This window comes from Streptomyces sp. NPDC002911 (assembly GCF_053591835.1).
The window spans coordinates 114,401-170,026 of sequence record NZ_JBSFUO010000008.1; the positions used below are offsets into that span (position 1 = coordinate 114,401).

The following is a 55,626-nucleotide window of genomic DNA, read 5'->3' on the forward strand; positions in this document are numbered from 1 at the left end:
ATCACGGTTCCTCCGGAGTCACGATGCCGAGGGCGGCTGGGGCGGCGGCAGCGGGAGCCGCGCGGCCACCCGGAAGCCTCCGTCGGGCAGGGTGCCGGTGTCGAGTGTGCCGCCGGTCAACCGTACGCGTTCCCGCATGCCGACCAGCCCGTGTCCCGTCCCCGACACCTCCAGCGGCGAACCCGGCTTCTGCGCAATGTCGTTGACGATCAGCACCGTCAGATGGCCGTCGCGCGCCGTGACCGACACCCGGGTCCGCGCCCCCGGCGCGTGCCGCACCACATTGGCGAGCGCCTCCTGCACGATGCGGTACGCCGACAGATCCACCGCCTGCGGTACGCCGCCCCGCTCCACCGCCTCCCGCACGTCCGTCGCCAGCGACAGCTCGGCCGGGAGCCCCGCCCGCACCGTCGCCTCCACCAGCTGCTGCAACCGGTCGAGCCCCGGCTGCGGGGCCAGTTCGCCCCGGCTGCCGTCACTGCGCAGCACCGACAGCAGCCGTCGCATCTCGGCCAGCGACTCCCGGGCGCCGGCCGCGATCGATGCGAACTCCGCCTGCGCCTCCTCGGAGAGCCCGCTGACCCGGTACGGAGCCGAGTCGGCCTGCACGGTGATCACCGACATGTGGTGTGCGACCACGTCGTGGAGCTCGCGGGCGATCCGGGTGCGCTCCTCCAGCACCGTCCGCTGTGCCCGCTCGGCCTCGCTGATGGTCCATTGTTCGACGAGCCGGCGCTGGGCCTCGCTCCGTTCCCGTACCGAAGTCCCGATCACCAGCACCACAGCGCCGAGAATGAACAGCAGGAGCGCGCCGCCGTCGCTGCGCACGGGCGCGATGAGGTGCAGCAGCAGTCCGGCCGCGCCTGTCGCCAGCCACACACCGATCACGGTGTGCCTGCTCTCGCGCAGTCCCAGGGCCAGCAGCACGAAGAGGTAGCCGACGATGACCGGCGGGGTCCACGGCCAGATGTCGCCCTGCTGCTCGGGCCGCGCCAACAGCACCAGGGCGCCCACGATGTCGGCGGCGAAGACGATCCACCAGGCCTGCAGCGGCCGGTGCGCCAGCATCAGCAGGGGCACGGCCTGTCCGACGGCCAGCGCCCCGGCGATCCCGCCGCGTACCCCGTAGTCGTCGGTCAGCACCTGGATCGTGACGGGGACGAAGACGGCGGCGAGGGCGAGCACCACCGCGTGCGGCAGCAGTCGCAGCCAGCGTCTCGGGGACTCGGCGAACAGCGGGGTCGGCGGGTGGGACGCGTGGGACAGCCCGTGGGCGAGCTCGCGCAGATTGCGGCGGGCGGCGATCAGCAGACCGTCTGCGGGCGGGGGCCCGGCGGGAGAGGAAGGCATGATCGGGTCAGAGTAGGTGCGCGGTGCGCCGGGCGGCGTCATACCGGGGGTGGACTGCGGGCCCTCGGCCCCGTACCGGGGTAGGGGGCCCGCCCCCTTACCGCTCGGCACACCGACGCTTCACAGCTCGGCGAGGAGCTCAGCCTTCTTCGCGCTGTACTCCGCGTCCGTCACGAGACCCGCCTGGTGCAGCTCCCCGAGGTGCATGATCCGCTCGGCGATGTCCGCCGGGTCGCGCCGCGCGCCACCCACCGGGACCGGAGCGGTCGCGACCGGCACCGACTGGGTCCGGCGGACGGACTCCAGGACCGCCGCGGCGAAGGGCAGCGACTCGTGCACCGGCCCGTAGCCCAGGCCGAACACGACAGCGGCGGGATCCTGGTCCGGCTGGACACGCGCTACGGACGCCTGTCCCGCGCCGGGCACCGGGCCGCACGCCTCGGAATCCGCCGCCGCGCCGCGCGGTACCAGTCGGAGATACCCCTCTACGGCCTCGGGCGAACGCCACTCGATCCCGCCCAGCTCCGCCACGGGGAACGTCTGATCGCCCGCCTTCCACTTGGCACTCGACGCGCCCGTCCAGAACCATCGGAAGGAGACCAGGGACCCGTCGAAACCGGCCCGGCCGTCGTACGCCTTGAAGTGCATCGGCGCCTCGGGGGCCGTCACCAGGAAGCGTTCGGCGGGCAGGGACGCCTCGGGTCCGAGCAGGGCGCGCAGCTCATCGGCGTAGTACTCGGCGAGCGTCTCGCGTTCGGCGGGCAGCACCAGTCGGTAGGGGTCGATGCCCTCCTTGAGCTGCCCGGCCGCAGCCTCCAGCAGTGGATCGGCACCGGGTCTCGGCACCGCGTGCAGGACCACCGTGCCCCGCTTGCCCGGGGTGAGCGTCACCGAAGACAACGCCGCGTACGGAATGCGGCGTTCACGCAGGCTCTGGAAGAGCCTCGGCGTGCGGATTCCCCGTTCGAAGCGGACGAGCACGGAGTCGGCGTCGAACTCCCAGGTGGCCTGAATTCCGGCCAGCACATCACCCATGTGCCTCATCGTAGGTGGCACAGGCCCGCACGTCCCCCTTCGGTACAGGCGAAATCGGGCAGGCCGTTCGCCGTTCTCTACGCGCGTCAGACGTCTTTCTACGCGCGTCAGACCTCTGACTTGCCGGAGATCTGCCGGTGGCACGTGCCGCCGGTGCTCGCGCAACTGACCGAGTCATAGGCACCCACACCGATCGCGGCGAAGTTGCTGAGGCTCTCCGTGCCCGGCTCGAAATAGCCGCTGTGTCCGATCGCGCCGTCAGCCGACACGATCCGCGCGCCGAAGGCCGGGTCGACCGGATCGGCACCGTGTCCGAGCCCGCCGACCTCCATGTTCGGCACATCCTCGATCCAGTCGTCGCCGTCCCGCATCGCCCACACCCTGGCCCCGGTGTGCAGAGCGGCGGCGCTGTCCACCCGCATCCCGGGACTGCCCGCGACTGCGATGTCGGACACCCTGGACGGCAGCTCGTGCGCGGCCATGCCGCACAGCACCGAGCCGTAGCTGTGGCAGAACAGCGAGACGTCCGACGTGCCGGGCAGGGCCCCGACGAGGGCGTTCAGTCGCACCGCCCCCTCTGCCGCGAGTCCGCCCAACGCGGCGTCCATGCCGATTCCTGCGGGCGCCGTGTAGTCCGCCCACGCGATGACCGCCGTACGGGAACCGGGGCGCGCCGAGCGCTCGGCGCCGTACAGCGACTGCGCCATGCCGACGGGCGCCGCGTTCTTCTTGATGCCGCTGCGCTCCAGCGTCAGAAGATTCGTGTCGACCCCGGGCACGACGACCGAGACCCGCTCGGCCCGTTCCAGGTCCCCGAAGACCTCGGCCGCCCGGCCGCGGCCCGACGGGTCGAAGGTGAGGATCTGCCGGTCGCCGGCGAGCAGGGAGCGGAAGCGTTCGAGCCGGAGTACGGCCTGATGGCGCCCGTCCCGGGAGAGCCGCACGTCCCGGGTCCGCTGTTCCTCGGCGGATTCCGACTGCACCAGGGCGTGCCGGTTGGCCCGGTACCGCAAGGTGACCGGAACGCCGTTCAAATTCCCCACCACCAGCGGGTACTTGTCGGCCAGGGCTACCTGCTGGCCCGCCGTGAGCGTCGCGAAGAAGTGCGCCAGCCGGTTCGCCGGGGCGCTCACGTCCGGGAGGGCGTGACCGGCTATCCGGTCCTTCGCCCAGGAAGCGAGGGCGGTCTCGCGCGGCGCGGCGGAGTGCTGATGACGTACGGCGGTCCATCCGGTGGTCGCCAGCATCACGAACACGACCGCGATGGCGAGCAGCGCGCGCCATGCGGTGAGAGTGGGGGAGGAGTCGAAGGAAGTCACTGCGCCCCACCCTAGGAGACGCGCGTGTGACGTCGTTGCGGGGGTGATGCGGATCACTCGACCGCGGGGAATTGACCGTCCGTCTCTTACGCTCCGTGTGCGCCGGGCCCACGCTCCGGCGCGCCGGAAGGGCGTCGACTGTTCGAAACGGCCGGCGAGTCCGGGGCGCTGTGAGTTCGGCCATGCCGGAGCGGTGAGGGGTGCAGCACACGTGTGCGGTTCGCGTAAGGACGTACCTACGAGGCGCGCCAGCTCTCGGACAGTGCAGGTCCGAGCTGGTCCAGGTGGATTTCGGCCAGCTCCCGGAGCGCATCCACTCCCGCGTCCTTCCGCCGGCCCCACAGCTGTCCGGTCAGCCGCATCACCCCGGAGAAGGCGGCGACGGCGACCCGGGGGCGGGGATCCGCCTCCAGGTCGAGCCCCTCACGCTCCGCGATCAGCAGGGCGGTCTGCTGCTCCAGGCCGATATGGCGCCGCATGTGGGCGGCGTGCAGTGCGGGGGTCGATTCGATCACCCGGTAGGCGCGTACTTGGAGTTCGGCCGTGATGTCGTCCGTCTCCGTCGCGGCGGGGGTGTTCCAGACGTTCAGGGCGGCCCGGCGCAACGCCTCGAACGGGGCCTCTGCGGCGGGACGTCGACGCAGCTCCGCGAGGAAGCGTGCGTCAACCGCCTCCTGGACGGCGAAGACGACGGCCTCCTTGCTCGCGAAGTAGCGGAAGAAGGTGCGCTGGGAGACCTCGACGACGTCGACGATCTCGTCGACGGTGGTCCGGTCGTACCCCTGCGTGGTGAAGAGCCGGAGGGCGGCGTGCAGCAGGGCCTCGCGGGTGCGCCGTTTCTTGCGTTCGCGCAATCCGGCCGGAGCGCTCGGCAGGTGAGCCCCGGATGTCTGCCTGCGTGCCACGTACCGGACCTCTTTCCCGTGCTTTTGCCTGCTCAGCCTACCTGTGGGCTACGCGACAGCTACTGTCTTGCTTATTGCTTTGTCAACTGTCAGTAGCTGACATAACGTCCTTCGCATGACTAGTCAGCCCACTGTCGAGAAGGCGCCGCAGGAGCCTGAAGACATCCTTGCCCCCGCACCGGCGAAAGGACTGCGCGGCCACCCATGGCTGACGCTCTTCGCCGTCGCCATCGGCGTGATGATGGTGGCGCTCGACGGCACGATCGTCGCGATCGCCAACCCCGCCATCCAGCAGGACCTCGGCGCCTCGCTCGCCGACGTCCAGTGGATCACCAACGGCTACATGCTCGCCCTCGCGGTTTCCCTGATCACCGCCGGCAAGCTCGGTGACCGCTTCGGCCACCGCCAGACCTTCCTGATCGGCATCGCGGGATTCGCCGCCGCGTCGGCCGCCATCGGCCTCTCCGACAGCGCGACGCTGGTGATCGTCTTCCGGGTGCTGCAGGGACTCTTCGGCGCGCTGCTGATGCCGGCGGCGCTCGGCCTGCTGCGCGCCACCTTCCCCGCCGAGAAGCTGAACATGGCGATCGGTATCTGGGGCATGGTGATCGGCGCCTCGACCGCGGGCGGCCCCATCCTCGGCGGCGTGCTCGTGGAGCACGTCAGCTGGCAGTCCGTCTTCTTCATCAACGTGCCCGTCGGTGTGATCGCGTTGCTCTTCGGCTTCGTGATCCTCAGGGACCACCGGGCCCCGAACGCGCCCAAGTCCTTCGACATCGGCGGCATCGTCCTGCTGTCGCAGGCGATGTTCTGCCTCATCTGGTCCCTGATCAAGGGCTCCGAGTGGGGCTGGGGCGACTGGAGGACGCTCGGCTTCCTCGGCGCCGCCCTCGTCCTGTTCTTCGTGTTCGCACTCTCCCAGAAGAACGTCCGTGAGCCGCTGATCCCGCTGGCCATGTTCCGCTCCGTGCCGCTGTCGGCCGGTGTGGTCCTGATGGTGCTGATGGCGTTCGCCTTCATGGGCGGCCTGTTCTTCGTCACCTTCTACCTGCAGAACGTCCATGGCATGAGCCCGGTCGACAGCGGTCTGCACCTGCTGCCCCTGACCGGAATGATGATCGTGGGCTCACCGCTCGCCGGCGCCGCGATCACCCGGTTCGGCCCGCGCGTACCGCTGGTCGGCGGCATGGTGTCCGTCGCGGTCGCCATGTTCGGCATGTCGCAGCTGACCATCGGCACCGGCACGCCGACCATGTCGCTCTGGTTCGCGCTGCTCGGTTTCGGTCTCGCACCGGTCATGGTCGGCGCCACCGAGGTCATCGTGGGCAACGCCCCGATGGAGCTCTCCGGTGTCGCGGGCGGGCTCCAGCAGGCCGCCATGCAGGTCGGCGGCAGCCTCGGTACGGCCGTCCTGGGCGCCGTCATGGCCGCCCGGGTCGACGCGAAGCTCGTCGACAACTGGAAGGCCGCAGAGCTTCCGCCGGTCGACCCGGCGCAGCTGGACCAGGCTTCCGCGGCCATCAAGGTCGGTATGCCGCCGGTGGCCCCCGGGACCCCGCCGGAGATGGTGGCGAAGATCACGGGCGTCGCCCATGACACGTTCGTGTCGGGCATGAGCGCGGCCTTCATGGTCGCCGGGATCGTCGCGGTGGTGGCCGCCCTGGTCGCCACGTTCACCAAGCGCGGCGCGAACGCCGAGGCGGGGATGGGCGCGGGCCACATCTGATCGCTGCCCGACACCTGATCCGCCCCGGGCGCCCCGGAGGCGCAGGCGTCAACACAGCGCACCGACAGCCCCGCCGGACGGTTCCGGCGGGGCTGTCGCCTATCAGGGTGATCCGCCGCCCGGCCCCTTCCCGGCCCGTACTTCCCCAGGTCAGAGTGCGGACATGGCGAGCCACCCGGCTCACTCGACCACGGGGGTTGATCCACCATGCGCACCATGCGTACGACCGTCCTTGCCGCCACCCTGGCGGCCACCGCACTCGTCCTGGCCACCGCCCTGTCCTCGGGCGCCGCACCGGCGGCCCACCACGGGCCCACCGGGCAGGAGCGCACCCGCAGTGCTCCGCACGCCGCACCGGCCGGGCTCGCTCCGTGCGGAGCGGGACAGCTGTGCCTCTGGGCGAAGCCCGATTTCACGGGGGGCGCGCAGGTCCACGAGCTGTCCACCGTCGACATCGAGAGCTGCGTCCCGCTGCCGGCCGGCGGGGCGGCCCAGGCACTCGTGAACCGCACCGGGCGGCCCGTCACCACCTACCAGTCGGCCGAGTGCGCCGAGACCGGCGAATTCGAGACGTACCCGGGCGGCGGCACCTGGGTCCCCCGGTCTCCGTACACGGTGAGGGCCTTCAAGATCTGGGAGAGCTGAACCGGCCGGCGCACGCCGAAGGGCGGCGGAGCCGTGAAGCTCCGCCGCCCTTCTTCCGGACCCGCGTGTTCCCTACGCGTGGTCCTTACGCGTCACCGCCGGCCGGGCCGGGGCCGGCAGCGGCCACGTCCAGCAGCTCGTAGCGGTCGAGCGCCGTCTTCAGCGCCGAACGGTCGATCTTGCCCTCCTTCGCCAGCTCGGTCAGCACTGCCAGCACGATCGACTGAGCGTCGATGTGGAAGAAGCGGCGCGCCGCACCACGGGTGTCGGCGAAGCCGAACCCGTCCGCACCCAGCGACTGGTACGCGCCGGGCACCCAGCGCGCGATCTGGTCGGGCACGGAACGCATCCAGTCCGAGACCGCCACGAACGGACCCTCGGAGCCGGAGAGCTTCTGCGTCACGTAGGGGACGCGCTGCTCCTCCTCCGGGTGGAGCAGGTTGTGGCGCTCCACCTCCACGGCCTCGCGGCGCAGTTCGTTCCAGGAGGTCGCCGACCAGACGTCCGCCTTCACGTTCCACTCGTCGGCGAGGATGCGCTGGGCCTCGACCGCCCACGGGACGGCCACACCGGACGCCATGATCTGGGCAGGGATCTGGCCCTTCTCGCCGGCGCGGTAGCGGTGCACGCCCTTGAGGATGCCCTCGACATCCACATCGGCGGGCTCGGCCGGGTGCTGGATCGGCTCGTTGTAGACGGTGAGGTAGTAGAAGACGTCCTCGTTCTCGTCAGGGGTCCCGCCGTACATCCGGCGCAGACCGTCCTTGACGATGTGCGCGATCTCGTACCCGAAGGCCGGGTCGTAGGAGACGCAGGCCGGGTTCGTCGACGCGAGCAGCTGCGAGTGGCCGTCCGCGTGCTGGAGACCCTCACCGGTCAGTGTCGTACGCCCGGCGGTCGCGCCCAGCACGAAACCGCGCGAGAGCTGGTCGGCCATCTGCCAGAACTGGTCTCCGGTGCGCTGGAAGCCGAACATCGAGTAGAAGACGTACACCGGGATCAGCGGTTCGCCGTGTGTGGCGTACGCCGAACCGGCGGCGATCAGCGAAGCCGTGCAGCCCGCCTCGGAGATGCCGTCGTGCAGCATCTGGCCCGTCGGCGACTCCTTGTACGCAAGGAGGAGCTCGCGGTCCACCGACTCGTACTGCTGGCCGAGCGGGTTGTAGATCTTCGCACTCGGGAAGAACGCGTCCATGCCGAAGGTGCGGTATTCATCGGGCGCGATCAGCACGAAACGCTTGCCGATCTCCTTGTCCCGCATGAGGTCCTTCAGGACACGGACGAACGCCATGGTCGTGGCGATCGACTGCTGACCCGAACCCTTCTTCGCGGTCGCGTACGCCTTGTCGTCCGGCAGGGGCAGTGGCTTCGCCCGCACGACGCGGGTCGGGACGTAGCCGCCCAGACCCTGGCGGCGGTCGTGCATGTACTGGATCTCTTCCGAGTCGCGGCCCGGGTGGTAGTACGGCGGGTTGCCGTCCTCCAGCTGCTTGTCCGCGATCGGGATGTGCAGCCGGTCACGGAAACGCTTCAGGTCGTCGGCCGTGAGCTTCTTCATCTGGTGGGTCGCGTTGCGGCCCTCGAAGTTCGGTCCGAGCGTCCATCCCTTGACCGTCTGCGCCAGGATCACGGTCGGCTGGCCCTTGTGGGCCTTGGCCGCCGCGTACGCCGCGTAGACCTTCCGATGGTCGTGACCGCCGCGGCCCAGGTGCAGGATCTGTTCGTCGGACATGTCCTTGACCATGTCGCGCAGGCGCGGGTCGTCGCCGAAGAAGTGATCACGGATGTACGCCCCGGTCTCGGTGGCGTACGTCTGGAACTGGCCGTCCGGCGTGGTGTTCAGTTTGTTGACCAGGATGCCGGTGCGGTCCTGCGCGAGCAGCGGGTCCCAGGTGCGGTCCCAGACCAGCTTGATGACGTTCCAGCCGGCTCCGCGGAACTGTGACTCCAGCTCCTGGATGATCTTGCCGTTGCCGCGCACCGGGCCGTCCAGGCGCTGCAGGTTGCAGTTGACCACGAACGTGAGGTTGTCCAGCCCCTCGCGGGCGGCGATGGAGAGCTGGCCGAGGGACTCCGGCTCGTCCATCTCGCCGTCGCCCAGATAGGCCCAGACGTGCGACTTGGAGGTGTCGGCGATGCCGCGCGCCTCCATGTAGCGGTTCATCCGCGCCTGGTAGATCGCGCCGAGCGGACCGAGGCCCATCGAGACGGTGGGGAACTCCCAGAAGTCCGGCATCGACCGCGGGTGCGGGTAGCTGGACAGCGCGTGCCCGGCCTTCGACTTCTCCTGGCGGAACCCGTCGAGCTGGGCCTCGCTCAGCCGGTCGAGCAGGAAGGCGCGGGCGTAGATCCCCGGGGACGCGTGCCCTTGGAAGAAGATCTGGTCGCCGCCCAGACCGTCGTCCTTGCCACGGAAGAAGTGGTTGAAGCCCACGTCGTACAACGAGGCGGAGGAAGCGAAGGTGGCGATGTGGCCGCCGACACCGATCCCGGGGCGCTGGGCGCGGGAGACCATCACCGCGGCGTTCCACCGGGTCGCGTTGAGGACCTTGCGCTCGATCTCCTCGTCGCCGGGGAAGAACGGCTCGTCCTTCGTGGCGATCGTGTTGATGTAGTCGGTACTGCGCATCTCGGGCACGGCCACGCGCTTCTCGCGCGCACGCTCGATGAGCCGGAGCATCAGATAGCGGGCCCGCTCACGGCCGCGCTCGTCGACGGCGGCGTCGAGGGAGTCGAGCCATTCCTGGGTCTCTTCAGGATCGAAGTCCGGGACCTGGCTCGGAAGGCCGCCAATGATGATCGGGTTGCGATCGGATCCGGAAGCCACGCTGTTCCTTCGCTGTTCGGTGGTGCTCTTCAGGGCATGGTCGCGGGGAACGTACCCCCGGGGTGGCTGACGTACGCCGCCTCCATCGTGTACCGCGAGGTCCTGAACGTCATCTCTACTGTGGGGTAACACAAGGTGCCCGGACGCCGTGTCCGGGCACGAGTACCGACGGCACGAGGGCGGTTCTGCCCAAACCGCAACCATACGCCCAACCCGGCCAAGCGTTCCCAAAGCCCGTTCGAATCCGAATGGCGGAGCGAAACGGCATAAGCTGAGGAAGGACGTAAAGGGTCCGGACCCCGTTTCGGGCCCCGCAGGAGACATGCCGGGAGTGGCGGCGACGTGGCAGGGAACGTCACCGTTTAGGCGGTCTCGGACGCCGGGTACTTGCGCGATTCGCCGAGCCCGTGTGGACTACGGCCAACGCCCCGCGCACGCGCGTGGCTGAAGCATTTTCCGAAACATGATCAGGAGGCAACCCGTGAGCGCGACCGCGGACCACGCGGAGGAACGGACCAACACGGCCGCAAGGCTTGGGTTCGAACCCGGACAGGTGGTCCAGGAGATCGGCTACGACGACGACGTCGAGCAGGAGCTCCGTGAGGGCATTGAGGCCACAATCGGCCAGGAACTCGTCGACGAGGACTACGACGACGTCGCTGACGTCGTCCTGCTCTGGTTCCGCGACGAGGACGGCGACCTTACGGACGCGCTGGTGGATGCCATTGGTCTGATCGAGGACGGTGGGGCGGTCTGGCTGCTGACGCCCAAGACCGGCCGAGACGGATACGTCGAGCCGAGCGACATCAACGAGGCTGCCCAGACAGCTGGTCTCGCCCAGACCAAGAGCATCAGCGCGGGCAAGGACTGGACGGGCAGCCGTCTGGTCACCCCCAAGGGGGCCCCGGCCAAGCGCTGAGAGCACCTTCATCACCCGAGGCCCCCGGACGGCACCACGCGTCGCCGGGGGCCTTCGTACGCCCTGGTGCGGGCCCGCACGGGGCACGAAGGGGACGCTGCGTAGGGTGGGTATCACCCGGACGGCCCAGGCCGGGGAAGTACGACGTTTGCGAAGGGACGCGTTTCACATGGCGATCGAGGCCGGTACGCAGGCTCCGGATTTCGAGCTGAAGGACAACCACGGGCGGACCGTGAAGCTCTCCGATTTCCAGGGTTCTCACGGCGCCAAGAACGTGGTGCTGCTCTTCTACCCCTTCGCCTTCACCGGCGTCTGCACCGGGGAACTGTGCGCGCTCCGCGACGAGCTGCCGAAGTTCGAGAACGACGACACCCAGCTGCTCGCCGTGTCCAACGACTCGATGCACACCCTGCGCGTCTTCGCCGAGCAGGAGGGCCTCGAGTACCCGCTGCTCTCGGACTTCTGGCCGCACGGGGAGACCTCGCGGGCGTACGGCGTCTTCGACGAGGACAAGGGCTGCGCGGTGCGCGGCACGTTCATCATCGACAAGCAGGGTGTGGTCCGCTGGACCGTCGTCAACGGCCTGCCGGACGCACGTGACCTGAACGACTACATCAAGGCACTCGACGCGATCTGATCCGGGGAGGTCCCGGGGAGGTGCCCGGGGCCGGCCCCGCGTGGACCCGCGATGTGCGGGCTCCGGGCTGAATGCCGGCGCTCGACGACATCCGTGCGGTTTGCGACCCGCCGGCTCCGGGGATCTCCTGGCGGCGACCGGTCAAAAGCCTGTTTTGGCCGGGAACCGGTCACTAGGATCCAATCGTTGATCCTATGCCAACGCACGACGGGGGCGCTGGTGTCTGCCCGCCCTCTCAAACCTTTTGGAGGACTCGTGGGAGTCAGCCTCAGCAAGGGCGGCAACGTCTCGCTGACCAAGGCCGCGCCGAACCTGACCGCGGTCATCGTCGGTCTGGGCTGGGATGCCCGTACGACCACCGGCGGTGACTTCGACCTCGACGCCAGCGCGCTGCTGGCGAACGCCGAGGGCAAGGTCGGCAGCGACGGAAATTTCGTCTTCTTCAACAACCTCAAGAGCCCCGACGGCTCGGTCGAGCACACCGGTGACAACCTCACCGGTGAGGGCGAGGGCGACGACGAGGTCATCAAGGTCAACCTGGCCGGTCTCCCTGCGGACATCGACAAGGTCGTCTTCCCGGTCTCGATCTACGAGGCCGAGAGCCGTCAGCAGAGCTTCGGCCAGGTGCGCAACGCGTACATCCGCGTGGTCAACCAGGCGGACAACACCGAGCTCGCCCGCTACGACCTGAGTGAGGACGCCTCGACGGAGACCGCCATGGTCTTCGGTGAGCTCTACCGCAACGGTGCGGAGTGGAAGTTCCGCGCCATCGGCCAGGGGTATGCCTCGGGTCTGCGCGGCATCGCGCAGGACTTCGGCGTCAACGTCTGAGCCCGGTCCGGAGGAACCTCCGGACACCACGGCTCCATCCGCGTCCGGCGTCGCACCCTGTGCGGCGCCGGACGCGCTCGGCAGAGCGCCCGCGTCCGCAGGCGCCCGTGCCGGGCCGGAAGACCGTCCATCGACTCGGGGAGGACACACCATGGGCGTCACGCTCGCCAAGGGAGGCAATGTCTCCCTCTCCAAGGCCGCACCCGATCTCACCAAGGTGCTGGTCGGGCTCGGCTGGGACGCACGATCCACGACGGGAGCCGACTTCGACCTCGACGCCAGCGCGCTGCTGTGCCAGTCGGGCCGCATCCTCGGCGACGAGTGGTTCGTGTTCTACAACAACCTCACCAGCCCCGACGGCTCCGTCGAGCACACCGGGGACAACCTCACGGGTGAGGGCGACGGCGACGACGAGTCCGTCATCGTGAACCTGACGGAGGTGCCGGCGCACTGCGACAAGATTATTTTCCCGGTCTCGATCCATGAAGCCGACAATCGAGGGCAGACCTTCGGTCAGGTCAGCAATGCCTTCATTCGCGTGGTGAACCAGGCGGACGGTCAGGAGCTGGCGCGGTACGACCTCAGCGAGGACGCGTCGACGGAGACGGCGATGATCTTCGGTGAGCTCTACCGGTATGGCGGGGAGTGGAAATTCCGTGCAGTCGGACAGGGGTACGCGTCCGGGCTTCGGGGCATCGCTCTAGACTTCGGGGTCAACGTTTCATAAAGCCGCGCACGGCGCGGGGGAGCCCCGTACTCACCGGGGGAGACCCTTACACACACGATGGGGTAGCCAGTGGTCCTGAAAACCTTCGGCTGGTCGTTCGCGGTCACCGCGCTCGGCTTGGTCGCAGCGGTGTTCTACGGGGGGTGGCAGGCTTTCGGCATCGTCGCGATCCTGTCGATCCTGGAGATCTCGCTGTCCTTCGACAACGCGGTGATCAACGCCGGAATCCTGAAGAAGATGAGTGCCTTCTGGCAGAAGATCTTCCTCACCATCGGCATCCTCATCGCGGTCTTCGGTATGCGGCTGGTCTTCCCCGTCGTGATCGTGGCCATCAGTGCACAGCTCGGCCCCATCGAGGCCGTCGATCTCTCCTTCAACGACCCCGACCGGTACAAGGAGCTGGTGACGGACGCCCATCCGTCCATCGCCGCCTTCGGTGGGATGTTCCTGATCATGATCTTCCTCGACTTCATCTTCGAGGATCGTGACATCAAGTGGCTCGGCTGGCTCGAGCGTCCGCTCGCCAAGCTCGGCAAGGTCGACATGCTGTCGGTCTGCGTCGCGCTCATCGTCCTGATGATCACCGCCATGACCTTCGCGACCCAGGCCCACCAGCACGGTGGCGGACACGCGAACAAGGCGGAGACCGTCATGCTCTCCGGCATCGCCGGTCTGATCACGTACCTCGTGGTCGGCGGCCTCTCCGGCTTCTTCGAGAAGAAGCTCGAGGAGGAGGAGGAGCGCGAACACGAGGCCGAGGAAGAGGCCAAGAAGGCCGGCAAGCCGGTCTCCGGTGTCGTCCTGGCGGGTAAGGCCGCGTTCTTCATGTTCCTCTACCTCGAGGTCCTCGACGCCTCCTTCTCGTTCGACGGCGTCATCGGTGCCTTCGCCATCACCAACGAGATCGTGCTGATGGCCCTCGGCCTCGGTATCGGCGCCATGTACGTCCGTTCGCTCACCGTGTACCTGGTCCGCCAGGGCACGCTGGACGACTACGTCTACCTGGAGCACGGCGCGCACTACGCGATCGGCGCCCTCGCGGTCATCCTGCTCGTCACCATCCAGCACGAGATCAACGAGCTCATCACCGGCTCCGTCGGGGTCATCCTGATCGGCTGGTCCTTCTGGTCCTCGGTGCGGCGCAACAAGGCCATCGCCGCGGCCGGCGGCGACGGCGGCGGCTCCGATTCCAAGGCAGAAGTCTCCTCCGGGGTGTGACCCGGTAGGGAATGAGGAACGCTCTCTCTGCGGGGCGGCCCACGCGGCGGTTCTCCGGGAACACCCGGACCCGGCCGGTGGCCGCCCCGCAGTGACGTGCGGAGCGTGTGGGGCCGTGTGGGCCGTGTGTGAGGTCGGGGTACTACCGAAGAATTTGGGGGTTGGGATGGCCTTCTGGGACGGCCTTTTTCCGTTGCGGTCGGCGCAGTTCGAGTCGGGGGACTCCGCGACGAGCTCGATCGTGCTCTCCAAGCGCAACGCGACGGTCTCGCTGAACAAGCAGGGCGCTCTGTCGGGCAACTTGCGCGTCAACCTGTCGTGGCAGATGCGTACGTCGGACATCGGCGGCAGGTCGCGGCAGAGCGGCAGGCTGCTGCGCCCGCTGAAGCTCTTCCAGCCCGACGTGGTCCAGGCGCACACCCAGGGCATGGTCAACGTCGACCTGGACCTGGGCTGCATGTACGAACTGGCGGACGGGACCAAGGGCGTGGTGCAGCCTCTGGGCAACCTCATCGGCGACCTGAACGCGGCGCCGTACGTCAGGCTCAGCGGCGACGACCGTTTCGGGGCGCCGTCGGGCGAGACCGTCTACGTGAACCTCGACAAGCGTGACGAGATCAAGCGCCTGCTGTTCTTCGTGTACATCTACGACCAGACCCCGGCCTTCGACCGTACGCATGCCAAGGTGACGCTCTATCCGGGCAACGGACCGCGCATCGAGATCGAGCTGGACGAGCGGGCCCCGCAGGCCCGCTCCTGTGCGGTGTTCACCATGGACAACGTCAAGGGCGAGCTGATCGTGCGCCGCGAGGTGAAGTTCGTGTACGGCTTCCAGTCGGAACTGGACCGGATGTACGGCTTCGGTATGCAGTGGGGACGCGGCTACAAGACGCGGGCCTGAGTGCGCGCCGTCAGGGACGACCGCGCACCTGGTTCACGACCGGAGGAACTGCGGGCCCTGCGGGGGGAGCACGAAATTCGGGTCGGCGGCATGCGCCGCCGCCGCAGCGGGCTGGGGGTAGCCGTACGCCGGCTGGGCCGCGGCGGGCTGGGGGTAGCCGTACGCGGGCTGAGGAGCCGCGGTGGGCGGCTGCGGGTAGCCGTAGCCCGACTGGGGCGCCACGGACGGCTGCGGGTAGCCGTACGCGGGCTGCTGGTGCTGGACCGTGGCCTGGGAGTCGGGCAAGGGCGCGGTGGGCTCCGGTGCGGGCGGGGCGGACGCGGACGTGTCGGGGGCGTTGGGCACGGCCGGGGGGCCGGGCTCGGAGGCGGCTTCGGCCTCGTCCACGGAGATACCGAAGGCGGTGGCCAGTCCGACGAGGCCCGTCGGGTATCCCTGTCCCACCGCCCGGAACTTCCAGCTGTCGCCGCGCCGGTACAGCTCGCCGCAGATGACGGCGGTCTCCTCGCCGGTCTCCGCGCGCACATCGAAGACCGCGAGCGGCTCACCGGCTGCGGATGCCGCGTCGTACAGCGATATCCGCAGATCCGTCACACGCTCGAACGCCGCCTCGTCGCAGGACGCGGCGATGACCACCTGTTCCACGGAGGGGTCGAGCGAGGAGAGATCCGCCTCGATCGTGTCCGTGAGCCCTTCGGGTCCGCTGCGCTTGGGCAGGCGCCGGACGAGGCCCGAAGGATGCCGCGGCTGGTTGTAGAAGACGAAGTCCTCGTCGGAACGCACCCGGCCGGTGGGGCCGATCAGCAGGGCGGAGGCGTCTACATCCGGGACATCGGCGCCCGGGGTCCAGTGCAGTACGGCCCGTACGGCCATGGCGTCGAGAGGGACGTTCGAGCCCTTCAGCATCGCGTGCGTCATGGCGGTCATCCTGCCTGCTGGGGGAGCGTCCGGACAACGCGGGGGTACGAAACAGTAGGCCAGGAGCTGTTCGCGGGGAGCACGCAGGCGCGCCGCGCGGGGCGTGAGATGCGTCGGGGACACCCGAAGTTCACAGGGACGGGGAACCTACGACACCTGTCCGAACGTACTATTACCGGCCATACGTTGTCCGGTCTCTATGGCAGTACGGGGGAATCACATGCGTCATTTCGGGCATATCTCGCCCCCTGTCCGGGAGGGCCTGTTCTTCAGGGAGCCGTGCGAATTCGACGCGCGTTCCTCCTCCCGCATGCTCTCGGTGGCCCTGGGTGCCACGCTCTACAGCCCCGCGACCCGGCCCAGACTGGCCGATGACGTGATCAAGCAGAGCGGGCAGGGCGTCGTCTCCATGGTGCTCTGCCTGGAGGATTCCATCGACGACTCCGAAGTCGTCGCTGCCGAGGCCAATCTGGTCCGGCAGTTCGCCGACCTCGAGGCGCGGGCCGCCGAGGTGCCGCTGCTCTTCATCCGAGTCCGTGAACCGGAGCAGATCTCCGACCTCGTACGGCGACTCGGGAGCTCCGTCCGATTCTTGTCCGGATTCGTCCTTCCGAAATTCACGGAAGAGCGGGGCGAGTTCTTCCTGGAGGCCCTCACCGAGGCCGAAGCGGACAGCGGACACCGGCTGTTCGCGATGCCCGTCCTCGAATCGCCCGAGCTGCTGCATCTGGAGACCAGAGGCGAAACCCTTCGGGGAATCGCCCGCACCGTCGACAAGCACCGCGAGCGGATCCTGGCACTGCGGCTCGGCGTCACCGATTTCTGCTCCGCCTACGGCCTGCGCCGGGCCCCCGACATGACGGCGTACGACGTCCAGATCGTCGGCGCCGTCATCGGCGACGTCGTCAACGTGCTGGGCCGGGCGGACGGCACCGGTTTCACCATCACCGGGCCCGTGTGGGAGTACTTCCGCCTCCAGGAGCGGATGTTCAAGCCCCAGCTGCGTCGCAGCCCCTTCGTGGGGCAGGCCGAGGAACTGCGCACCACGCTCATCGAACACGACCTCGACGGTCTGCTGCGCGAGATCGAACTCGACCGGGCCAACGGGCTGCTCGGCAAGACCTGCATCCATCCGTCCCACGTCCTGCCCGTGCACGCGCTGTCGGTCGTCAGCCACGAGGAGTACAGCGACGCGCAGGACATCCTCCGGCCTGAGCGGGGCGGCGGCGGAGTGCTGCGATCCGCGTACACGAACAAGATGAACGAAGTGAAGCCGCACCGCGCCTGGGCCGAGCGGACCCTGCAGCGTGCCGAGGTCTTCGGCGTGGCACGCGAGGACGTCGGCTTCGTGGAACTCCTGGCCGCAGGCCTGGCGGGCTGAGCGCGGGCATGGACGAGGCGGCGGACGCGGGCGAGGCGGTCATGGGCGGGCACGCGCGGGCACACGAGCACATACGGGAAGAAGAGGCAGTGGACGTGGAGTGGTCGGGTAACTGGGTCGCCGGGCGGCTCGGGGTCGAGCTCGCCGGCGGCGGGGAGATCCGGGAGCTGCTGGGCCTCGCCCTGCGCCGCAACCCGAAGCGGGCGCACCTGCTCGTGTCGAACGTCCTGGGCAAGCACGTGCCGCAGCGGCCGTCCGTCGTCCACGGCGTGGGCTACGAGCTCGGCGAGCGGGTACGGCACCTGCTGGGCGAGACGGAGGCCCCTCGCGCGGTCGTCCTCGGCTACGCGGAGACGGCGACCGGCCTCGGCCACGCCGTCGCGGACGGCCTCGGGGTGGCTCCGTACCTCCACTCGACCCGGCGCCCCGTCCCCGGCGTCGCACAGGCGGGCGGCTTCGAGGAGGCGCACTCGCACGCCACCTCCCATCTGCTGCTGCCCGAGGACCCGGAACTGCTGAACGCCACAGGGGAGAGCTCGCCGCTGGTCCTGGTCGACGACGAGTTCTCCACCGGCAACACCGTGCTCAACACCATCCGGGCCCTCCACGCGCGCTACCCCCGGGACCGGTACGTCATCGTCGCCCTGGTGGACATGCGGTCCGAGGCCGACCAGGGGCGGCTCGCCGGATTCGCCGAGGAGATCGGCGCCCGCGTCGACCTGGTGGCCCGTGCCCGTGGCACCGTGCGCCTGCCCGACGGAGTCCTGGAGAAGGGCCGCAGCCTGGTGGCCGCGCAGGAAGCGGCCACCACCGATGCCGAGCCTCCGGCCCCGCGTTGCGTCCCCGCCCGCGTCGACCTCGACTGGCCGGCCGGTGTACCCGACGGCGGACGCCACGGCTTCACCCCCGTCCACCGCGCGGCACTGGAAGCCGCTCTCCCAACCATGGCGGGCCGTATCGCCGACGCCCTGGGTGATGCTCGCCGGGTGCTCGTCCTCGGCTTCGAGGAGCTGATGTACGTGCCCCTGCGGCTCGCCACCGCGCTGGAGGACGCCACCACGGCCGAGGTGCGGTACTCCACCACCACCCGCTCGCCCGTGCTCGCCGTCGACGACCCCGGCTACGCCATACGCAGCCGCCTCGTCTTCCCCGCCCACGACGACCCCGCCGACGGGCCGGGCGACCGGTACGCCTACAACGTCGCGGGCGCGGGGTTCGACGCCGTCGTCGCCGTCGTCGACTCCACCGCCGACACGCCCGCACTGCACGCCCCCGACGGACTGCTGGCCCGGCTCGCCGCGCACACCGACCGGGTCCTGCTCGCGGTCGTCCCCTCGTACGTCCCGTCGCCGACCTCCCACAGGCAGGAAGCCGCCATGCTGCCCGAACCCCTCCGGGGCCCTGCCTTCTCCTCGTACGCGGCGGACGACGTCGGCTGGCTGCTCCAGGACCTCTCGGACACGCCGCTGGAGGCCCCCACCGAGGAGCGCGAGGAGGCGATCCAGAGCGGCGGCGCGCACTACGCCGAGTCGCTGCCCGTCGAATACCAGCCCAGCCCGCAGTACCAGGAGCTGTTCAAGGCCGCCCTGGAGACCTCGGCGGCCCGTATCGCCCGGGCCGTCGGCACGGTCACGGAGACCGTCCTCGCCGAGAGGGGGCACCGCCCCGTCCTGGTCTCCCTCGCCCGGGCCGGCACCCCCGTCGGGGTCCTCATGCGCCGATGGGCCCAGCACCGGCACGGCCTCGGCCTGCCGCACTATGCCGTCTCCATCGTCCGAGGCCGCGGCATCGACGCCAACGCCCTGCGCTGGCTGGCCGCCCACCACGACCCGGCGGACGTCGTCTTCGTCGACGGCTGGACGGGGAAGGGCGCCATCACCCGCGAACTCGCGGCGGCGCTGAAGGAGTTCGAGGGCTTCAACCCGGAGATCGCCGTACTGGCCGACCCGGGCGGCTGCGTACGGACGTACGGGACGCGCGAGGACTTCCTCATTCCGTCCGCCTGCCTCAACTCCACGGTGTCCGGGCTGATCTCCCGGACGGTCCTGCGCTCCGACCTGGTCGGCCCGCACGACTTCCACGGTGGGAAGTTCTACCGTGAGCTCGCGGACTCCGACGTCTCCGGTCTGTTCCTCGACACCGTCGCCGCGCGCTTCGACGAGGTCGCCGACGCCGTGGACGCCGAGGCGAAGGAACTCCTCGCCGCGGACCGCGCCCCCACCTGGGAGGGATGGGCCGCCGTCGAGCGGATCAGCGAGGAGTACGGCATCCACGACGTGAACCTGGTCAAGCCCGGCGTCGGCGAGACGACCCGGGTACTGCTGCGCCGTGTTCCCTGGAAGATCCTGGCCAAGCGCGGGGCCGGCGCCGACCTCGACCACGTACGGCTGCTCGCCGAGCACCGCGGCGTCCCGGTCGAGGAGGTCGAGGAACTCCCCTACTCCTGCGTCGGGCTGATCCACCCCAAGTACACCCGCGGCGCCACCGGCGCGGACGGCACGGCGGTGACGGCGAAGTGAGCGACACCTCGACCACACCGGACACACCCGTGCACGCTGCTGCGGACGTGGCGGCGGACGCCCCCGTGACGCTGGTGGCCAGTGACCTCGACCGCACCCTCATCTACTCGGCGGCGTCCCTCCAGCTGACCATGCCCGACGAGCAGGCCCCACGCCTGCTCTGCGTGGAGGTGTACAACCGGGCGCCCCTCTGCTACATGACGGAGACGGCCGCCGCCCTGCTCGACGAACTGGCCCGCACCACGGTGTTCGTCCCGACCACCACCCGGACCCGGGAGCAGTACAACCGCATCCACCTGCCCGGCCCCGCTCCCCGGTACGCCATCTGCGCCAACGGCGGACACATCCTGGTGGACGGGGTCTCCGACCCGGACTGGCAGGACCATGTGGTCCACCGGATCGCCGGCGAGTGCGCCTCCCTCGCCGAGATCCGCGCCCACCTCCAGGCCGCAGGCGACCCCTCGTGGCTGCTCAAGGAACGGGTTGCCGAGGACCTCTTCGCCTACCTGGTCGTCGACCGTGCCGCACTTCCCCAGAGCTGGGTGAAAGAGCTGTCCGCCTGGGCGGACCCCCGGGGCTGGACCGTCTCCCTCCAGGGCCGCAAGATCTACGCCGTACCCAAACCGCTCACCAAGAGTGCCGCGATGCGCGAGGTGGCCCGCCGCTGCGGTGCCACGCTGACGCTCGCCGCCGGTGACTCCCTCCTGGACGCCGACCTGCTGCTCGCCGCCGACCGGGCCTGGCGCCCGGGCCACGGAGAGCTCGCCGACTGCGGCTGGGGCGCACCCAACACCGAGGTGCTCCGGGAGCGGGGTGGCGCTGCCGGCGAGGAGATCCTGCGCCGTTTCCTGCGCGCCGCAGACCCGCAGGGGGCGGGTCGCTGAGCACACGCGAACGATCGTCCGCAGGATTGACGGGTTCCGGCTGACGCAGGAGACAGCTCTCGCGCAAGAGGTAGCGGCGGTGCCCGACGGCGTCAGCCGCAGCAGCCCCCGCCGCAGCAACCGCCACCGCCGCCTGCGGGGGCGGAAGCCGGGGTGGAGGACGCCGAGCCGCCCACAGCCACGGTGGAGAGCAGCTTCACGGTGTCCTCGTGCCCGGCGGGGCAGGAGGCAGGGTCGGACGACTCGGCCATGGGACGGCTGAGCTCGAACGTCTCGCCGCAGGGGCGGCAGCGGTACTCGTAACGAGGCATGGCTCCACATTAGAGCCTCTTCCCCCTGGGGCTCCCCCTCGCGACCTCGGGCATCGGGGCGACGGTGTGGCGCTCCTCCCGCGCCACCTGCTCGGGGTGGCGGGCGCGCCAGTACGGATTGTCGTGGGGAAGACCGCCGCTGACCCTCCCGTACATACCGAACATCATCAGCAGCACCCCGACCACGAAGCTGAACAGCACGTTCTGCATGTGGAAGGCCAGGAAGTTCATGCTGCTGTCCAGCAGGGCCAGATTCACGAACCCGCTGAGAATGAAGGCGATGCCCAGGACCATGTTCAGGGTCGAGGCGAAGTTCCCGCCGATGACCATGCCGACGAAGAGCAGCAGCCCGACACAGATGGACAGGATACTCAGCGCACCGTTGGTGTTGAGGCCCGCCACCGTGTCGCCGCCCGTGTCGAAGAAGCCGATACGGTCGATGAGCCCCAGGATGCCGAAGGCGAGGAGCAGCAGGCCCATCAGGCCCGCGCCCACCCGGTAGAACCGGCTGAGGCTGTGATCGACGGGCAGGTGCTCGTCAAGGCGAATCGCCTCGCGGCGGGTGGGCTTGCCGCGCCGGCCCTTGGGATGCGGATGCAGAACGTGTGTGGCCATGACGGCCTCCTTCGGCCGCGTGCGGCCAGGAACCCCTCAGCGGAAGCCGCTGCGTACTTCCAGGATCGGCCCACCGGCTGCCGGGGACAAATCGCCCCTTCCGTGCCTGCTCCGCCCGCACGTGGCAGGGTGGCCTCAGGCGCCGCCTCCCAGCTCCTCCCGGATCGCGGACACCACCCGGTTCGTCGTCTGCCGCACGGCCTCGGCCTCGGAGAGGAAGTGCCAGTAGTCGGGATGGCGCCCCTCGAGCCCGGCGATCGCCCGCTCAAGCCGCGCCACGGCGTCGTCCAGCGGGCGGGCATGGCGCGGGTCGGGCGTGTTCCTTCCGGCCATGGCGAGGCGCTGGGCGTCCCGGATCGCGAACCGGGTGCGGTCGATCTCGGCTTGCGGATTCTTGGCCACCGCGTCGAGCCGCTGCAGCCGGTCCCCGGCGGCCGACACCGCCTCATCGGACGTGTTGAGCAGCGCCCGGACCGTACTCAGGAGGGACGTCGCATCGGGCCAGCGCTGCTCGGACCGCGCCTCGGCGGCCTCCGCCAGCTTCGCCTCGGCCTGCCGGACATTGACTGTCGCCTGCTCGGGAACCGGCTGCAGGTCCTGCCAGCAGGCGGCCGAGAAGCGCCGTCGGAGCTCGCTGAGCACCGGCTCGACCTGTCCGGCGCGCGTCGTCAGCGCCTGGGCCCGGGTGCGCAGTGACACCAGTCGGCGGTCGATCTCGGCGGCCCGCTCGGGGAGCTGTTCCGCCTCCGCCCGGACCGCCTCGGCGTCCCGTAGCACGTGATCGGCGCGCTGCAGCGTCTCGGCCACGCCGTGCCGCCCCGCGCCCTGGTTGAGCTTGGTCAGCTCGGGGGCGAGGGCGGCGAGCCGGGCCGCGAGGTCGTCCGCCCGCAGCCCGGAGGCGCGTACCGCGTCCAGAGCGTTGCTCGCGGCGAGCAACGTCTGCCGGGCCCGCTCCACAGCGGGAGCGAGCCGCGCGAGCTGGGTCTCCGCGCTGCTGAGCAGGGTCCCGAGCCCTTGGGCGAACCGGTCGAGCTCACCCTTCACCCGTACGAGCTCGTCCTTGGCCCGCGTCAGCTCGGTCCGCGCACCGGCCGCCGCCGAGGGCTCCAGATCGTCCCGGTCGAGGTCGTGGGCGTCGACCGCGGCGATGTATTCGTGGCTGACCTCGTCGATCCGCCGGCCCAGGGCAGCGAAGTCCTCCGCAGCCTTACGTGCACGGGGCGAACTGTCCACGGCGGTGATCGTCTCGATCGAGATCCGCAGATCGCGCTGAGCGGTGTCCAGCTCGTAGAACGCCGCGGCCGCCGCGTCCTTCGCCGCCTGCGCGTCGGCCCGCTGATTCTCCCCGCGGCCCCCGAACCAGCGGCGCGTACCCCCGCCGGCGAAGGCACCCGGCGACGCCGCGACGACCAGCGGAACCGGCAGCAGCATCAGCACCAGGACGTCCCTGACGGTGGAACCAACACTCGCTTTCGCCTGCGGCCGCGTGTGTGTCGCCGTCACATCCCTCTCCCGTGCCGATTCGCCCTGCCCGGTTCATTCTCCCACCAGTTAGGACGAACGCACGGGTCGGTTAGTTCGCAGTTCGGACAGTGACTTCACCGTTGTCGCTGCGCGCCTTCACCACGTGCTTGCTGCTGTCGCTGCGGGGCACCTTGACGGAGACGTCACCGTTGTCGGCCTCGGCGGACACCGCGTACGTACTCTTCCCGGCCGGCAGGTCGATGGTGACGCTCCCGTTGTCACTGACGGTGTCCACCAGGTCCGGGACCCGGGTCAGCCCGATCCGGACCTCCCCGTTGTCCGAGCGGGCGATCACGGAACTGCCCGAAACCCGCTCGGCGTCGACCGAACCGTTGTCGGCGCTCAGCTCCAGCGGCCCGGACGCGTCACGCACCCTGATCCCCCCGTTGTCGGCGGAGATCCTGAGCGGAGCGGTGAAGCCGGCCGCGGTGACCTTGCCGTTGTCCCCCTGCACGGTCAGGGCAAGCCCCCGGGGCACCTTCACCTCGTGGTGTGCCTCACAGTTGCTGATCAGAGCCCGGCATTTCACCTCGAGCCGCAGCTCGTCCCCCTCGAGCTTCCACACGGGATCCGGCCCACTGCCCAGCATGACCCACCCGTCGACCCGGCGGATCACCTCGATCTGCTCCACATCGGCGGGCACGAGATCCAGGGTCGAGTTCTCGGCGTCGATGGTGAGGGCCTTCCCGCTGAAGGCGAACGACTTGTGCTCGGCGGGGGCGTCCTCCGCATCCGTACTGCCACAGCCGGTGAGGCCGGCGACGAGGAGCACGGTCCCGGCGGTGGCCGCGAGTGCCCGGGTGTGTCGTGTACGGATGGTCATGATGTCGAGTCCCCCTGAGAGTGCCGCCGATGTGGCACCACCGTATGTACGGGCCCCACTCCGGGACGATCCGGACGGCTACCGTCTCCGGGGTGGGGATATCCCCCGTAACGGCTCCGGGACGCGGGAGGCCAGGAACCGGATTGCCGCCCAGGGGCATGGGCCATGTAATCTGTTGCTTCATCCACGGGTGCGTAGCTCAGGGGTAGAGCGCTGCTCTTACAAAGCAGATGTCGGCAGTTCGAAACTGCCCGCGCCCACCAGTGCGAAGGCCCCCAACCGATCATGGTTGGGGGCCTTCGACCTCCGTACCTGACATCGAGGCTGCTGGGCCGGCGCATCCCGTCCGCAGGACGCTCCGTGCGAGGCGGTCCCGCATGAGCCTGATTCTCTCCTTCAGGCGGCTCGCTCTGACCTCGATCTTTCGTGACGGCTCACCTGTTCGACGGGTGGCCCGCACCCCACCAGCCTGGCCTGTGCGAGAGTCACGGGGCCGGGCCACCCGGTCGCAGCTTCGGCCCTGTCGCCACAGACGCACTCCGGTCGAACCGGGGCGATCTGATCAGATGATGCCGGCGCGGATCTCGTCGTGCAGTCGGGTGGGACCCTCGGCCAGCGACTTCTTGACGTGTGCGCTCCATTCATCGGCAACCACCTCGACCGCTCCCGCCTCGATCCCGTCCAAGGCGGCGCGGACGGTGTCGTCCGGGTCACCCTTGGGTCCGTCGTAGGAGGCGCTGAAGTCGGTGTCGACAGCTCCCAGATGCAGCCCGGTCACGAGCGTGCCTTGCTCGGCAAGCTCCATTCGCACGCCGTTCGTCAACGCCCACTGGGCTGCCTTGCTGGCGTGGTAGCCGTTGTTGCCCGGGGAGGCGTGCCAGGACTGCGCGGACAGCACGTTGAGGATCGCCCCGCCCCCGTTGGCCGAGAGCACCGGGGCGAACGCTCGCACGACGGCCAGCGTGCCCCAGAAGTTCGTCTCCATCTCCGCGCGTACGGCTGCCAGATCAGCGGTAACCAGGTCGGTGAAGTGGGTGACCCCGGCGTTGTTCACCAGGAGCGTCACGTCACCCGCCGCAGCGGCCGCGGCCCGGACCTCGTCGTCGTCCGTGACGTCCAGCCGCAGCGGCACGACGCCGGGCAGGTCGACCGCCTCCGGACGCCTGGCTGTCGCGTACACACGCGCCGCGCCGCGTTCCAGGAGCTGCCGGGCGAAGTGGCGGCCCAGTCCTCGGTTGGCGCCGGTCACGAGCGCGACCGCGCCCTCGATCCGGAGCCCGGGCATCGAGTGGGTGAGGGTGTTCGGTTCAGTGTTCGGTGTGATCATGTCGGGTACGGTAGAACCTACCGCTGACGTCAGAGTCAAATCCCGCGTCCGGGTTGCGACGAGCATTCGACGAGAAGAGGAACGCGTGCGCATCGGCGAGGTCGCCCGGCGCTCCGGAGTGAGCGTCCGTGCACTGCGCTACTACGAGGAACAGGGGCTCCTCACGTCCGACCGCAGCCCCGGCGGCCAGCGCGAGTACGCCGCAGACGCCCTCGACCGGGTCCGCATCCTCCAGCAGCTCTACGCCGCGGGCCTGTCCAGCCGCCGCATCGCCGAACTGCTCCCCTGTATCGACACCGATACCACCACCGAGCACCAGCAGGCCATGCTGGAGGCCGAACGCGCCCGCATCAGGAAGCAGATCGCCCAGCTCACCACCACGCTCGCCCGCCTCGGCGAGCTCATCGAGGCCGCCGCCGGCCGCCGAGCCTGAGCACGTCGCATCCGGTGCTCTACGGGCCTACGGCCACCGCGGATTGGCGCGTCAGAGCCGTGAACAAGCACGGCCGGCCGTCGCCGCACCGCTCACACCTGAGCCGGAGGTTCAAGAGCCGTGCGTGGAAAAGCATTTGCCAGGCGCCGCTCCACAGGATGGCATCCGCTCATGAGCAGAATGGCGCAGGTCCTCGTCCTGGCACGGTACGAGGACGAGGTGATGGAGCCGCTGACGCGTTGCGACGAGACGCGCAGCTGGCACGGCAGTTTCGAGCGGATACCCGACTGGTTCGTCGGCGGGTGGTATCTCGAGTTCTACCGGGAGAGCCGGCGCCGGGGGGTCCTCGCGGATCTCGAAGCGCTGCCGTGGAACCAGCCGGAGTGCGTCCAGGTCATGCTCCACGACGAAGACGACGACTGCTTCGGGCTGTGGATGTTCCAGGACGGCGCGCTGGTCGAGGTGTCGATCCCACGCACACAGCGGGTGCACGTCGCGCCGCCTCCGTGGCGGGACGACAGCCCGCAGCCCGGAAGCCTCTGGCGTACGGACGGGCCGGGTGCGGCCGAGTTGCCCGCGCATTCTCCCGAGCACGAGCAGGACCCGCGACTGTCGTGGTGATGACGGCGACGCCCTGAACCACGCCTGCCCCGAAGCCTGCATGGTGCCGGGCTGGATGCAGCTCGTACGGCTCGGGCTCCGCCGGTGGCTCGGGCGGGCAGGCAGACCTCCAGCACGGCCCGCGCGTAGGCGGGGTTTTCCGCGTTCTCCCTCTCCGAGGTCCAGGCGAAGGCGTTGTCCCACGGGTAGGGGTAGGTCCGCAGCACCCCCGGCAGCGGGGGCGCCTCGTAGTCGACGGCCACGTGACTCCCGGGTGTTCATCGCGTGCTCCGGGCCGTCCGTCAGCCGCCCCGGGACGGGCGTACCGTCGCCGGCCTGCGAGTCGTCTCTCCAGGCGCCACTGCGCGCAGCCGACCTCAGTGATTCCCCGGCTGTCGCTGGTCCTCTGACGTCGCGTCATTACCCTGCGAGTCCTCGGAGCGCGTAGCGAGGACCGCACTGAGCGGGACGGTGGCGTCGAGGAGGGCGCGGGAGCGAGCCGTGATGCTCGCGTCCCGGACGGCCAGCGCGGCTCCGACGTCTTTCTGTCCGTGCCCGCGTCGCAGGCTCGGCATCAAGTCCCGGAGTGGGGCGATGCGGTAGCCGGCGCTGCGTAGCTGGTGCACGATCCGGGCATCCCGGGTCTGGGCCGGGGAATACCGTCGCGTGCCTCGCGGAGCTACCCGGTCCGGAACAGCGAGCCCTTCGGCGTCCCAGTGCCGCAAGGCCGACGGGCGTACTCCCAGCGCGGCGGCGAGTTCGGAGACGCTCATCGAGTCCGACGGGCGTACGTCCTCGATCAGCTCGGCGGAGATCGCCATGGCGGCCTCCTGGGCGAGTGCGAGGTCCGTACGCTCGCGGTGGAGCCGGGCGTGTGCCGCGTCGAGCAGGGCGAGTACCTCCGCGGTCGGGCGCTCATGTACGGCACGCATGAGCCGCTTGGCCTCGACGGGGCCCGTGGAGGTCGCAAGGGCTCGGTAGGCCAGTGCGGACTGCAGGTGGACCTCCCGGTAGATCCGGTAGCCCGACGCCGTGCGCGCGGCCGGTGGCAGGACACCGTCCCGTTCGAGGTTGCGGACCTGCTGGACGGAGTACCCGGCTCGTCGCGCGAGGTCGGCCGTGCGCAGGTATGACGACTTGAGAGTTGGCACCCGCTGCTCTTTCCTGTCCCGGCTATAAGTCTCCACAAGCACGTCAATGAAACGCTTGAGCACATGACCATGGACGAGATCATCGCCTTCGTGGAAGACCTCGATGGGGTCCTGGCCCTCAGGCCGGCACCCGATGACGGCTCACCTGAGATCAGCTGGGGTGACACGTTCTTCTACTACGCGCCCGACGGCGTCATGCCGACAACGACCCAACCCTTCGCGACGATCGTGACAAAGAACTATCCGGGCGACGAGAGGTCGTGCCTGGACCGCCCGGACACGTTCCGCGTCAACATCGCCGCGGGGAAGGAAGCCTTCAGAGAGTGGACCGGCCACGGGCCGCGCGAAGCAGCCCTCGACGTCGACCCCGGTGTCCCCGATGCGGTGATGGCGCACCCCGTCCACGGTTCCGTCGGCTGGCTCGCGGTGGTGAATCCCGGACGGCGGACCGATGAGGCCGTGCGCCGACTGCTCCACGAGTCCCATCACCTCGCACGTGCGCGTCACGAGCGACGAACGGACTCGGCGCCGAGCTGACACGCGTCCCACCGACTCCGCCCCAGCGGAGGACGGAGTCGGTGGGAGCCCGACCTCGATGACGTCGTGCGGGCGGATCGGGCCGCCGTGGCGGACCACCGCCATGATGTCGGACGTGAAGGTGAAGTCCCCCGAGACGGGACCGAGGGCGAACACCTCTCCGCGCAGGCCCTGCCGGAGGTCGTTGATCAATCCCAGGGAGGTCATGCGTCAACGAGCGCGGACGGCCAGGCGCTCCAGGATCGCCGGCCACGGAAGGCCCCGGTCCGCCGGGCCCTGGCGGGGTTCGTACAGGGGCCAGACATCAGATCCGTGAACCAGGTCCACGCCCGCCCTGCGCAGAGTCTCGATGTGGCCTTCCCAAGCCGGGTGTCGTGCGTGTGCCGCGTTGATCCGGGGGAACACCACCACCGGGATGCCGGTCGTGCCCAGCGCCTCGCTCACCTGCGTCAGGGCCTGGTTGTCGGCGATGCCCGTCGCGAGCTTGGCGACGTAGTTCGCGCTCGCCGGTGCGACGACGTAGCAGTCGGCGACAGGGTGCGGGCGGGGCTCGGCCGGCAGACGAGGCGTGTCCCGCACCGGGAGGCCGGTCAGTGACTCCAGCCGGCGCCACTCACCGTTCGCCCTCAGCCACCGGCCGGCGTTCGGCGTGAGCGTCACGGCCACCTGCCAGCCCAGTGCGAGGGCCGGCTCGACCAGCCCGGTGCGCAACGTCTCGACTCCATCGGTTGCGGTACCCACGACTCCCAGCACCCCGCGACTGCCTGCACTCACCGTTTCTCCATCCTGCGTCGGTCTGATCACTCGGCCGGCACTGCAGCAGAGGCGTACCACGCACCCGGCGGCGGTCGGTAGCCGCCGTGTGCACGGCGGCGCTTCATTCGGTGATGCCGAGGTCCTGGCGCATGAGGCGATGCGTGGCGGTGAGTTCCGGATCCGCGGATCTGAGGTCCAGGAGCAGCTGATCGGCTGTCTCGCCGTCGCGGGGCAGACCGCGGTCGATGCGCTTGAGCGCGGCATCCACCCCGGCGAGGACCACGTTGAGTTCGCGGGAGGCGGCGAGGACGGTGTCGGGGACGATCATCTGAGCTTCGGCGTACCGGTCGCGGTAGTCGCGTCGGCCTTTCTCGAGCTGGGCCCGGTCGTCATCCGTGTAGACCCCGTCACGCAAGCGGTGCAGGGCGTCCTTGAGGAGGGTGTGGAAGCGACGGGTCGCTCGATTCATCGAGGTGTACGCTCCGCGCCGGTCCTCGAAGTGCCTGCGCCGGTTTTCGAGTGGTGCGTCCTCCGTGCGTTGGCGTCTCGCCACCTGACTGGTGATCACCGGCGCGAAGAGCGTGCCGAGCACTCCGACGACTGCGGTGACCATGGCGGCTATGGCGGCTATGGCGGCATTCATGTCGGCGACCCCAGCTCCGGGGCGTCACACGGGACTCGGGTTGTCCTGTTGGGGGCGGGAATGCCGGCCGTCGGGTGTCAGCCGCGCTCCCCGGACGGTGCGGACGAACAGCTGGACGCCGAGACGGCGCTCCAGACCGCGAGCCGCGTGGATACGGCCTGACGGCGGTATGGGGGGTGCCGTCCATCGCGACCGGCACCCGCGCGGCCATCGCGGCGGCGGTCCTGCCGCTGTGCACGCCGCTCCTGCTGCGGCGCCGGCCCGTGGCCGCCCCGGTGGGCCCCGGGATGCGAGCCGACGAGCCGCGGGGGACCGTGGAGGCATGTCCGGACACCCCCCTGTGATCGTGTATCCGCCCTCACCGACCGGTGGGCGGCGGGTGACCGTGCGCGGGCAGATCGTCGGACTGGCGCACGGGCGGGGGGACGTCGCCTCGCTGCTCCGGCGGGCCGGGCTCGCCCAGGGAGCCGAGGAGATCGATCTGGACCAGCCGGAGTTGATCGAGTGGCGGGGCGGAGATCTCGACACCTGGAGGTGAGCGCCGTGAAACGTCGTGGAGCACACCGGCGCGAGGTGTCACTCGAACCTCCCCCCGGATATTACTGGGCCGGCGGAGGGGCCCCCGGATGGCACCCAGCGGGGCCTGATCCTCGACTGGGTGGTGGGCCGGCGTGTCGCGGCCGGCTGGCGGGTGGAGTCCCGGTCCGGGAGCCAGGCCGTACTGGTGCGCGGGCAGCCGGTCGATCATGTGCTGCACGCCTTTCTGACGGTCTTCTCGTGCTGCATGCGGGGCGCCGTGTGGGCCGTCCTGGCACTGACGAACAAGGTCGAGCGGGTGGTGATCACCGTTGACGCCCAGGGGCAGGTCGTGACCGTGGGAGGGCCTTGAGCGAGACGGTGCCCGTCACCCGGCCGGGTGCGTCCGGGTCGTGGTGGGTGAGGCTGTCGCACAGGGTCGAACCACCGCGCAGCGATGCGGGGTGGTTCGACGACGAACGGAGGAATTCCGTGTCCCTGTCCGCATCCGCGCCCCGCTCCTCGCGGCCTTCCGCCCCCGGCCCCGGCAGCCCTCGGGCAGCGAGCGAGGTGACGTTCGTTTACGTTCGACATCACCCCCTTGGGATGGATCCACGTGATCCTCGGCGTGTTCCTGGTGCTCGCAGGATGGGGCATTCCCAAGGGCACGGCCTGGGGCGTGGGCATCGTGCCGACCGCGCTGAATCTGATCGCCGGCTTCATCCGGCTGCCGTACCAACCGCTGTGGGCGATCATCTCCCTCGCGCTCGGCACCTTCGTGATCTGGGCCCTCTGCGCCCACCGGGCGAAGCCGGCCGTCTGACGTGAGCCCGGGACGGGGCGGCCTGGAGCCGGACGCGATCACGGCGCTGGCAGCCGACGCGTACGTCTACGGGTCCCCGCTCGTCCGCCGGCTGTCGGCCGTCCGGGCCCGTCTCCGGGAAGGGGGCGGGGCGTCGGCACCGTTCAACGGCTTCGCCCACGCGGACGGGCCGGCCACGCCCGGCACACACACCCCGTACGCCCCGGCCGACCTCGTCGACGCGCTCGCCCAGCTCGACCTCTCCGGAGGGCCGGTCAGGCTGCATGTCCCGGACACCGACGGCGCGTACTACGTCCTCCAGTTCGTGGACGCGTGGAGCAACGCCTTCGCGTACCTCGGCACCCGGGCCACCGGCACGGGCGAGGGGGACTGGATGATCGTGCCTCCCGGCTGGGCCGGCACCGTCCCCGACGGGCTGTCGGGGGTGATCGACGCGCCCACGTCCGTCGTCTCCGTCGTCGGCCGCCTCGCGTGCGACGGGCCCGAGGACCTGCCCCGCGTCAGGGCGCTCCAACAGGAACTCACGCTCACCCATCTGGGCGACCGAGCCCACCGGACCGGGCTTCCGGCGGCCGAGCGCGGGGTCCCGGGGGAGCTGCTGTTCTTCGAGGAGCTCCGGGTGTGGATGGCCGACTTCCCGCCCGCCGCCGCCGATCGCGCGTACCAGGACCGCTTCCAGCCCCTGGGGCTCCTGGAGGAGGGGATCTCGCCGTACGTGTCGGCCGGGCCCGGCCTCGTACGCGCGCTGAGGCGGGGGCTCGCGCTGGGCAGGCTCCGCGTGGAGGAGGCGGCCCGCCGGCCCGCGCTCCACGCCGACGGCCCTCCGGATGCCTGGCAGGCGACTCCGCACCTGTGCGACTACAACCTGGACCACTTCGGCGTCGGCACGCTCGGCACGCCGGAGTGGACGATCCCCGACCGAGAGGCGTCGTACCTGGTCAGGGCGGTCGCAGCGCGGCGGGGACACTGGCTGCCCCATGGGTACGAGGCGGTGTACGCCCACTCGGCCCGGGACTCACGGGGCCGCCCGCTCGACGGATCCCACCGCTACGTCCTGCGCCTCGCCCAGCCGCCGCCGGCCCGGGCGTTCTGGTCGCTGACCGCGTACGACAGCCCCGGCTGCCACCTGGTCGCGCATGCGGCGGACCGGTACGCGATCGGGGACCGGACCCCCGGGCTCGTCCACGGCGCCGACGGCGCGCTGACGCTGCACCTGTCCGCGGAACGGCCCGCGGACCCGGCCGAGGCGGCGAACTGGCTGCCGGTGCCCGCCGGTCGCTTTCGGCCGGTGCTGCGGCTCCACCTGCCCGACCAGGCCGTTCTCGACGGGAACTACGTCATCCCGGCGCTCGAGCGGCTCGGGGAGCGGCGCGGAGCGTAGGTTCTGCGGGCGCGTTGTCAGTGGTGCGTCGCACACTGGAGGCATGTGCCGCAGCATCAAGACGCTTCGTCCACCAGTCATCCCCGAAGAGGCCACCGAGGAGGAGATGAGAGCAGCCGCCCTCCAGTACGTGCGCAAGGTGTCCGGCTTCCGTGCGCCCGCCGCGCACAACCAAGAGGTCTTCGACCGCGCGGTGGCCGAGATCGCCGAGGCGACCCAGCGGCTGCTGGACGGCCTGGAGATACGGGGCGCAGCCCGGGCCTGACCGGGCGGCCTCGCGGATCGTCAGGTTCCGGCCGGGGCTCCGGCGGCCGGTGCCGCGGCGGCGTGGGCGGGGCGGCGGACGACGAGAGCCGCGAGGGCGCCGGCCAGGAACAGGGCGAGGACGGAGACCGCCGTGCCCAGCCAGCCCGCGCCCAGCCACTGGCCGCCGAAGTAGCCGAGGCCCACGCTGTAGACGGCCCAGGCCACTCCGGCCACGGCCGACCAGGGCAGGAATTCCTTCACCTTGCGGTGAGCGGCTCCCGCGCCCAGGGACACGACGGAGCGGCCGGCCGGAGCGAATCGGGCGATGACGACGAGCGTCCCTCCGCCACGGCTCAGTGCCGCGCCGAGGCGGTCCTGTGCGGAGGTGAGGCGGCGGGACCGGGCGATGGCCCGGTCGAGGCGGTCGCCACCACGCCAGGCGATGCGGTAGGCGACAAGGTCGCCGAGGACCGACGCGGTGGCCGCGCAGAGGGTCAGCACCAGGAGCGAGGGAACCTGCCGGGTGGCCTCACCGGCCGCAGCTGTGACCGTGGTCGTGCTCGCGGCCGCGGCGGTGGCCGCGGTGATCACCAGGACGCCGCTGGGGAGGACGGGAAGGAAGACGTCCAGGAGTACCGAGAGGGCGACCACTGCGTAAATCCATGGGCTGCCGGTCAGCGCGCCCACACTCTCGAGCACTTTCTACTCCCCGTTCCCGTGTTCCGTGTCAACGCCGCGACGTCGCAGGGGAGCGGCAGGAGCGGCAGGGTCAGCTGTACAGCGTACGCCTGCCGTTCACCCGGTTCACCTGGTATTCGCCGAGTGGGCGTGTGGGTGATGTCGCGCAGGTCACGTACGACCCCGGCGCCCCTCGGGAGGAGGGGGGCCGGGGCACGGGGAACGCGTGGGGCGGAGCGGGGGTCAGGCCGAGAGGGCCTGCGCCTTCTCGCGGGCGGGCTCGCTCTCACGCGCGGGGCCGCTGCGCGAGGAGAGCAGCCGGTCCAGCGCCAGAGCGCCGGAGCCGGTGAAGACCAGCAGCAGGAAGGCCCAGCAGAAGACAGCCGAAGCCTCGCCGCCGTTCTGCAGGGGGAACAGCGCCTCGGGCTGGTGCACCGTGAAGTACGCGTAGGCCATGGAGCCGGAGGAGACGAGGGCGGCGATACGGGTGCCGAGGCCCAGCGCGACGAGGGTGCCGCCGACGAGCTGGATCACTGCGGCATACCAGCCCGGCCAGGTGCCGACGGGTATGGTGCCGCCGCCCTCGGAGCCGCCGGCGACTCCGAAGAGCGAGGCGGCGCCATGGCAGGCGAACAGGAAACCGATGACTATGCGGAAGAGGCCGAGCGCGTAGGGCTGGGCCTTGTCCAGACGTATGTACATGGGGGGTGGGGCTCCTTCGGTCTGGGGACGTGAACCGATCGGGGCCCTCAGGTTAGGGTCACCTCATAATTACTTGCAAGTTCAACGTTATGTCGACTGGCTGAAAACCGGTCATACGTGTGAAGTCAGCGTGCGCTCCAGCACGGTCTCGAGCTGTGCCCCCGTTGGCCGGGCCCTGGCCTGAACCAATGTCAGTGCAGCTTTTCGGCCTTGCAGGGTGAGAGTCATGAGCTGATTGCCAAACCACGGTCCGCCGGTCTTGAGCCACTGCATGGGAGGGCTTTCCGTCCGCCCGTGGCGCGCCAGCGCACGCCCGAGCCGTCGGCCCACCCGGCTCCAGCCGAAGCGGAAGCCCGTGCGTATGTATCCGGGGATGGAGTTGTGGACGGGAGAGCAGGTCAGTTGCAGGATGTGTGCGGCGGGAGCGCCGTCCCGGGCGGTATCGGGCCACTGGGGCTCGGCGATGTACGCATGGTGCACATCGCCCGACAGCACGCATACCGTCGCGGGTGCGTCCGGGCCGCTTCCCGCCTCTCTGAGGAGCTCCGACAGCCAGTGGAAGGACTCCGGGAACGCGGCCCAGTGCTCCAGGTCACCGGCCCTGCGCACCTTTTCCCCGAAGCGCGCCCAGCGCTCGCCCCGCTCGCCGCGGCACAGTGCCGCGTTCCAGGTCTCCGCGTCGTGCACGAGGGGTGGCAGCAGCCACGGCAGTGAGGTGCCGATCAGCAGGTGGTCGACCGCGCCGGGGTCCGCCAGCATCGCTTCGCGCAGCCACCGGGCCTCCTCGTCGCGGAGCATCGACCGCTGCTGTTCCTCGAGGGTCCGGGCCGCCCGGGTGTCCACCATCAACAGCCGTACCCGGCCGAAAACGCGCCGGTAGCTCCACCGGGCCGGCGTGGGGTCGGCGTCCGCGGCCGCCGCATGGTTGCGGAGCGTCTCGGTGCCGTCCGGGGCGGCGCGCACGGCCGCGTAGACCGGGTCGGCCTCCAAGGTCTCGGGGGAGAGGTTGCCGAGGTGCTGATAGACCCAGTACGACATCAGCCCGCTGACGATCCGCTCGTGCCACCACGGTGTGCGGCGCATGTCCTGGAGCCAGACGGCACTCGTGTTCCAGTCGTCGATGACGTCGTGATCGTCGAAGATCATGCAGCTGGGGACCGTGGAGAGCAGCCAGCGCACGTCCGGATCGCGCCAGGACTCGTCGTAGAGGTGGGTGTACTCCTCGTAGTCCGCGACCTCCGCGCCGGGGGCCTCGTCCAGATCACGGCGGGCGGCGAGCCGCCGCTGGGTGGCCGGAGACGTCTCGTCCGCGTACACCTGGTCACCGAGGAGCAGGAGGACGTCCGGGCGTACCGCTTCGGGGTCGGCGGCGAGGCGGGTGGCCAGTGCGTCGAGCGCGTCGGGGCCGATGGCGTCGTGCCCGTGTGCGGGAGGGGCCGCCCAGCGGCAGGAGCCGAAGGCCACCCGGACCGGTCCCGCCTCGTCCGGCTGCGGTACGGCGGGCGTGGTGATGCTGCTCGGCGGGAAGCGGGAGTCCTCGGGCGGCCATACGCGGCGGCCGTCGAGCAGCACCTCGTAGGGTGTGGTCGAGCCGGGTGTCAGGCCCGTCACCACCACCAGGGCGTAGTGGTGCCCCTCGACGGCGAACGTGGGAGAGGTGCCGGCCGCCCCGTCCGCGCAACGGACCTCCGCCGTGCAGGGTCTGGTGGTCTCCATCCAGACCGTAGCCCGTGCGCCGGACTCCCAGTCGACGTACCTCAGCAATGGTCCCAGGCGCAGACCGGTCATGTGTGCACTCCTCGCGTCGGCGTGACCGATGGCTCCGTAGGCTACGGGGGAGAGCGGGTCGGCTCCGCAGGGGGAACGCGCCGGCGAGCGAACGCGCCCGGAGCCGGCCTGCGAGGGCGGGCTCCGGGCGCGTTCGGTGGGGAGGTCAGTGGTAGGCGTGGACGACGGCGTGGCCCTTGCCGCGGCCGATCATCCACTTGTTGACCGGGGTCGTCAGCAGGAAGGCGATGACGAACCCGCCCAGCAGTGAGGTCCAGAACAGGGCATCGGCGAGGTGAGCGTCCATCGCGCCGGGCACCAGGGCGATGATGCCGTTGTCGAGGAGCTCCATCACCGCGATGGAGACCGTGTCGGCGGCCAGTGCGACCTTGATGGCGGTCTTGAAGTCCAGCCCGGCCCTGCGGACCGCGAACAGAGTGAACGAGTAGCCGAACGCGAACGCCAGCGCGATCGCCAGGACCATGGTGGGCACGTTGCCCCACATCAGGGCGGTACCGATGGCCATGCCGAGGATCTCGCCGATGGCGCACCCGGTCAGGCAGTGCAGCGTCGCCCTCGCGGCGGCCGCCCAGGTCACCCCGGCCCTCTCGTGCCCGGCGTCACCCGCGTGTGCGTGATGCGCGGCGTGACCGGGGGCGGTGTGATGTGCGCTGGGCTCCATGACCGTCATCTCCCGTCCCGTCCAGTGTGACCTGTTCCTGCGGACGCACATCGCGACGAGATACCGCCCGGGGGTATCGCTGAGTGGGCGCAGGGAAGCGGCGGAGGGCTGCACGCGCCGTTCGGCGCGCACGGCCCTCCGCCGGGCGGTTCCGGCCCGGGCGGGCGGTCAGCAGCTGTTGAGGACGGACTGCAGGGCGCTCTTCTCGGTGGAGTCCACGGTGAGGTCGTAGTGGTGCTTCACGTGGACCCAGGCGCGGGCGTATGTGCAGCGGTAGGCGGTGCGCGACGGGAGCCACTCGCCCGGGTCCTGGTCGCTCTTGGACTGGTTGACGTTGTCGGTGACCGCGATGAGTTGCGGGCGGGTCAGGTCGTTGGCGAAGGACTGGCGCTGGGTGTTGGTCCAGCCGCCGGCCCCCGAGCGCCAGGCCTCGGCGAGCGGGACCATGTGGTCGATGTCCAGATCGGACGCGGCGGTCCAGGTGGCGCCGTCGTACTCCGAGTACCAACTGCCGCTGGTCGCGGCGCAGGAGGAGTCCTGGACGACGCCGGTGCCGTCACGCTTCAGCACCACTTCGCGGGTGTTGCAGGCTCCCGACTGGGTGATCCAGTGCGGGAACTTGTCGCGGCTGTAGCCGGACGAGGAGCCCTCGGTGGAGACGCTGAGCTGACTCAGATACGTACGGGCGGTCGAGGCGCTGACCGGGGTGGGCATCGCGGCCTGGGCGGTCGGGGCCGTGAGGAGTCCGGTGGTAGCGGCGAGCGCGGCGGAGGCGGCGGCGACCGCTATGCGACGCGCGTAGATGTGTGCCATGCGAACTTCCTTGCTGTGGAGGGACATTGAGCGGGTGACCCGCAGAGCCGGGCCATCGTGGCGGCGCCGGGTTTCGGTGGGGTGCTCGCCAGGTAACAGAGTGACGACATGTGCACGTCACATCAAGGGTTGGGGAGGTCGGTCTGACGTCCCGTCCGAAAACTGTTCGAGCCGGTAGTTGGCGGTCGGTAGTTCTCCGAGGTGGGAGTGGGGTGGCCCTTAGGGTGGCAGCGTGCTGCTTCCGGTCACTCCCACGCTCGGTGTCGTGCTCGCCCTGCTCCTGGTGTTCGCCGTCGCCGTCGCCGCGTGGGCTTCGCTGGGCCGGTCCCGTGAGATCGCTGTCGCGGGGCTGCGTGCCGCCGTGCAGCTTGGTGTCGTCTCCCTGCTCATCGGCTGGGTGGTGCGCTCCCGGGGGCCCCTGCTCGGCTTCCTGGCATTGATGATCGCGGTCGCCGTGCGTACCGCGGGCCGGCGGCTCACCCGTAACCGCACCTGGTGGTGGGCGGCGCTGCCGATCGGTGCGGGTGTCGTGCCCGTGGTCGCGGTGCTGCTGCTGACCGGACTCCTCCCGGTACGCGGCATCGCGCTGATCCCGGTCACCGGCATCCTCATCGGCGGCGCGCTCACCGCGACCGTGCTCGGCGGGCGGCGCGCGCTGGACGAGCTCGCGACACGGAGGGGGGAGGTGGAGGCGGGAATGGCGCTCGGGCTGCCCGACCGGGACGCCCGGCTGGAGATCGCCCGCCCCGCGGCGTCGGACGCGCTGCTGCCGGGGCTGGACCAGACCCGGACCGTGGGGCTCGTCACCCTGCCAGGGGCCTTCGTGGGCATGCTGCTGGGCGGCGCCTCACCCGTGGAGGCGGGCGCCGTGCAGCTGTTCGTCCTGGTGGCGCTGACGGCGGTGCAGGCTGTCGCCGTCGCGCTGGTGCTGGAACTGGCCGCGCGGGGGCTGCTGCACCGGGAGTGAGAGAGGGGTGGGGTGTGCTCCGGGGAAGGCTTATCGGGCGTCGATGTGCAGGCGGATCGAACCGTCCGTGTCCGCTTCCACCCGAAGCCGTGTCAGGTCCTCGACGTGGGCGTCGGGAGAGAGTGCCGCCGCGCGCGGGCCGACGCCCACGACGCGCATGCCGGCCGCCCGGCCCGCCGTGACGCCCGCCTCGGAATCCTCGAACACGATGCAGTCCGCCGGGTCGAAGCCCAGCTCGGCCGCGCCCTTGAGGAAGCCCTCCGGATCGGGCTTGCTGGCGCCGACCATCTCGGCGGTGACCCGGGTCTCCGGCATCGGCAGGCCCGCCGCCGTCATCCGCGCCTGGGCGAGTGCCTCGTCGGCCGAGGTCACGAGCGCGTGGGGGAGGCCGGCGATCGATGTCATGAAGGCGGGTGCGCCGCCGATGGGCACCACGCCGTCCGTGTCCGCGGTCTCCTCGGCCAGCATGATCCGGTTCTCCGCGTAGTTCTGCTCCATGGGGCGCTCCGGCAGCAGGGCGGCCATCGTGGCGTAACCCTGGCGGCCGTGGACCACCTTGAGTGCCGCCTCGGGGTCGAGGCCCTGCGTGATCGCCCAGCGGCGCCAGCAGCGCTCCACCACCGCGTCGGAGTTCACCAGGGTGCCGTCCATGTCCAGCAGGAGGGCGCGGGCTTCGAGGACGGTGGCCGGCATCGGCATGCTCCAGGGCGCGGGGGAACAGCTCGTAGCTGCGGTGAAGAAAACAAGCAGCCCCGCCCGCCGGTCAGGGAGAACGAGCGGAGGCTACTTTGTTCCCCTACGATACAAAAACCTTCGCCAAAACGCCAGTCCGCTGGTCCGTCGGCCCGGCTCTCAGGGCCGGTGCCGCCTGTCGCCGCCCGTCTGCGCCTCCAGCGCCTGACGGGTCTCCGGCCCGTAGACGCCCGATGGATCACCCTTGACCGACACCCACCGCTGGTACTCGGCGACGGCCCGCTCCACCTGCTCCGAGTAGGTGCCGTCCTCCGGTCCCCGGTAGACCCAGACCTCTTGCAGTCGCCGCTGGAGCTCGGAGACCTCCGCACCGCGGTCCCCGCGTCGCAACGTGCTCCCGGACGCCTCCTCCGCGGGCGGCGTCGCCGCTGTCGTGGTGGGGGCCTGCGCCGCGGACGCCGCGGACGCCGAGGGCGTCGGCGGCGTCGAAGTGACAGCCGAACGCGAAGCCGACGGGCTCACGGACGGAGAGGGGGACGACGAGGGCGACACCGTTGCCGACGGGGACGGCGCGGCCGAAGGGGGCGCCGACGGAGACGCGGACACGGATGCGGCCGGCGCGGTGCTCGTGTCCGGCGCGCTCGTCGTGGCCTCGGGCAGTGCCGCGTCCCCGGTGTCCTCGTCGTCGAACAGGCCGCTCGCGAAAGCGGCCGTGCCCACCACCGCGGCCACCGCCGCCCCCGCGGCGACAACGGCGAACGGCCGCCGACGGCGCGGTTGCACGGGGTCGGGGCCGCTGCCCGCGTAGGCCGCTGCGGTACGCCGCCGGGTCTCGTCCGCGACGACGGTGCCGGGCAGCGCCGTCGGCGCGCCCCCCGGCCCTCCGGTGCCCGGCGCGCCGTCCAGGAACAGCGGCATCGTCGTGGCCGCCGCAGGAGTGCCGTGGTCCTGTGTGTCGTCGCTGTTCAGCGTCACGTAAGGCCGGATCCGCAGCGGGTCGAAGTCCTCGGCCGCCGCGATCTCCGCCGTACGGGCGTCGTTCCCGGCCCGCGCGGCCGTACCGATTCCGCAGGCGCACCCCGCCCCGGGTCTCGCGCCCTGCTCGCCGCCGCACTCCGGGCATGTATGTCCGGTCATCGTGGTTTCCCTCCCCTTTGAACTGCCTGCGATTATGCAGGCCGCCGCAGGGAAGCCCAACGCCCGTGGTGGCACTCGGCAGGCCATAACAGTGCAGAGCGGACAGGATGGGGGTGAAGCGGACCCGAGGAGATGCTCATGACCCAGCAGCTGAGCCCCCCGCCCCTTGCACCCGGTGGGGGACGGTCCCGGCGGAGTGTCCTGGTCTCCATCGGCGCACTGCTTCTCGGCATGCTGCTCGCCGCACTCGATCAGACCATCGTCTCCACCGCGCTGCCCACGATCGTCAGCGAACTGGGGGGCCTGGACCACCTGTCGTGGGTGGTGACCGCCTACCTGCTGGCGGCGACCGCGGCCACGCCGCTCTGGGGCAAGCTCGGCGACCAGTACGGGCGCAAGAAGCTCTTCCAGACGGCCATCGTCATCTTCCTCATCGGCTCCGCGCTCTGCGGCATGGCCCAGAACATGCCGCAGCTGATCGGTTTCCGCGCCCTCCAGGGTCTCGGCGGCGGCGGGCTCATGGTGCTGTCGATGGCGATCGTCGGCGACATCGTCACCCCGCGCGAACGGGGCAAGTACCAAGGCCTCTTCGGCGCGGTGTTCGGTGTGACCAGCGTGTTGGGACCGCTGCTCGGCGGCTTCTTCACCGAGCACCTCAGCTGGCGCTGGGTCTTCTACATCAACCTGCCGGTCGGCGTCGTCGCGCTGCTCGTCATCGCCGCCGCCCTGCACATCCCGGTCCGCCGCACCCAGCACACCATCGACTACCTGGGCACCTTCCTCATCGCCTCCGTCGCCACCTGCCTGATCCTCGTCGCCTCGCTCGGCGGTACCACCTGGGCATGGGGTTCCGCGCAGATCATCGTCCTCGCCGTCCTCGCCGTGGTGCTGCTCGTGGCTTTCGTCGCGGCCGAGCGCCGGGCGGCCGAACCGGTTCTGCCGCTGAAGCTGTTCCGCCTGCGGACCTTCACCCTCGTCGCCGTCATCAGTTTCGTCATCGGCTTCGCGATGTTCGGCGCCATGACCTATCTGCCGACTTTCCTCCAGGTCGTGCACGGCATCACCCCGACCGTGTCCGGTGTGCACATGCTGCCGATGGTCCTCGGGCTGCTGCTCACCTCGACGGGCTCCGGCCAGATCGTCAGCCGGACGGGCCGCTGGAAGGTCTTCCCGATCGCCGGCACGGCGCTGACCGCGGTCGGCCTGCTGCTGCTCCACACGCTCTCCGAGAACAGCTCCACCTGGACGATGAGCCTCTGCTTCTTCGTCTTCGGCGCCGGACTCGGCCTGGTGATGCAGGTGCTCGTGCTCATCGTGCAGAACTCCGTCGGCTACGAGGACCTCGGAGTCGCCACGTCAGGCGCGACCTTCTTCCGGTCCATCGGCGCGTCGTTCGGTGTGGCCGTCTTCGGCACCGTCTTCACCAACCGGCTGACCGGCAAACTCGGAGAGGCGCTCACAGGCCGTTCGCTCCCGCCGGGTGTCGACGCCGGGGCGCTGGCCGCCGACCCCCGGGCCATCGGCCGGCTTCCGGCGGATCTGCGCCCCTCGGTCCTCAGCGCCTACTCGACCTCGATCACCGATGTCTTCCTCTACGCGGCGCCCGTCGTCCTCGTCGCGTTCCTCTTCGCCTGGTTCCTCAAGGAGGAACCCCTGCGCGGGTCGGTGACAGCGCCCGACACCAGTGAGACCCTGGCCCCGAACCCGGTCCATCGTTCCTCGTACGACGAATGCGCCCGTGCCCTCTCGGTGCTCGCCACGCGTGAGGGGCGCCGGGAGATCTACGAGAAGATCACCGAGAAGGCCGGATACGACCTGCAGCCCGCCGCGAGCTGGCTGCTGCTGCGCATCAAACGGCACGGGACCGTCGAGCCCGGCCGGCTGGCCGAGGTCGCCCCCGTGCCGCTGCGGGTGATCACCTCCGCAGCCCGTCAGGTGGAGGGGCGCGGCTTCGCCCGGCGCGAGGGGATGCAGTTGGTCCTCACCGAACGGGGTGAGGAGGCCGTGGTCCGGCTGTCCCGGGCCCGTGAGGAGTCCCTGGCCGAGCTGCTGGGCGACTGGTGGGGCCCGGACCGGCCCACGGACCTGGTCCGCCTGGTGACGGAGCTGTCGGCCGAGGTGAGCGGATCGAGCCGGGAACAGCCGCACATGCCCGAACCGCGCCGCGATCACTCGGTGGGCTGATACACCGGCGGCAGGTGATCAGAGTTCCTTGGCGAACCAGTGCTGCGCGTAGGGGCCCTGGCTGAACGCCGGGACTTCCCCGTACCCGAGCTTCGCGTACAGTCCGCGGGCCTCCACGAGGTCGTTGCGGGTGTCGAGGCGGATCCGGCGCACCCCGTAGGCCCGCGCGGCGCTCTCGATGCCCGCGAGCAGCAGGCCGCCGCCGCCCGACGAGCGGAAGGCGGGCCGGACGAACACCCGGGTCAGCTCCGCCGTCACCTCGTCGACCAGCCGCAGGCCCGCGCAGCTTGCGGCCTTGCCGTCGTACCGTCCCATCAGGAACTCCCCTGTGGGCGGGGCGAGCCGGTCGACGCCGTCGTCCCTCAGGCCGTCGTCGATCTCCGCCGTGGTCGCCGGGCGGCCCCAGTAGCGGCTCGCGACCTCGTCGTAATAGTCCCGCCGCAGCAGGGTCGCCTCGGGGCTTCCGAAGTGTTCGGGGGTCACGGTCCAGGTCATTGGTTCATTCTGTCCAGGGTGTGACGGTGAGACGAACCACTAATACGTGCAGGGGGAAGCGATGATGCGGGACGTGGTCGGGACGGCAGCCGTCCAGCGGCTCGGAGAGCAGTGGATACGGGAGCTGGAGCGGCCCGGGGGCGGCTTCGTGTGCTCGCCCGCCGGGCTGTGGCTGGCCCTGACCGCAGTCGCGGCAGGCGCCCGTAGGGAGACCGCCGCGGAACTGCGCACACTGCTCGGCGTGGCCGGGCAGGAGGCGGCGGCCGTGGTCACGGAGACCGCGCGGGACTGGCGGCGCACGGAGGCGCTGAATGTGGCGACCCGGGTGTGGAACAGCGTGCCGCTCCACCCGGAGTACGAACAGTCGCTGCCCGACGTCGCGTTCGGCCCGGTCGACGTCGCGGAGATCGACGCGTGGGTCCGCGAGGAGACCGGCGGCCTGATCGAGCGGCTGCCGTTGGATCTCGGCGGCGACGTCGCGCTCGCCCTGGTCAACGTGCTGGCGCTGACGGCTCGCTGGGAGGCAGCGTTCGACATGGCCCGCACCCGTGACGTCCCCTTCACCGATGCGGCGGGTACGAGCCGGCCGGTGCCGACGATGCACGCGTCGGCCGGACGCGGCGACGTGTGGACGACGGCGGGCGCGTACGTCGTCGAGCTGCGCTGCCGTTCGGAGCGGGACGGTGCCGGACCGGCACGGGTCAGGTTCGTGCTGGGGGAGCCGGGCGAGGGAGCCGCGGCGGTCCTGCCCCTGGCGTGGGCCCCGGAGGAATCGCGGTCCGCGCCGCCCGCCGACGTGGTGACCTTCTCGTTGCCGCGCTTCACCCTGCGTACCGAAATCCGTATCACGGAGCAGTTGGCGGCGCTCGGTGTGCGGCTCGCGACCGACCCCGCCGCAGCGGACTTCTCCGGTCTCTCGCCCGTGCGCCTCCACATCTCCGAGGTGGTCCAGGAAGCGGTGGTGAAGATCGCCGAGAAGGGCGTGGAGGCCGCGGCGGTCACCGTCGTGGCAGCGAGGTCCGCCGCCCCGAGGCCACGGGTGGTGCGGCACATCGCCTTCGACCGGCCCTTCGGCATCGTCGTCCTGGACGGCTCGTCGGACGTCCCCCTCTTCGCGGGCTGCCAGGCGGACGTACCCGTGTACGAGAGCTGAGCCCCGCCGCTGCCGAAGGGCCGCCCGTCGGCAGCCGCCCGAGAGCCGCAACCGGAATTCGGACAGTCTTTCGGCGAATCTGCGGTGACAGTCAGGCGAAGAGGGGATTGATTGTGTCTACCTCACAGGGCAATGCAAGGCTTCATCCGCACATACCCGGCCGATGGGGCAGTGCATGAAAACGGGAGGGTCGGCGCAGCGTGACAGATGTGGAGCGCAGTGTGCGGGGGGACGCGGCGGCGGATGCGGGGACGAGGGCCGCGGCGGTCAGAGCGGTCCTCTGGCTGCTCGTCGGTGTCCTGGCGGTGCGGCAGGCGGCGGTGGTACTGAGACGGCCCCCCGGCGAACGGCTCACCGATCTGGAGACCTGGACCGGCGCGACAGGGGTCCTGCACATCGCGGGATCCCTGTACGACCCGGGACGGTTCACCGGGACGCCGTTCGCCGGGCTGGTGCTGAAACCGCTGACGGTCTCGGCCGAACAGGCTCTCGGCGTCGTATGGACATTCGGTTCGCTGCTGCTCGTCGTGCTGCTCGGATTCGTCGCTGTCCGCGCCCTGCCCGCACCGGTGAGCCGGCGCACCGCGTTCCTGGCGGCGCCCGTCGCGATCGCGCTGCTTATGGTGTCGCTGCCCGTCCGCAACACCCTGCATCTGGGCCAGACCAGCATCCTGCCGGTCCTGCTGGTGCTCCTGGCCTGTTTCGCGGCACGCGGTGAGCGCCTTCCGGGCGTGCTGACCGGTATCGCCGCGGCGCTCCAGCCCGCCGTCCTGCTCTTCGCCGTCCTGTTCTGGCTCACCGGCCGACGCCGGGCCGCCGTGAGCGGGGGGGCCACCTTCGCCGTCTGCACCGCGCTGGCCTGGGTCATGATGCCCCGTGACTCCTGGGCGTACTGGGTGCACCACCTCGCGGGTGCCGGACTCGGCGAGAGCCCGGACAGCCTGGCGAACCAGTCCCTGCACGGGGCGCTGCTGCGGTTCGGGCTCCAGGGGCCGCTCGAGACCGCGCTGTTCCTGGTCCTGGCCGTCGCTGTCGCCTTCCTCGGGCTGCGCCGCGCGGCCCGCTACGCACGGGACGGGCAGCTGCTCCTGGCCGTCGCCGTCACGGGCTGTGTCGCCGTCGCCGTGTCGCCCACCGCCTGGCAGCACCAGCTGCTCTGGGTGCTGCTCGCCGTCGTCGGCCGCGCCGGTACCCGGGCCTCGGACCGGCTGGTCTGGCCGGCGGTCGTGGTGCTCGTCCTCACCCTGCCCGGGAAGATGCTGCTGCCGAACGTCGGCGTGTTGCTTCCCGTGCGCGACAACGCGCTGCTCGTCACCGCGCTCGCCGCGGCCTGCGCGGTGCCGTTCCTGTCCCGCGCCTCGCCCTACTGGCAGCGGCCGGCCCCCGCGGACCACGCGAAGCCGGTGCCGGCGCGGTACGCGTGGGTGCCGCTGCTGCCGTTCTGGCGCCGGGTGCTCAGCCGCCCCAACCTCCTGCTGGAACTCCTGCTCATCCGGGTCGTCTACTCCGCGTACGCGAAGGTCAGGCTGGCGGCGACCGCTGGGCGTTCCACCGCCGAGGAGCACGGCCGGCAGATCCACTCTGCCGAGCAGTGGCTGCACATCGACATCGAGCACTGGGCGAACCACACCGTCGTCGGCATCCCCTGGCTGCGCAACTTCTTCGACTACTACTACTCGACGTTCCACTTCATCGTGCCGCTCGCGATTCTCGGGGTGCTGTACGCGCGCCGGCCCTCCGACTACCGCTGGGCCCGCACCACCATCGGCTTCGCCACGGTCCTCGCCCTGCTCGGTTTCTGGCTCTACCCGCTGGCACCGCCGCGCCTGATGCCGGGGCTCGGCTTCATCGACACCGTCCACGGGGTGCAGGACCTCTCGAGCCCCGATTTCGGGGCGCTGACCGCGATGACCAACCAGTACGCGGCGATGCCCTCGCTGCACTTCGGCTGGTCGCTGTGGTGCGGTGTGGTGATCGTGCTGCTCGCGCCGAAGGCGTGGATGAAGGCCCTGGGCCTGTTGCACCCGCTGTTCACGGTCTCCGCCATCATCGCCACGGGCAATCACTGGGTGCTGGACGCGGTCGGAGGTGCGGTGGTGGTGGCCGCGGGCTTCGGACTGACGTGGGCCCTGTCCGGGCCGCGCAGGCTGCGGGCCCCGGCCCCCGCGGGCACCAAAGAGGCCGGACGGCCTGACCACGAGGCGGGGGACGCCACCGCCGAGGGGCCCGTACCGGAACAGGCGGGCAGCAAGGCGTAGGCACCCCCGGGCGGGCCGAAGGGGTGCGGACCCGCCTCGGTCTGCCCCGGGGCCGGGCGGCCGTAGTGGGGATCAGGCCTTGACCGAGGCCCCGGCCTCCGCGGCCACCTCGCCGCCCCGCTCCCCGAGTCGCTCCGTCTCCACATGAGCCGTCTCGCGGGCGGAGAGTGCCGCGACGACCGGCGGCACACAGAGCGCGGCGGCGAAGAGGGCTACGCCGGCCCAGTTGTCGCCGTCGGGACCGGCGATCTGCGAGGCGAAGGCCACGGCGAATCCGGCGATGGCGAAGCCGGTCTGGGTGCCGATCGCCATGCCCGAGAGCCTGACCCGGGTGGGGAACATCTCGGCGTAGAAGGCGGGCCAGATGCCGTTGGCGGCGCTGTAGACGACGCCGAAGACCAGCACACCCAGGATCAGCACCAGCGGATAGCTGCCGGTGGAGATCGCCCACAGGTACAGAGGCATCGTCACCGCGCTGCCGACGGCCCCGATGAGGAAGACCGGCCGGCGTCCGACGCGGTCGGAGAGCCGGGCCCACAGCGGGATGGTGAACAGGGCGACCACATTGGCCACCGCCCCGACCCAGAGCATGCCGGTGCGGCTCATGCCGACGGCGTCGCTGGTCGCGTACGACAGGGCCCAGACGGTGAAGATCGTGCTGACCGTGGCGATCACGGCGGCCGCGACGACCCGCAGCACGTCGGCCCAGTGGTCGCGCAGCAGCACGGCCAGCGGCATCTTCGCCACGCCTTCGGTCGCCGCCTGCTTGGTGAAGACCGGTGTCTCCTCCAAGGTGCGGCGGATGACGTAGCCGGTCACCGCGACGGCGACGCTCAGCCAGAACGGGATGCGCCAGCCCCAGGAGAGGAGCTGTTCCTCGGGCAGCGCTGCGACCGGGATGAAGGCCAGGGTCGCGATCAGCTGACCGGCCTGCGTCCCGTTGATGGTGAAGCTGGTGAAGTAGCCGCGCCGGTGCTCGGGCGCGTGCTCCAGGCTCATCGAGTTGGCGCTGGCCTGCTCGCCCGCCGCGGATATGCCCTGCAAAATCCGCAGGAGGACGAGCAGGACGGGTGCGGCCCCGCCGATCTGGTCCCGGGTGGGCAGACAGCCGATGAGGAACGTCGAGACACCCATCAGCATCAGCGTGAAGACCATGATCTTCTTGCGGCCGAGCCGGTCCCCGACGTGGCCGAGGAAGAGCGCGCCGACCGGGCGGGCCGCGTAGGCGACACCGAACGTGGCCAGCGACAGCAGGGTCGCGTTCGCCGGATCCGACTCGTCGAAGAAGACCTTGGGGAAGATCAGCGCCGCCGCGCTGCCGTAGATGAAGAAGTCGTAGTACTCGAGCGCGCTGCCGATCCAGGCGGCGAGCGCGGCTTTACGGGGCTGGGACTGCGGCTGCCGGGGCGGGGGGCCGGCGGAAGGGTCGTGAGCGGTCACGTCGGGCTCCTTCGGAAGCGTTCCGTGCGGGGGAGAGGCGAGCGGACCCGGCTAATTAACGCACTAGGTAGTTAGTTGCGGGTGGCTACGGATGGTGCGAGCAGTTGACGCCCCTGTCAAGAGTTCGCACGGAACCCGGCCCCCGGTCGGCGTGGAGAGCCGGCCCGTTCGCTGCGGAGACGTCCGGTCCTACGCCGCCCGGTCGGCCGTGAGGTAAGCGATGATCATGTCGCCCAGCATGGTCCGGTAGTGCTCGCGCCGGCCGGTGTCCACCAGGTCGCGGCCGAAGAGCGCGCCGAAGGTGTGCCTGTTCGCTATGCGGAAGAAGCAGAACGAGCTGATCATCGCGTGCAGATCGACGGCGTCGACGTCCGCCGTGAACAGGCCCGACGCGCGCCCCGCGTCGAGGATGCGCCGCAGGACCTCGATCGCCGGTGACCCGATACGGCTCAACTCGGCGGAGGCGGCGATGTGTTCGGCCTCGTGGATGTTCTCGATGCTGACCAGGCGGATGAAGTCCGGGTGTTCCTCGTGGTGGTCGAAGGTCACCTCGGCCAGTCGCCGGACCGCCGCCACGGGATCGAGGTGCTCGACGTCCAGCAGCTGTTCGGCCTCCCGGATCCTGGTGTACGCCCGCTCCAGGACCGTGGTGAACAGCTGCTCCTTGCCGCCGAAGTAGTAATAGATCATCCGCTTCGTGGTGCGGGTGCGGGCCGCGATCTCGTCGACCCGGGCGCCCGTGTAGCCGAGGCGGGCGAACTCCCGCGTCGCCACGTCGAGGATCTCGGCCTTGGTGCGCGCCGCGTCACGGGTCCGCACGGCGGGCTGGGCGGGTCCTTCGGTGCCGGTCATCCGGGTCCCTTCGCGGCAGGCGGTGCGTGTCCGCGATTCTAGATCCGTCGCCCGGGCCGGCCGATCCGGCCCGGGGTCTTCCCTGGGCGGCCTCCTTTCGGTATGACTAACTAACCAGTCCGTACATAAAGCCGCCTCATCGGGCCGTCTCATCAACGGGAAGTGAACGATGCCGAACCCTCCGGCCCCGCCTCCAGGCGTCCCCGTCCTCGTGCTGAACGGGCCCAGTCTCAACCTGCTCGGCCTGCGCGAGCCCGAGGTGTACGGCGAGGACACCCTGGCGGACATCGACGAGCTCTGCCGGAGCACCGCGGCGGCCCACGGGCTGCGCGCCGACTGCCGGCAGAGCAACCATGAGGGCGTTCTCATCGACGCCATCCATGAAGCCCGCACCGCACACCGCGGCATCGTGATCAATCCCGCCGGGTACAGCCACACCTCGGTCGCCGTGCGGGACGCACTCGCCGCCGTGGAGCTGCCCGTGGTGGAGGTCCACCTCTCGAACATCCACCGGCGGGAGGCCTTCCGCCACCACAGCTACGTCTCGGCCGTCGCCGACACCGTCATCTGCGGGGCGGGCGCCCATGGATACGTCCTGGCGCTCGCCCACCTCGCCCAGCTCCTGGAGGAGGGCCGGTGAGCCCCAACTCGTATCTCGTCGGCCTCATCGGCTCCGGCATCGGCCCCTCGCTGAGCCCCGCGCTCCACGAACGCGAAGCGGACCGGCAGGGGCTGCGCTACCTCTACCGCCTCATCGACATCGGCACGCTCGGCATCCCGCCGGAGAACACCGGTGAACTCGTCCGCTCCGCCCGCGACATGGGATATGACGGCCTCAACGTCACCCACCCCTGCAAGCAGCAGGTCCTCGCCCACCTCGACGCGCTCTCGCCGCAGGCCGAGGCCCTCGGCGCGGTCAACACCGTGGTCTTCGAGGGTGACCTCGCGATCGGCCACAACACCGACGCGACCGGCTTCGCCGCCTCCTTCGCGCGCGGCCTGCCCGACGCACCGCTGGAGCGGGTCGTGCAGCTGGGGGCCGGCGGCGCCGGGGCCGCCGTCGCCCACGCCCTCCTCACCCTCGGCGCCGGCCGGCTCACCGTGCTCGACGCCCTGCCCGACCGGGCGGCGGCCCTCGCGGACTCCCTGAACCACCACTTCGGCCCCGGCCGGGCCGCAGCCGTGGACCTGCTGGACATCGCCGCGCGGACGGCGAGCGCCGACGGCCTGGTCAACACCACACCCATCGGGATGGCCGCACACCCCGGGCTCCCGCTGCCCGCAGAGCTGCTGCGCCCCGGGCTGTGGGTGGCCGAGGTCGTCTACCGGCCGCTGGAGACCACCCTCGTACGCACCGCCCGTGCCCTGGGCTGCCCCACCCTCGACGGCGGCGGCATGGCCGCCTATCAGGCCGCCGACTCCTTCCGGCTCTTCACCGGCCGCGAACCCGACACCGCCCGCATGCTCGCCGACATCGCCGATCTCACGTCCGCGCACCGAAAGCCGTACTGAGGCGGCCGAGACGGCCGTAGCGCAGCCGCGCCGAAGCCTTACCGAAGCCCGCAGGAGGACCGACATGCGTACGTCCATCGCCACCGTCTCGCTCAGCGGAACGCTCACCGAGAAACTCACCGCGGCGGCACGCGCGGGCTTCGACGGCGTGGAGATCTTCGAGAACGACCTGATCGGAAGCCCGCTCGGCCCGGAGGAGATCAGGGAGCAGGCGGCCGACCTCGGTCTGACGATCGACCTCTTCCAGCCGATGCGCGACATCGAGGCCGTCCCCGCCGACGAGTTCGCCCGCAACCTGCGGCGTGCCGAGCACAAGTTCCGGCTGATGCGGCGGCTCGGCGCCGACACCGTCCTGGTCTGCTCCAGTGTGTCGCCGTACGCGGCCGACGACGACACCCTCGCCGCCGGTCAGCTGCGCCGGCTGGCGGAGCTCGCCCAGGAATCCGGAATCCGGGTCGCGTACGAGGCGCTGGCGTGGGGCCGCCACGTCAGCACGTACGAGCACGCCTGGCGCATCGTCGAGGCCGCGGACCATCCCGCCCTCGGGGTCTGCCTGGACAGCTTCCACATCCTGGCCAGGGGCTCCGACGTCGCGGGGATCGAGGCCATCCCCGGCGACAGGATCTTCTTCCTGCAGCTCGCCGACGCCCCGCAGATGTCCCTGGACGTGTTGCAGTGGAGCCGCCACCACCGCTGCTTCCCCGGCCAGGGCGACCTCGACGTCGCCGGGCTGGTGCGGGCCGCCGTACGCGCCGGATACGACGGGCCCCTCTCGCTGGAGGTGTTCAACGACGTCTTCCGCCAGGCGGACGCGGGCCGCACCGCCATCGACGCCCGGCGCTCGCTGACCCTGCTCCAGGAGTCGGCGGGGCTGAGCGCGCCCCCGGCACCGGTCGTTCCGACCGGGTTCGCCTTCGTCGAGATCGCCACGGCCGACACGGCCAGGATCTCGCCCCTGCTGACGGCGCTGGGCTTCTCCCGTACGGCCAGGCACTCCGGAAAGCCGGTGGACCTCTGGGAACAGGGTGAGGCCCGCATCCTGCTCAACACCGACACCGGCAGCCACCGGACGGAACCCGCGCTCACCGCGGTGGGCCTGGAGAGCCCCGACCCGGCGGGTGCCTCCGCGCGCGCCGAATCGCTGCTCGCCCCCGTACTGCCCCGGCGCCGTGCTCCCGGTGACGCGCCGCTGGACGCGGTGGCCGCGCCCGACGGCACCGAATTCTTCTTCTGCGTCACCGAGCGCCCCGACGGCCCCGGAGACACGGCAGGGGGCGCCGATCGCCCCGCACGCGCCGGCTGGACCGGTGACTTCGCGCCTGCCCCGCACACTCCCGACCCCTTCGGGATCACCCGCATCGACCATGTCGCGCTGACCCAGCCCTGGCACCAGTTCGACGAGGCGACCCTCTTCCACCACGGCGTGCTCGGTCTGCGCCCGCACGCGAGCGTCGACCTCGCCGACCCGTACGGCCTGCTCCGCAGCCGCGCCGCCAGCAACGAGGACGGCACCGTGCGCATCGCCCTCGGCGTGGGGGCGTCGCCCACCCGGGACCCGGCCCGCGGCGGGCGTCCCCAGCACGTGGCCCTGGTCACCGACGACCTCGTCGCGACCGTCCGCCGCGCCCGCGCGGCCGGCGCCCGGCTGCTGCCCGTTCCCGCCAACTACTACGACGACCTGGCCGCGCGCCACGAGTTCGCGCCGGGCGAGCTGGAGACCTACCGCGAACTCGGCATCCTCTACGACCGCGACGAGAAGGGGGAATTCCGCCACTGCTACACCGTGACGACCGGCCGCGTCTTCTTCGAACTCGTCGAGCGCGGCGGCGGGTACGACGGATACGGCGCCCGGAACGCCCCCGTCAGGCTCGCCGCGCAGCACGCACTCGCCGAATGATCAGGTCCCGGGGGCCTCGAAGGCCGCCCGCGCCTCGAACGACGCGCGGCGGGTGGCCCGGCGCAGGGCTCTCAGCAGCGTGGGACCTACGGTCACCGTCAGCGCCACCGTGAGGACGGCGCGGCCCAGGTCCCAGCCGAGCGAGGTGGCGGTGCAGTAGGCGAGGAAGCGGACCAGGTTCTCGTGCAGCGGGTCACCCGCGACGAAGGAGATTCCCGAGCCGAGCCCCGGCACGATCGTCCAGCCGTACAGATTCATCACCGTGCCGTACGCGAACGCGGCGAGGAATCCGTACCCCGCCAGCATCAGCAGCTCCCCCCGGCCGCGCAGCCGCTCCGCGCCCGGCAGCAGGCCCGCGCCCATGGTGAACCAGCCCATCGACAGCATCTGGAACGGCATCCAGGGCCCCACCCCGCCCGTGAGCAGTGCCGAGGCGAACATGGTGACCGAGCCGAGTGCGAATCCGAAGCCGGGGCCCAGCACCCGGCCGCTCAGCACCATCAGGAAGAACATCGGCTCCAGGCCGGCCGTCCCCGCGCCCAGCGGACGCAACGCCGCACCGACCGCCGCGAGGACGCCGAGCATCGCGACCGCCTTCGCGTCCAGACCGGAGTCCGCGATCGTCGCGAGGACCACCCCGACGAGCAGGACGAGCAGGACGGCGAACAGCCACGGCGCGTCCTGCGCGTGGGCGAGACCGGAGTCGGCTCCCGCCAGCAGCGGCCAGCCGAACGCGACCAGTCCGACCGCGCCGATCAGGACGAGCGCGGCGACGGCGTGAGGACCCAGCCGCACCGGGCGATCGGAGCCGGTTGTCATGCGAGGCCCTCCAGGGCCGTCCGCACCTGCGACACGGTCAGCCACTCCCGCGGCGCCAGGACCTTCGACGTCTGGGGGGCGAACGCGGGGGAGGAGACCACGACCTGCCGGGTCGGCCCGTCGGCGACGGCCTCACCGTCGGCGAGGATCACCACCCGGTCGGCCAGCTCCGCCGTCAGCTCCACGTCGTGCGTGGCCAGGACGATGGCGTGCCCCTCCGCAGCCAGCCTCCGCAGTACGCCGACGAGCCGGGCCTTCGCCGCGTAGTCCAGGCCGCGCGTCGGCTCGTCCAGGAGGAGGAGCGCAGGACGGGCGGTCAGCACCAGGGCGAGGGCGAGGGCCAGCCGCTGCCCCTCGGACAGGTCACGGGGGTGGGTGTCGTCCGGCACACCGGGCAGCAGCTCGGAGACCAGGGCCCGGCAACTGCCCGCGGGAGCGCCCGCGTCGGAGTCCGCCGCCGCGCACTCGGCGGCGACGGTGTCGGCGTACAGCACGTCGCGTGGCTCCTGCGGTACGAGTCCGACCCGACGCGCCATGGTGCGCGGCGGCGTACGGGACGGGTGCAGTCCGCCGACGAGGACCGAACCCGTGGTCGGTTCGGTCATTCCGACCAGCGTCGTCAGCAGGGTCGACTTGCCCGCGCCGTTGCGTCCCATCAGGGCCACGGTCTCGCCCGGCGCGACGGACAGCGTCACCCCGCGCAGTGCCTGGACCCGCCCGTGCCGCACCCCGAGCCCCTCGACCCGGGTGACGGCGTCCAGGACCGGGGCCGCCACGGGCGCCGCCTCGGGACGACGGCCGAACAGCCGGCCCAGGAGACCGGGGCGGGCGGCGGCCGGAGCGGGGAGCGGGGCCACCCGGGCGTCCGCCGGGGCCGCGCGTGGCGGCGGCTCCACACCGGCCAGCCGCTCCCGCAGGTCCCCCGCCCGGCGCCGGGCGTCGCGCACCGACAGCGGCAGCGGCTCCCAGCCCACCAGCCGGCCCAGGGCCACCACCGGCGGCCGGACGGGCGAGAGCGCCATGATGTCGGCGGGCGGGCCCATCACGGGGGCCACGCCGGGCGCGGGGAGCAGGAGGACCTGGTCGGCGTACTGCACCACACGCTCCAGCCGGTGTTCGGCCATCAGCACCGTCGTGCCCAGGTCGTCCACCAGGCGCTGGAGGACCGCGAGGACGTCTTCGGCTGCCGCCGGGTCCAGGGCGGACGTCGGCTCGTCCAGGACCAGGACCCTGGGATGCGGGGTGAGGACCGAGCCGATCGCGACGCGTTGCCGCTGGCCCCCGGAGAGGGTGGCGATCGGCCGGTCGCGCAGCTCGGCGAGTCCCAGCAGATCCAGCGTCTCCTCGACCCGGCGCCGCATCACGTCAGGGGCGAGGCCCAGCGACTCCATGCCGTACGCCAGCTCGTCCTCGACGGTGTCCGTCACGAAGTGGGCGAGCGGGTCCTGGCCCACCGTGCCGACCAGATCGGCGAGTTCACGCGGCTTGTGGGTGCGGGTGTCGCGGCCGCCGACCGTGACCCGGCCGGTGAGCACACCGCCCGTGAAGTGCGGCACGAGGCCGGACACAGAACCCAGCAGAGTCGACTTGCCGACACCGGACGGGCCGACGACCAGCACCAGTTCGCCCTCGGGGACAGTGAGGTCGACCCCGGACAGGGTGGGGCGCTCGGCGCCCTCGTACCGCACCGAGACCTGCTCGAACCGGATCATGCGTGCTCCTTGGAGTCCGAGGGGGAAGCGGGTAGCGGTGCCACCACGGCGGGCAGCAGCCCGATCAGCACGGCGGCGGCCGGCCACAGCGGCAGTACGGGAGCGGTCAGCGGTACGACGCCGGGGCGCAGGGCCCACGGGTCGGCGGCGCCCGCCCAGATCATCGCCGCCGCTACGGCCGCGCCCGAGGCGGCGACGAGCCAGGCCCGTACGCCCCAGCGGTCCGGCCGGTAGCGGGTACGGACCGAGCGGCGCCCGCCGAGCCTGAGCCCGGCCATCGCCGCGACCAGCCCGGCCAGCAGCAACGGCAGCCCGTGCACGGCTCCCTGCGCGGCCAGCAGCCCGTACGTCCCCGCGCAGACGCCCAGCATCCCGCCCAGCGTGAGCACATGCGTGGTGCGGCGGACGGCGGGCGGAACCCGCGCGGTGCGGCCGTACCCCCGCGCGTCCATCGACGCGGCGACGGCCACCGAACGCTCCAGCGCGCCCTCCAGCACCGGCAGTCCGATCTGGAGCACCGCCCCGATCCCGCCGGTCGGACGGCCTCGCAGCCTGCGGGCCGTCCGCAGCCGTGCCACGTCGGCGACCATGTTCGGCGCGAACGTCATCGCGACGACGACGGCGACCCCCACCTCGTACAGGGCGCCCGGCAGGGACTTCAGCAGCCGGGCCGGGTTGGCCAGCGAATTCGCCGCACCGACGCAGATCAGCAGCGTGGCCAGCTTCGCGCCCTGGTACAGCGCGAACACCAGCTGCTCCGCCGTGACCCGGCCGCCGATACTGACCCCCTGTGCCCAGTCGGGCAACGGCACTCCGGGCATCGTGAACAGGGCGTGCGTACCGGGGACGGAGGAGCCGAGGACGACGGAGAACACCAGTCGTACCGCGACGACGAACAGCCCGATCTTGATGAACGCCCCGTACGAACGGGCCCACGGCGCGTCCGTACGGCGCGCCGCCACCACATAGCCCGCCACGCCCACCAGCAGACCGAGCAGCAGCGGGTTGGTCGTACGCGACGCGGCGGTCGCCAGCCCCAGTGCCCACAGCCACCAGGCCCCGGCCGGGAGGGCGTTGCCACGGGTGGCCTCGGGGGCACGCAGGGCAGGGGGGAGCCGGGCCGGGCCGGTGGAGCGGGTCATCGGCGGCGGCGGCGGGCCTGCAGCACAGCGGCGACACCCAGCACGAGCACCGCGCCCACGCCGGTGAGCACACCGGCCGAGGGGCCGCCGCCGTCGTCGGAGGCGCCGGCGGCCGACGCCGTGGCGGGGCTGCCGGGCTCCGCGGTATCGGAGTCACCGCCGGTCTGTTCACCGCAGCCCGACCGCGGGTAGCCCGTGATCGCGCAGAGCATCGCGGAGCTGTCGTACCGCAACGGCTTCGCCACCGCGGCGAGGGCGTCCGCGGTGCTCGCGTCCGGCGCCACCTGGGCGCAGG

At 70.9% G+C, this 55,626-nt stretch carries 57 protein-coding genes and 1 tRNA gene (2 of these 58 only partly in view); 28 read left to right on the forward strand and 30 right to left on the reverse strand.

Going from position 1 to position 55,626, the window contains the following annotated elements:
• From ACWD04_RS15090 to ACWD04_RS15110, 5 genes are all read right to left on the reverse strand, one after another.
• Positions 1–5: the 5' portion of a response regulator gene (locus ACWD04_RS15090; protein ID WP_451131890.1), read on the reverse strand. The gene continues 676 nt to the left of window position 1, outside the view; the window shows 5 of its 681 coding nt (coding positions 1–5); its start codon is at positions 3–5; its stop codon lies off the left edge, out of view.
• Positions 6–18: 13 nt separating this feature from the next.
• Positions 19–1,350, reverse strand: a complete 1,332-nt coding sequence (locus tag ACWD04_RS15095) for a sensor histidine kinase (RefSeq protein ID WP_451131892.1) — start codon at positions 1,348–1,350, stop codon at positions 19–21.
• A gap of 120 nt (positions 1,351–1,470) precedes the next feature.
• Positions 1,471–2,385, reverse strand: a complete 915-nt coding sequence (locus tag ACWD04_RS15100) for a DUF4429 domain-containing protein (RefSeq protein ID WP_451131894.1) — start codon at positions 2,383–2,385, stop codon at positions 1,471–1,473.
• A 107-nt stretch (positions 2,386–2,492) separates the two neighbouring features.
• The gene (locus ACWD04_RS15105) at positions 2,493–3,704 is read right to left on the reverse strand and encodes an alpha/beta hydrolase (RefSeq protein ID WP_451131896.1); all 1,212 of its coding nucleotides are present in this window, start codon (positions 3,702–3,704) and stop codon (positions 2,493–2,495) included.
• A 236-nt stretch (positions 3,705–3,940) separates the two neighbouring features.
• Entirely contained in the window at positions 3,941–4,609 is a 669-nt protein-coding gene (locus ACWD04_RS15110) for a TetR family transcriptional regulator (protein ID WP_451131898.1), read from the reverse strand.
• A gap of 115 nt (positions 4,610–4,724) precedes the next feature.
• On the opposite strand from ACWD04_RS15110, the gene ACWD04_RS15115 reads away from it, so the two are divergent.
• Positions 4,725–6,335, forward strand: a complete 1,611-nt coding sequence (locus ACWD04_RS15115) for an MFS transporter (protein ID WP_451131900.1) — start codon at positions 4,725–4,727, stop codon at positions 6,333–6,335.
• Between the two features lie 216 nt (positions 6,336–6,551).
• Positions 6,552–6,980 carry a peptidase inhibitor family I36 protein gene (locus ACWD04_RS15120; protein ID WP_451131902.1) on the forward strand — a complete coding sequence of 143 codons (429 nt, stop codon included), beginning with the start codon at positions 6,552–6,554 and terminating at the stop codon, positions 6,978–6,980.
• 85 nt (positions 6,981–7,065) lie between these two features.
• Here the strand turns inward: ACWD04_RS15120 and aceE are convergent, their stop codons facing one another.
• Positions 7,066–9,807 (reverse strand): pyruvate dehydrogenase (acetyl-transferring), homodimeric type, encoded by a 2,742-nt coding sequence (gene aceE / locus ACWD04_RS15125; protein ID WP_451131904.1) that lies wholly within the window; start codon positions 9,805–9,807, stop codon positions 7,066–7,068.
• Between the two features lie 481 nt (positions 9,808–10,288).
• On the opposite strand from aceE, the gene ACWD04_RS15130 reads away from it, so the two are divergent.
• The 6 genes from ACWD04_RS15130 (at position 10,289) to ACWD04_RS15155 (ending at position 15,040) form a co-directional block, all read left to right on the forward strand.
• Entirely contained in the window at positions 10,289–10,726 is a 438-nt protein-coding gene (locus tag ACWD04_RS15130) for a DUF3052 domain-containing protein (RefSeq protein ID WP_031092598.1), read from the forward strand.
• A gap of 169 nt (positions 10,727–10,895) precedes the next feature.
• Entirely contained in the window at positions 10,896–11,363 is a 468-nt protein-coding gene (locus ACWD04_RS15135) for a peroxiredoxin (protein ID WP_451131906.1), read from the forward strand.
• A 255-nt stretch (positions 11,364–11,618) separates the two neighbouring features.
• Positions 11,619–12,194: a TerD family protein gene (locus tag ACWD04_RS15140; protein ID WP_451131908.1), complete on the forward strand. Its 576-nt coding sequence runs from the start codon at positions 11,619–11,621 to the stop codon at positions 12,192–12,194.
• Positions 12,195–12,345: 151 nt separating this feature from the next.
• Positions 12,346–12,921: a TerD family protein gene (locus ACWD04_RS15145; RefSeq protein WP_451131910.1), complete on the forward strand. Its 576-nt coding sequence runs from the start codon at positions 12,346–12,348 to the stop codon at positions 12,919–12,921.
• Positions 12,922–12,990: 69 nt separating this feature from the next.
• Positions 12,991–14,139, forward strand: a complete 1,149-nt coding sequence (locus ACWD04_RS15150) for a DUF475 domain-containing protein (RefSeq protein ID WP_451131912.1) — start codon at positions 12,991–12,993, stop codon at positions 14,137–14,139.
• A 166-nt stretch (positions 14,140–14,305) separates the two neighbouring features.
• Positions 14,306–15,040 carry a TerD family protein gene (locus ACWD04_RS15155; protein ID WP_451131914.1) on the forward strand — a complete coding sequence of 245 codons (735 nt, stop codon included), beginning with the start codon at positions 14,306–14,308 and terminating at the stop codon, positions 15,038–15,040.
• A gap of 33 nt (positions 15,041–15,073) precedes the next feature.
• Here ACWD04_RS15155 and ACWD04_RS15160 read toward each other — a convergent pair whose 3' ends face one another.
• A complete protein-coding gene (locus tag ACWD04_RS15160; RefSeq protein ID WP_451131916.1) occupies positions 15,074–15,967 on the reverse strand; it encodes a TerD family protein in 894 nt (297 codons plus the stop codon).
• 211 nt (positions 15,968–16,178) lie between these two features.
• Here ACWD04_RS15160 and ACWD04_RS15165 point away from each other — a divergent pair, with 211 nt between their 5' ends.
• From ACWD04_RS15165 to ACWD04_RS15175, 3 genes are read left to right on the forward strand one after another with little or no spacing between them, the layout of a single operon-like run.
• Entirely contained in the window at positions 16,179–17,339 is a 1,161-nt protein-coding gene (locus ACWD04_RS15165; RefSeq protein ID WP_451131918.1) for an HpcH/HpaI aldolase/citrate lyase family protein, read from the forward strand.
• A 41-nt stretch (positions 17,340–17,380) separates the two neighbouring features.
• Positions 17,381–19,858, forward strand: a complete 2,478-nt coding sequence (locus ACWD04_RS15170) for a phosphoribosyltransferase (protein ID WP_451132252.1) — start codon at positions 17,381–17,383, stop codon at positions 19,856–19,858.
• On the forward strand, positions 19,855–20,742 hold the full coding sequence (locus ACWD04_RS15175) for an HAD family hydrolase (protein WP_451131920.1): 888 nt from the start codon (positions 19,855–19,857) through the stop codon (positions 20,740–20,742). Before ACWD04_RS15170 ends, ACWD04_RS15175 begins: the two co-directional genes overlap by 4 nt.
• A gap of 92 nt (positions 20,743–20,834) precedes the next feature.
• On the opposite strand, the gene ACWD04_RS15180 is transcribed toward ACWD04_RS15175, so the two are convergent.
• The 4 genes from ACWD04_RS15180 to ACWD04_RS15195 form a co-directional block, all read right to left on the reverse strand.
• Positions 20,835–21,053 (reverse strand): FmdB family zinc ribbon protein, encoded by a 219-nt coding sequence (locus ACWD04_RS15180; protein ID WP_451131922.1) that lies wholly within the window; start codon positions 21,051–21,053, stop codon positions 20,835–20,837.
• A gap of 9 nt (positions 21,054–21,062) precedes the next feature.
• A complete protein-coding gene (locus tag ACWD04_RS15185) occupies positions 21,063–21,668 on the reverse strand; it encodes a DUF4383 domain-containing protein (RefSeq protein WP_451131924.1) in 606 nt (201 codons plus the stop codon).
• 135 nt (positions 21,669–21,803) lie between these two features.
• Positions 21,804–23,171 (reverse strand): hypothetical protein, encoded by a 1,368-nt coding sequence (locus ACWD04_RS15190; RefSeq protein WP_451131926.1) that lies wholly within the window; start codon positions 23,169–23,171, stop codon positions 21,804–21,806.
• Positions 23,172–23,241: 70 nt separating this feature from the next.
• Positions 23,242–24,015, reverse strand: a complete 774-nt coding sequence (locus tag ACWD04_RS15195; RefSeq protein ID WP_451131928.1) for a DUF4097 family beta strand repeat-containing protein — start codon at positions 24,013–24,015, stop codon at positions 23,242–23,244.
• A 188-nt stretch (positions 24,016–24,203) separates the two neighbouring features.
• Here ACWD04_RS15195 and ACWD04_RS15200 point away from each other — a divergent pair.
• Positions 24,204–24,278, forward strand: a tRNA-Val gene (locus ACWD04_RS15200).
• A 299-nt stretch (positions 24,279–24,577) separates the two neighbouring features.
• Here the strand turns inward: ACWD04_RS15200 and ACWD04_RS15205 are convergent.
• A complete protein-coding gene (locus ACWD04_RS15205; RefSeq protein ID WP_451131930.1) occupies positions 24,578–25,342 on the reverse strand; it encodes an SDR family oxidoreductase in 765 nt (254 codons plus the stop codon).
• Between the two features lie 85 nt (positions 25,343–25,427).
• Here ACWD04_RS15205 and ACWD04_RS15210 point away from each other — a divergent pair, with 85 nt between their 5' ends.
• Complete coding sequence (locus tag ACWD04_RS15210; RefSeq protein ID WP_451131932.1) at positions 25,428–25,775, forward strand: MerR family transcriptional regulator; 348 nt, start codon at positions 25,428–25,430, stop codon at positions 25,773–25,775.
• 171 nt (positions 25,776–25,946) lie between these two features.
• Positions 25,947–26,396 (forward strand): hypothetical protein, encoded by a 450-nt coding sequence (locus ACWD04_RS15215; RefSeq protein ID WP_451131934.1) that lies wholly within the window; start codon positions 25,947–25,949, stop codon positions 26,394–26,396.
• Between the two features lie 356 nt (positions 26,397–26,752).
• Here the strand turns inward: ACWD04_RS15215 and ACWD04_RS15220 are convergent, their stop codons facing one another.
• Positions 26,753–27,526, reverse strand: a complete 774-nt coding sequence (locus tag ACWD04_RS15220; RefSeq protein WP_451131936.1) for a MerR family transcriptional regulator — start codon at positions 27,524–27,526, stop codon at positions 26,753–26,755.
• 63 nt (positions 27,527–27,589) lie between these two features.
• Here ACWD04_RS15220 and ACWD04_RS15225 point away from each other — a divergent pair, with 63 nt between their 5' ends.
• Positions 27,590–28,063, forward strand: a complete 474-nt coding sequence (locus ACWD04_RS15225) for a DUF6194 family protein (RefSeq protein WP_451131938.1) — start codon at positions 27,590–27,592, stop codon at positions 28,061–28,063.
• Positions 28,064–28,273: 210 nt separating this feature from the next.
• Here ACWD04_RS15225 and ACWD04_RS15230 read toward each other — a convergent pair whose 3' ends face one another.
• The 3 genes from ACWD04_RS15230 to ACWD04_RS15240 form a co-directional block, all read right to left on the reverse strand.
• On the reverse strand, positions 28,274–28,837 hold the full coding sequence (locus ACWD04_RS15230; RefSeq protein ID WP_451131940.1) for a flavoprotein: 564 nt from the start codon (positions 28,835–28,837) through the stop codon (positions 28,274–28,276).
• 103 nt (positions 28,838–28,940) lie between these two features.
• Positions 28,941–29,462 carry a hypothetical protein gene (locus ACWD04_RS15235; RefSeq protein ID WP_451131942.1) on the reverse strand — a complete coding sequence of 174 codons (522 nt, stop codon included), beginning with the start codon at positions 29,460–29,462 and terminating at the stop codon, positions 28,941–28,943.
• A gap of 24 nt (positions 29,463–29,486) precedes the next feature.
• Complete coding sequence (locus tag ACWD04_RS15240) at positions 29,487–29,633, reverse strand: helix-turn-helix domain-containing protein (RefSeq protein WP_451132254.1); 147 nt, start codon at positions 29,631–29,633, stop codon at positions 29,487–29,489.
• A 5-nt stretch (positions 29,634–29,638) separates the two neighbouring features.
• Between ACWD04_RS15240 and ACWD04_RS15245 the strand changes: the two genes are divergently transcribed.
• From ACWD04_RS15245 to ACWD04_RS15270, 6 genes are all read left to right on the forward strand, one after another.
• Complete coding sequence (locus ACWD04_RS15245) at positions 29,639–29,806, forward strand: hypothetical protein (protein WP_451132278.1); 168 nt, start codon at positions 29,639–29,641, stop codon at positions 29,804–29,806.
• A complete protein-coding gene (locus tag ACWD04_RS15250) occupies positions 29,785–30,000 on the forward strand; it encodes a hypothetical protein (protein ID WP_451131944.1) in 216 nt (71 codons plus the stop codon). The genes ACWD04_RS15245 and ACWD04_RS15250 overlap by 22 nt, the downstream gene beginning before the upstream one ends.
• Before the next feature lie 120 nt (positions 30,001–30,120).
• A complete protein-coding gene (locus tag ACWD04_RS15255; RefSeq protein ID WP_451131946.1) occupies positions 30,121–30,351 on the forward strand; it encodes a hypothetical protein in 231 nt (76 codons plus the stop codon).
• A 219-nt stretch (positions 30,352–30,570) separates the two neighbouring features.
• On the forward strand, positions 30,571–30,801 hold the full coding sequence (locus ACWD04_RS15260; RefSeq protein WP_451132256.1) for a DUF7144 family membrane protein: 231 nt from the start codon (positions 30,571–30,573) through the stop codon (positions 30,799–30,801).
• Between the two features lies 1 nt (position 30,802).
• A complete protein-coding gene (locus ACWD04_RS15265) occupies positions 30,803–32,182 on the forward strand; it encodes a DUF1254 domain-containing protein (protein WP_451131948.1) in 1,380 nt (459 codons plus the stop codon).
• A gap of 43 nt (positions 32,183–32,225) precedes the next feature.
• Complete coding sequence (locus ACWD04_RS15270) at positions 32,226–32,447, forward strand: DUF2277 domain-containing protein (protein WP_451131950.1); 222 nt, start codon at positions 32,226–32,228, stop codon at positions 32,445–32,447.
• Positions 32,448–32,467: 20 nt separating this feature from the next.
• Here the strand turns inward: ACWD04_RS15270 and ACWD04_RS15275 are convergent, their stop codons facing one another.
• The 5 genes from ACWD04_RS15275 to ACWD04_RS15295 form a co-directional block, all read right to left on the reverse strand.
• Positions 32,468–33,127, reverse strand: coding sequence for a DedA family protein (locus ACWD04_RS15275; RefSeq protein WP_451131952.1), 660 nt, complete (start codon positions 33,125–33,127; stop codon positions 32,468–32,470).
• 222 nt (positions 33,128–33,349) lie between these two features.
• The gene (locus ACWD04_RS15280; RefSeq protein WP_451131954.1) at positions 33,350–33,808 is read right to left on the reverse strand and encodes a DoxX family protein; all 459 of its coding nucleotides are present in this window, start codon (positions 33,806–33,808) and stop codon (positions 33,350–33,352) included.
• Positions 33,809–33,919: 111 nt separating this feature from the next.
• Entirely contained in the window at positions 33,920–35,596 is a 1,677-nt protein-coding gene (locus ACWD04_RS15285; RefSeq protein ID WP_451131956.1) for an alkaline phosphatase D family protein, read from the reverse strand.
• 145 nt (positions 35,597–35,741) lie between these two features.
• Positions 35,742–36,257 carry a DUF4396 domain-containing protein gene (locus tag ACWD04_RS15290; protein WP_451131958.1) on the reverse strand — a complete coding sequence of 172 codons (516 nt, stop codon included), beginning with the start codon at positions 36,255–36,257 and terminating at the stop codon, positions 35,742–35,744.
• A 168-nt stretch (positions 36,258–36,425) separates the two neighbouring features.
• Positions 36,426–37,070 (reverse strand): HNH endonuclease family protein, encoded by a 645-nt coding sequence (locus ACWD04_RS15295; protein ID WP_451131960.1) that lies wholly within the window; start codon positions 37,068–37,070, stop codon positions 36,426–36,428.
• 232 nt (positions 37,071–37,302) lie between these two features.
• Between ACWD04_RS15295 and ACWD04_RS15300 the strand changes: the two genes are divergently transcribed.
• Positions 37,303–38,037, forward strand: a complete 735-nt coding sequence (locus tag ACWD04_RS15300) for an ABC transporter permease (RefSeq protein ID WP_451131962.1) — start codon at positions 37,303–37,305, stop codon at positions 38,035–38,037.
• Between the two features lie 30 nt (positions 38,038–38,067).
• On the opposite strand, the gene ACWD04_RS15305 is transcribed toward ACWD04_RS15300, so the two are convergent.
• Entirely contained in the window at positions 38,068–38,730 is a 663-nt protein-coding gene (locus ACWD04_RS15305; RefSeq protein ID WP_451131964.1) for an HAD-IA family hydrolase, read from the reverse strand.
• A gap of 159 nt (positions 38,731–38,889) precedes the next feature.
• Positions 38,890–39,867, reverse strand: coding sequence for a peptidoglycan-binding domain-containing protein (locus ACWD04_RS15310; RefSeq protein ID WP_451131966.1), 978 nt, complete (start codon positions 39,865–39,867; stop codon positions 38,890–38,892).
• Between the two features lie 138 nt (positions 39,868–40,005).
• On the opposite strand from ACWD04_RS15310, the gene ACWD04_RS15315 reads away from it, so the two are divergent.
• Positions 40,006–42,051, forward strand: coding sequence for a DHA2 family efflux MFS transporter permease subunit (locus ACWD04_RS15315; protein ID WP_451131968.1), 2,046 nt, complete (start codon positions 40,006–40,008; stop codon positions 42,049–42,051).
• Positions 42,052–42,069: 18 nt separating this feature from the next.
• Here ACWD04_RS15315 and ACWD04_RS15320 read toward each other — a convergent pair whose 3' ends face one another.
• Positions 42,070–42,546, reverse strand: a complete 477-nt coding sequence (locus tag ACWD04_RS15320) for a GNAT family N-acetyltransferase (RefSeq protein WP_451131970.1) — start codon at positions 42,544–42,546, stop codon at positions 42,070–42,072.
• A gap of 64 nt (positions 42,547–42,610) precedes the next feature.
• Between ACWD04_RS15320 and ACWD04_RS15325 the strand changes: the two genes are divergently transcribed.
• The gene (locus ACWD04_RS15325; RefSeq protein ID WP_451132258.1) at positions 42,611–43,699 is read left to right on the forward strand and encodes a serpin family protein; all 1,089 of its coding nucleotides are present in this window, start codon (positions 42,611–42,613) and stop codon (positions 43,697–43,699) included.
• A 200-nt stretch (positions 43,700–43,899) separates the two neighbouring features.
• The gene (locus tag ACWD04_RS15330; RefSeq protein WP_451131972.1) at positions 43,900–45,957 is read left to right on the forward strand and encodes a bifunctional glycosyltransferase 87/phosphatase PAP2 family protein; all 2,058 of its coding nucleotides are present in this window, start codon (positions 43,900–43,902) and stop codon (positions 45,955–45,957) included.
• A 72-nt stretch (positions 45,958–46,029) separates the two neighbouring features.
• Here ACWD04_RS15330 and ACWD04_RS15335 read toward each other — a convergent pair whose 3' ends face one another.
• Both ACWD04_RS15335 and ACWD04_RS15340 read right to left on the reverse strand, forming a co-directional pair.
• Complete coding sequence (locus ACWD04_RS15335; RefSeq protein ID WP_451131974.1) at positions 46,030–47,397, reverse strand: MFS transporter; 1,368 nt, start codon at positions 47,395–47,397, stop codon at positions 46,030–46,032.
• A 189-nt stretch (positions 47,398–47,586) separates the two neighbouring features.
• Positions 47,587–48,249, reverse strand: a complete 663-nt coding sequence (locus ACWD04_RS15340) for a TetR/AcrR family transcriptional regulator (protein ID WP_451131976.1) — start codon at positions 48,247–48,249, stop codon at positions 47,587–47,589.
• A 169-nt stretch (positions 48,250–48,418) separates the two neighbouring features.
• Between ACWD04_RS15340 and aroQ the strand changes: the two genes are divergently transcribed.
• The 3 genes from aroQ to ACWD04_RS15355 all read left to right on the forward strand — a co-directional run bounded on the left by aroQ (position 48,419) and on the right by ACWD04_RS15355 (position 51,658).
• Positions 48,419–48,889, forward strand: coding sequence for a type II 3-dehydroquinate dehydratase (aroQ, locus tag ACWD04_RS15345; RefSeq protein WP_451131978.1), 471 nt, complete (start codon positions 48,419–48,421; stop codon positions 48,887–48,889).
• Positions 48,886–49,761, forward strand: a complete 876-nt coding sequence (locus ACWD04_RS15350; protein WP_451131980.1) for a shikimate dehydrogenase — start codon at positions 48,886–48,888, stop codon at positions 49,759–49,761. The genes aroQ and ACWD04_RS15350 overlap by 4 nt, the downstream gene beginning before the upstream one ends.
• 64 nt (positions 49,762–49,825) lie before the next feature.
• Positions 49,826–51,658 (forward strand): bifunctional sugar phosphate isomerase/epimerase/4-hydroxyphenylpyruvate dioxygenase family protein, encoded by a 1,833-nt coding sequence (locus tag ACWD04_RS15355; protein WP_451131982.1) that lies wholly within the window; start codon positions 49,826–49,828, stop codon positions 51,656–51,658.
• Here the strand turns inward: ACWD04_RS15355 and ACWD04_RS15360 are convergent, their stop codons facing one another.
• The 4 genes in view from ACWD04_RS15360 to ACWD04_RS15375 are tightly spaced (each overlapping or abutting the next) and all read right to left on the reverse strand, a layout consistent with a single transcriptional unit that may run on beyond the window.
• The gene (locus ACWD04_RS15360; RefSeq protein ID WP_451131984.1) at positions 51,659–52,477 is read right to left on the reverse strand and encodes an ECF transporter S component; all 819 of its coding nucleotides are present in this window, start codon (positions 52,475–52,477) and stop codon (positions 51,659–51,661) included.
• Positions 52,474–54,189, reverse strand: coding sequence for an ABC transporter ATP-binding protein (locus ACWD04_RS15365; protein ID WP_451131986.1), 1,716 nt, complete (start codon positions 54,187–54,189; stop codon positions 52,474–52,476). Before ACWD04_RS15365 ends, ACWD04_RS15360 begins: the two co-directional genes overlap by 4 nt.
• On the reverse strand, positions 54,186–55,331 hold the full coding sequence (locus tag ACWD04_RS15370) for an energy-coupling factor transporter transmembrane protein EcfT (protein ID WP_451131988.1): 1,146 nt from the start codon (positions 55,329–55,331) through the stop codon (positions 54,186–54,188). The genes ACWD04_RS15365 and ACWD04_RS15370 overlap by 4 nt, the downstream gene beginning before the upstream one ends.
• Positions 55,328–55,626 carry the final stretch of an SCO2322 family protein gene (locus ACWD04_RS15375; RefSeq protein WP_451131990.1) on the reverse strand. 373 nt of this gene lie beyond the right edge of the window, so only the last 299 of its 672 coding nucleotides appear in the window; its start codon lies off the right edge, out of view; the stop codon is at positions 55,328–55,330. Before ACWD04_RS15375 ends, ACWD04_RS15370 begins: the two co-directional genes overlap by 4 nt.

What these genes read in the sequence shown, in the direction of transcription:
- ACWD04_RS15095 (WP_451131892.1), bottom strand. Translation starts at nt 1,350, where the DNA reads ATGCCTTCCTCTCCCGCCGGGCCCCCGCCCGCAGACGGTCTGCTGATC.
- ACWD04_RS15100 (WP_451131894.1), bottom strand. Translation starts at nt 2,385, where the DNA reads ATGGGTGATGTGCTGGCCGGAATTCAGGCCACCTGGGAGTTCGACGCC.
- ACWD04_RS15115 (WP_451131900.1), top strand. Translation starts at nt 4,725, where the DNA reads ATGACTAGTCAGCCCACTGTCGAGAAGGCGCCGCAGGAGCCTGAAGAC.
- ACWD04_RS15120 (WP_451131902.1), top strand. Translation starts at nt 6,552, where the DNA reads ATGCGTACGACCGTCCTTGCCGCCACCCTGGCGGCCACCGCACTCGTC.
- ACWD04_RS15135 (WP_451131906.1), top strand. Translation starts at nt 10,896, where the DNA reads ATGGCGATCGAGGCCGGTACGCAGGCTCCGGATTTCGAGCTGAAGGAC.
- ACWD04_RS15145 (WP_451131910.1), top strand. Translation starts at nt 12,346, where the DNA reads ATGGGCGTCACGCTCGCCAAGGGAGGCAATGTCTCCCTCTCCAAGGCC.
- ACWD04_RS15155 (WP_451131914.1), top strand. Translation starts at nt 14,306, where the DNA reads ATGGCCTTCTGGGACGGCCTTTTTCCGTTGCGGTCGGCGCAGTTCGAG.
- ACWD04_RS15160 (WP_451131916.1), bottom strand. Translation starts at nt 15,967, where the DNA reads ATGACCGCCATGACGCACGCGATGCTGAAGGGCTCGAACGTCCCTCTC.
- ACWD04_RS15165 (WP_451131918.1), top strand. Translation starts at nt 16,179, where the DNA reads ATGCGTCATTTCGGGCATATCTCGCCCCCTGTCCGGGAGGGCCTGTTC.
- ACWD04_RS15170 (WP_451132252.1), top strand. Translation starts at nt 17,381, where the DNA reads ATGGGCGGGCACGCGCGGGCACACGAGCACATACGGGAAGAAGAGGCA.
- ACWD04_RS15180 (WP_451131922.1), bottom strand. Translation starts at nt 21,053, where the DNA reads ATGCCTCGTTACGAGTACCGCTGCCGCCCCTGCGGCGAGACGTTCGAG.
- ACWD04_RS15185 (WP_451131924.1), bottom strand. Translation starts at nt 21,668, where the DNA reads ATGGCCACACACGTTCTGCATCCGCATCCCAAGGGCCGGCGCGGCAAG.
- ACWD04_RS15195 (WP_451131928.1), bottom strand. Translation starts at nt 24,015, where the DNA reads ATGACCATCCGTACACGACACACCCGGGCACTCGCGGCCACCGCCGGG.
- ACWD04_RS15205 (WP_451131930.1), bottom strand. Translation starts at nt 25,342, where the DNA reads ATGATCACACCGAACACTGAACCGAACACCCTCACCCACTCGATGCCC.
- ACWD04_RS15215 (WP_451131934.1), top strand. Translation starts at nt 25,947, where the DNA reads ATGAGCAGAATGGCGCAGGTCCTCGTCCTGGCACGGTACGAGGACGAG.
- ACWD04_RS15225 (WP_451131938.1), top strand. Translation starts at nt 27,590, where the DNA reads ATGACCATGGACGAGATCATCGCCTTCGTGGAAGACCTCGATGGGGTC.
- ACWD04_RS15235 (WP_451131942.1), bottom strand. Translation starts at nt 29,462, where the DNA reads ATGAATGCCGCCATAGCCGCCATAGCCGCCATGGTCACCGCAGTCGTC.
- ACWD04_RS15250 (WP_451131944.1), top strand. Translation starts at nt 29,785, where the DNA reads ATGTCCGGACACCCCCCTGTGATCGTGTATCCGCCCTCACCGACCGGT.
- ACWD04_RS15270 (WP_451131950.1), top strand. Translation starts at nt 32,226, where the DNA reads ATGTGCCGCAGCATCAAGACGCTTCGTCCACCAGTCATCCCCGAAGAG.
- ACWD04_RS15280 (WP_451131954.1), bottom strand. Translation starts at nt 33,808, where the DNA reads ATGTACATACGTCTGGACAAGGCCCAGCCCTACGCGCTCGGCCTCTTC.
- ACWD04_RS15285 (WP_451131956.1), bottom strand. Translation starts at nt 35,596, where the DNA reads ATGACCGGTCTGCGCCTGGGACCATTGCTGAGGTACGTCGACTGGGAG.
- ACWD04_RS15290 (WP_451131958.1), bottom strand. Translation starts at nt 36,257, where the DNA reads ATGGAGCCCAGCGCACATCACACCGCCCCCGGTCACGCCGCGCATCAC.
- ACWD04_RS15295 (WP_451131960.1), bottom strand. Translation starts at nt 37,070, where the DNA reads ATGGCACACATCTACGCGCGTCGCATAGCGGTCGCCGCCGCCTCCGCC.
- ACWD04_RS15305 (WP_451131964.1), bottom strand. Translation starts at nt 38,730, where the DNA reads ATGCCGGCCACCGTCCTCGAAGCCCGCGCCCTCCTGCTGGACATGGAC.
- ACWD04_RS15310 (WP_451131966.1), bottom strand. Translation starts at nt 39,867, where the DNA reads ATGACCGGACATACATGCCCGGAGTGCGGCGGCGAGCAGGGCGCGAGA.
- ACWD04_RS15315 (WP_451131968.1), top strand. Translation starts at nt 40,006, where the DNA reads ATGACCCAGCAGCTGAGCCCCCCGCCCCTTGCACCCGGTGGGGGACGG.
- ACWD04_RS15320 (WP_451131970.1), bottom strand. Translation starts at nt 42,546, where the DNA reads ATGACCTGGACCGTGACCCCCGAACACTTCGGAAGCCCCGAGGCGACC.
- ACWD04_RS15325 (WP_451132258.1), top strand. Translation starts at nt 42,611, where the DNA reads ATGCGGGACGTGGTCGGGACGGCAGCCGTCCAGCGGCTCGGAGAGCAG.
- ACWD04_RS15340 (WP_451131976.1), bottom strand. Translation starts at nt 48,249, where the DNA reads ATGACCGGCACCGAAGGACCCGCCCAGCCCGCCGTGCGGACCCGTGAC.
- aroQ (WP_451131978.1), top strand. Translation starts at nt 48,419, where the DNA reads ATGCCGAACCCTCCGGCCCCGCCTCCAGGCGTCCCCGTCCTCGTGCTG.
- ACWD04_RS15355 (WP_451131982.1), top strand. Translation starts at nt 49,826, where the DNA reads ATGCGTACGTCCATCGCCACCGTCTCGCTCAGCGGAACGCTCACCGAG.
- ACWD04_RS15360 (WP_451131984.1), bottom strand. Translation starts at nt 52,477, where the DNA reads ATGACAACCGGCTCCGATCGCCCGGTGCGGCTGGGTCCTCACGCCGTC.
- ACWD04_RS15365 (WP_451131986.1), bottom strand. Translation starts at nt 54,189, where the DNA reads ATGATCCGGTTCGAGCAGGTCTCGGTGCGGTACGAGGGCGCCGAGCGC.
- ACWD04_RS15370 (WP_451131988.1), bottom strand. Translation starts at nt 55,331, where the DNA reads ATGACCCGCTCCACCGGCCCGGCCCGGCTCCCCCCTGCCCTGCGTGCC.